Source organism: Mesorhizobium sp. WSM4845, assembly GCF_055811455.1.
Genome location: NZ_JBVVQA010000016.1, coordinates 1 through 57,671, shown reverse-complemented (window position 1 = coordinate 57,671; position 57,671 = coordinate 1). Strand labels below are relative to the sequence as shown.

The 57,671-nt window shown below is 62.0% G+C and carries 44 protein-coding genes and 1 tRNA gene (1 of these 45 running past the window's edge); 25 read left to right on the top strand and 20 right to left on the bottom strand.

The window, feature by feature from the left end; translation table 11 throughout:
* The 5 genes from AC0L2C_RS18925 to AC0L2C_RS18905 all read left to right on the top strand — a co-directional run.
* Positions 1-604: the end of a GumC family protein gene (locus AC0L2C_RS18925; protein WP_473524167.1), read on the top strand. The gene continues 1,568 nt to the left of window position 1, outside the view; 604 of the gene's 2,172 nt are visible here — the last part of the coding sequence; its start codon lies off the left edge, out of view; the stop codon is at positions 602-604.
* A 123-nt stretch (positions 605-727) separates the two neighbouring features.
* Complete coding sequence (gene folD / locus AC0L2C_RS18920) at positions 728-1,627, top strand: bifunctional methylenetetrahydrofolate dehydrogenase/methenyltetrahydrofolate cyclohydrolase FolD (RefSeq protein WP_473524111.1); 900 nt, start codon at positions 728-730, stop codon at positions 1,625-1,627.
* Positions 1,628-1,646: 19 nt separating this feature from the next.
* Entirely contained in the window at positions 1,647-2,645 is a 999-nt protein-coding gene (locus tag AC0L2C_RS18915) for a GlxA family transcriptional regulator (RefSeq protein ID WP_023800286.1), read from the top strand.
* 180 nt (positions 2,646-2,825) lie between these two features.
* Complete coding sequence (locus AC0L2C_RS18910) at positions 2,826-4,487, top strand: vWA domain-containing protein (RefSeq protein ID WP_473524110.1); 1,662 nt, start codon at positions 2,826-2,828, stop codon at positions 4,485-4,487.
* A gap of 333 nt (positions 4,488-4,820) precedes the next feature.
* The gene (locus AC0L2C_RS18905) at positions 4,821-5,354 is read left to right on the top strand and encodes a dihydrofolate reductase family protein (RefSeq protein ID WP_473524109.1); all 534 of its coding nucleotides are present in this window, start codon (positions 4,821-4,823) and stop codon (positions 5,352-5,354) included.
* A 371-nt stretch (positions 5,355-5,725) separates the two neighbouring features.
* Here the strand turns inward: AC0L2C_RS18905 and AC0L2C_RS18900 are convergent, their stop codons facing one another.
* From AC0L2C_RS18900 to AC0L2C_RS18890, 3 genes are all read right to left on the bottom strand, one after another.
* Entirely contained in the window at positions 5,726-7,615 is a 1,890-nt protein-coding gene (locus AC0L2C_RS18900) for a CHASE2 domain-containing protein (protein WP_473524108.1), read from the bottom strand.
* A gap of 5 nt (positions 7,616-7,620) precedes the next feature.
* Positions 7,621-8,157, bottom strand: coding sequence for a FecR domain-containing protein (locus tag AC0L2C_RS18895; protein WP_023800290.1), 537 nt, complete (start codon positions 8,155-8,157; stop codon positions 7,621-7,623).
* A 357-nt stretch (positions 8,158-8,514) separates the two neighbouring features.
* Complete coding sequence (locus tag AC0L2C_RS18890; RefSeq protein ID WP_023800292.1) at positions 8,515-8,721, bottom strand: hypothetical protein; 207 nt, start codon at positions 8,719-8,721, stop codon at positions 8,515-8,517.
* A 100-nt stretch (positions 8,722-8,821) separates the two neighbouring features.
* On the opposite strand from AC0L2C_RS18890, the gene AC0L2C_RS18885 reads away from it, so the two are divergent.
* Together AC0L2C_RS18885 and AC0L2C_RS18880 are read left to right on the top strand one after the other, a co-directional pair.
* A complete protein-coding gene (locus AC0L2C_RS18885; RefSeq protein WP_473524107.1) occupies positions 8,822-10,504 on the top strand; it encodes an adenylate/guanylate cyclase domain-containing protein in 1,683 nt (560 codons plus the stop codon).
* 403 nt (positions 10,505-10,907) lie between these two features.
* Positions 10,908-11,702, top strand: coding sequence for a class I SAM-dependent methyltransferase (locus tag AC0L2C_RS18880; RefSeq protein WP_128170136.1), 795 nt, complete (start codon positions 10,908-10,910; stop codon positions 11,700-11,702).
* A gap of 145 nt (positions 11,703-11,847) precedes the next feature.
* Here AC0L2C_RS18880 and AC0L2C_RS18875 read toward each other — a convergent pair whose 3' ends face one another.
* From AC0L2C_RS18875 to AC0L2C_RS18865, 3 genes are read right to left on the bottom strand one after another with little or no spacing between them, the layout of a single operon-like run.
* Entirely contained in the window at positions 11,848-14,583 is a 2,736-nt protein-coding gene (locus AC0L2C_RS18875) for an adenylate/guanylate cyclase domain-containing protein (RefSeq protein WP_473524106.1), read from the bottom strand.
* Positions 14,565-14,720: a hypothetical protein gene (locus tag AC0L2C_RS18870; protein ID WP_287375157.1), complete on the bottom strand. Its 156-nt coding sequence runs from the start codon at positions 14,718-14,720 to the stop codon at positions 14,565-14,567. Before AC0L2C_RS18870 ends, AC0L2C_RS18875 begins: the two co-directional genes overlap by 19 nt.
* 58 nt (positions 14,721-14,778) lie before the next feature.
* Complete coding sequence (locus tag AC0L2C_RS18865; RefSeq protein WP_473524105.1) at positions 14,779-16,305, bottom strand: peptide ABC transporter substrate-binding protein; 1,527 nt, start codon at positions 16,303-16,305, stop codon at positions 14,779-14,781.
* 720 nt (positions 16,306-17,025) lie between these two features.
* On the opposite strand from AC0L2C_RS18865, the gene AC0L2C_RS18860 reads away from it, so the two are divergent.
* A complete protein-coding gene (locus AC0L2C_RS18860; protein WP_245277707.1) occupies positions 17,026-17,514 on the top strand; it encodes a cupin domain-containing protein in 489 nt (162 codons plus the stop codon).
* Positions 17,515-18,181: 667 nt separating this feature from the next.
* On the top strand, positions 18,182-18,619 hold the full coding sequence (locus AC0L2C_RS18855; protein ID WP_027152611.1) for a YybH family protein: 438 nt from the start codon (positions 18,182-18,184) through the stop codon (positions 18,617-18,619).
* Between the two features lie 620 nt (positions 18,620-19,239).
* On the opposite strand, the gene edd is transcribed toward AC0L2C_RS18855, so the two are convergent.
* From edd to zwf, 3 genes are all read right to left on the bottom strand, one after another.
* Positions 19,240-21,084, bottom strand: a complete 1,845-nt coding sequence (gene edd / locus AC0L2C_RS18850) for a phosphogluconate dehydratase (protein WP_473524104.1) — start codon at positions 21,082-21,084, stop codon at positions 19,240-19,242.
* A 66-nt stretch (positions 21,085-21,150) separates the two neighbouring features.
* Positions 21,151-21,867, bottom strand: coding sequence for a 6-phosphogluconolactonase (gene pgl / locus AC0L2C_RS18845; RefSeq protein WP_473524103.1), 717 nt, complete (start codon positions 21,865-21,867; stop codon positions 21,151-21,153).
* The gene (gene zwf, locus AC0L2C_RS18840; protein WP_023800301.1) at positions 21,849-23,318 is read right to left on the bottom strand and encodes a glucose-6-phosphate dehydrogenase; all 1,470 of its coding nucleotides are present in this window, start codon (positions 23,316-23,318) and stop codon (positions 21,849-21,851) included. Before zwf ends, pgl begins: the two co-directional genes overlap by 19 nt.
* 307 nt (positions 23,319-23,625) lie before the next feature.
* Between zwf and AC0L2C_RS18835 the strand changes: the two genes are divergently transcribed.
* Positions 23,626-24,372: an SDR family oxidoreductase gene (locus tag AC0L2C_RS18835; protein ID WP_287378794.1), complete on the top strand. Its 747-nt coding sequence runs from the start codon at positions 23,626-23,628 to the stop codon at positions 24,370-24,372.
* Positions 24,373-24,484: 112 nt separating this feature from the next.
* Here AC0L2C_RS18835 and AC0L2C_RS18830 read toward each other — a convergent pair whose 3' ends face one another.
* The 4 genes from AC0L2C_RS18830 to AC0L2C_RS18815 all read right to left on the bottom strand — a co-directional run bounded on the left by AC0L2C_RS18830 (position 24,485) and on the right by AC0L2C_RS18815 (position 28,795).
* Entirely contained in the window at positions 24,485-25,336 is an 852-nt protein-coding gene (locus tag AC0L2C_RS18830) for an SH3 domain-containing protein (RefSeq protein ID WP_473524102.1), read from the bottom strand.
* Between the two features lie 228 nt (positions 25,337-25,564).
* Positions 25,565-26,848: an NAD(P)/FAD-dependent oxidoreductase gene (locus tag AC0L2C_RS18825; protein ID WP_473524101.1), complete on the bottom strand. Its 1,284-nt coding sequence runs from the start codon at positions 26,846-26,848 to the stop codon at positions 25,565-25,567.
* Between the two features lie 96 nt (positions 26,849-26,944).
* Complete coding sequence (locus tag AC0L2C_RS18820) at positions 26,945-27,310, bottom strand: four helix bundle protein (RefSeq protein WP_473524100.1); 366 nt, start codon at positions 27,308-27,310, stop codon at positions 26,945-26,947.
* A 48-nt stretch (positions 27,311-27,358) separates the two neighbouring features.
* On the bottom strand, positions 27,359-28,795 hold the full coding sequence (locus AC0L2C_RS18815) for a glutamine synthetase family protein (protein ID WP_473524099.1): 1,437 nt from the start codon (positions 28,793-28,795) through the stop codon (positions 27,359-27,361).
* Positions 28,796-28,944: 149 nt separating this feature from the next.
* On the opposite strand from AC0L2C_RS18815, the gene AC0L2C_RS18810 reads away from it, so the two are divergent.
* The 5 genes from AC0L2C_RS18810 to AC0L2C_RS18790 all read left to right on the top strand — a co-directional run bounded on the left by AC0L2C_RS18810 (position 28,945) and on the right by AC0L2C_RS18790 (position 33,457).
* A complete protein-coding gene (locus AC0L2C_RS18810) occupies positions 28,945-29,658 on the top strand; it encodes an HAD family hydrolase (protein ID WP_236375104.1) in 714 nt (237 codons plus the stop codon).
* 280 nt (positions 29,659-29,938) lie between these two features.
* Positions 29,939-30,859, top strand: coding sequence for a metal ABC transporter substrate-binding protein (locus AC0L2C_RS18805; protein ID WP_473524098.1), 921 nt, complete (start codon positions 29,939-29,941; stop codon positions 30,857-30,859).
* Positions 30,856-31,761, top strand: coding sequence for a manganese/iron ABC transporter ATP-binding protein (locus tag AC0L2C_RS18800; RefSeq protein ID WP_128166117.1), 906 nt, complete (start codon positions 30,856-30,858; stop codon positions 31,759-31,761). The genes AC0L2C_RS18805 and AC0L2C_RS18800 overlap by 4 nt, the downstream gene beginning before the upstream one ends.
* On the top strand, positions 31,758-32,615 hold the full coding sequence (sitC, locus tag AC0L2C_RS18795) for an iron/manganese ABC transporter permease subunit SitC (protein WP_128166119.1): 858 nt from the start codon (positions 31,758-31,760) through the stop codon (positions 32,613-32,615). Before AC0L2C_RS18800 ends, sitC begins: the two co-directional genes overlap by 4 nt.
* On the top strand, positions 32,612-33,457 hold the full coding sequence (locus AC0L2C_RS18790; RefSeq protein WP_473524097.1) for a metal ABC transporter permease: 846 nt from the start codon (positions 32,612-32,614) through the stop codon (positions 33,455-33,457). Before sitC ends, AC0L2C_RS18790 begins: the two co-directional genes overlap by 4 nt.
* Before the next feature lie 10 nt (positions 33,458-33,467).
* On the opposite strand, the gene AC0L2C_RS18785 is transcribed toward AC0L2C_RS18790, so the two are convergent.
* The 4 genes from AC0L2C_RS18785 to aceA form a co-directional block, all read right to left on the bottom strand.
* Entirely contained in the window at positions 33,468-33,911 is a 444-nt protein-coding gene (locus AC0L2C_RS18785; protein ID WP_473524096.1) for a Fur family transcriptional regulator, read from the bottom strand.
* A 196-nt stretch (positions 33,912-34,107) separates the two neighbouring features.
* Positions 34,108-34,521, bottom strand: a complete 414-nt coding sequence (locus AC0L2C_RS18780; protein WP_236473010.1) for an ANTAR domain-containing protein — start codon at positions 34,519-34,521, stop codon at positions 34,108-34,110.
* Between the two features lie 279 nt (positions 34,522-34,800).
* Positions 34,801-35,043 carry an SMc00767 family acetate metabolism repressor gene (locus AC0L2C_RS18775; protein ID WP_027156310.1) on the bottom strand — a complete coding sequence of 81 codons (243 nt, stop codon included), beginning with the start codon at positions 35,041-35,043 and terminating at the stop codon, positions 34,801-34,803.
* A 64-nt stretch (positions 35,044-35,107) separates the two neighbouring features.
* Entirely contained in the window at positions 35,108-36,397 is a 1,290-nt protein-coding gene (aceA, locus tag AC0L2C_RS18770) for an isocitrate lyase (protein WP_473524095.1), read from the bottom strand.
* Positions 36,398-36,641: 244 nt separating this feature from the next.
* Here aceA and AC0L2C_RS18765 point away from each other — a divergent pair, with 244 nt between their 5' ends.
* From AC0L2C_RS18765 to AC0L2C_RS18740, 6 genes are all read left to right on the top strand, one after another.
* Complete coding sequence (locus AC0L2C_RS18765) at positions 36,642-38,096, top strand: helix-turn-helix domain-containing protein (RefSeq protein ID WP_473524094.1); 1,455 nt, start codon at positions 36,642-36,644, stop codon at positions 38,094-38,096.
* A 147-nt stretch (positions 38,097-38,243) separates the two neighbouring features.
* A complete protein-coding gene (locus AC0L2C_RS18760; protein WP_473524093.1) occupies positions 38,244-39,197 on the top strand; it encodes a DMT family transporter in 954 nt (317 codons plus the stop codon).
* A 357-nt stretch (positions 39,198-39,554) separates the two neighbouring features.
* Positions 39,555-40,652: a polyamine ABC transporter substrate-binding protein gene (locus AC0L2C_RS18755; protein ID WP_473524092.1), complete on the top strand. Its 1,098-nt coding sequence runs from the start codon at positions 39,555-39,557 to the stop codon at positions 40,650-40,652.
* 73 nt (positions 40,653-40,725) lie between these two features.
* The gene (locus tag AC0L2C_RS18750) at positions 40,726-41,865 is read left to right on the top strand and encodes an ABC transporter ATP-binding protein (RefSeq protein WP_023800318.1); all 1,140 of its coding nucleotides are present in this window, start codon (positions 40,726-40,728) and stop codon (positions 41,863-41,865) included.
* 9 nt (positions 41,866-41,874) lie between these two features.
* Positions 41,875-42,849, top strand: a complete 975-nt coding sequence (locus AC0L2C_RS18745; protein WP_473524091.1) for an ABC transporter permease subunit — start codon at positions 41,875-41,877, stop codon at positions 42,847-42,849.
* Positions 42,846-43,664: an ABC transporter permease gene (locus AC0L2C_RS18740; protein WP_023800320.1), complete on the top strand. Its 819-nt coding sequence runs from the start codon at positions 42,846-42,848 to the stop codon at positions 43,662-43,664. Before AC0L2C_RS18745 ends, AC0L2C_RS18740 begins: the two co-directional genes overlap by 4 nt.
* A 67-nt stretch (positions 43,665-43,731) precedes the next feature.
* Here the strand turns inward: AC0L2C_RS18740 and AC0L2C_RS18735 are convergent, their stop codons facing one another.
* The gene (locus AC0L2C_RS18735) at positions 43,732-45,582 is read right to left on the bottom strand and encodes an AsmA family protein (RefSeq protein WP_473524090.1); all 1,851 of its coding nucleotides are present in this window, start codon (positions 45,580-45,582) and stop codon (positions 43,732-43,734) included.
* Positions 45,583-45,882: 300 nt separating this feature from the next.
* Here AC0L2C_RS18735 and AC0L2C_RS18730 point away from each other — a divergent pair, with 300 nt between their 5' ends.
* The gene (locus AC0L2C_RS18730; RefSeq protein WP_023800322.1) at positions 45,883-47,865 is read left to right on the top strand and encodes an acetoacetate--CoA ligase; all 1,983 of its coding nucleotides are present in this window, start codon (positions 45,883-45,885) and stop codon (positions 47,863-47,865) included.
* Positions 47,866-48,244: 379 nt separating this feature from the next.
* Here AC0L2C_RS18730 and AC0L2C_RS18725 read toward each other — a convergent pair whose 3' ends face one another.
* Positions 48,245-51,919: a PAS domain S-box protein gene (locus AC0L2C_RS18725; protein WP_473524089.1), complete on the bottom strand. Its 3,675-nt coding sequence runs from the start codon at positions 51,917-51,919 to the stop codon at positions 48,245-48,247.
* A gap of 263 nt (positions 51,920-52,182) precedes the next feature.
* On the opposite strand from AC0L2C_RS18725, the gene AC0L2C_RS18720 reads away from it, so the two are divergent.
* Together AC0L2C_RS18720 and AC0L2C_RS18715 are read left to right on the top strand one after the other, a co-directional pair.
* Entirely contained in the window at positions 52,183-52,641 is a 459-nt protein-coding gene (locus tag AC0L2C_RS18720) for a phasin (protein WP_128166139.1), read from the top strand.
* 442 nt (positions 52,642-53,083) lie between these two features.
* Positions 53,084-53,160, top strand: a tRNA-His gene (locus AC0L2C_RS18715).
* A 254-nt stretch (positions 53,161-53,414) separates the two neighbouring features.
* Here AC0L2C_RS18715 and AC0L2C_RS18710 read toward each other — a convergent pair.
* Positions 53,415-54,866 carry an acetamidase/formamidase family protein gene (locus tag AC0L2C_RS18710; RefSeq protein WP_473524088.1) on the bottom strand — a complete coding sequence of 484 codons (1,452 nt, stop codon included), beginning with the start codon at positions 54,864-54,866 and terminating at the stop codon, positions 53,415-53,417.
* A 329-nt stretch (positions 54,867-55,195) separates the two neighbouring features.
* Here AC0L2C_RS18710 and AC0L2C_RS18705 point away from each other — a divergent pair, with 329 nt between their 5' ends.
* Positions 55,196-57,511 carry an acetamidase/formamidase family protein gene (locus AC0L2C_RS18705; RefSeq protein WP_473481244.1) on the top strand — a complete coding sequence of 772 codons (2,316 nt, stop codon included), beginning with the start codon at positions 55,196-55,198 and terminating at the stop codon, positions 57,509-57,511.
* The last annotated feature ends 160 nt before the right edge of the window (positions 57,512-57,671 follow it).

Here is a 57,671-nt window from a genome sequence, read left to right as displayed (position 1 = left end):
GAGGCGCGCCGTGCAGCTCGAACAGGATCTGGCCTCCCGGCTGGCACAGTTGAAGGTCCGCAGCGGCGACGTCAACAGCGACTTGGTCACGCTGCGCGAACTGGAGCGCGAGGCCGCCGCCAAACGCTCCGTCTATGAGCAATATCTTCTCCGCGCCAAGGAGACCGGCGAGCAGAAGGACATCAACACCGCCAACATCAACGTGATCTCCAAGGCCTTCGCCCCGCTCGAGCCAAACGGACCGTCGCGCGCCATGACGGTGCTTGCCGGCCTGCTGGCAGGGCTTGCTTCCGGTGTCGGCCTCGGCGCCATGCGCGGCGCTTATGCGAGCCTGCGCGAAACTGCCGATTCGCGGCCGCGCCGCCGGACAGAAGAGCGCCGGACACCCATTGAAGACAAAGCATACCAGCCGCCCGTTCCGCCCCATGCCGGGCAAGTGCCTCATCCGCAGCAGCAGTATCCGCGAGCATCGTCGGACGAGGCAGATCAGGCTTCGAAAGCCGCTGAACAGCAAGCCTCCATCGAGGAAATCCGAGCCAGCTTGCGCGAATTCCGCGAAGCGGTTCGCGAACTCACCGAAAGCCGATCGCGGCGCTATTTCTGAGCGCCGAATAGAATAAAAGCCATCGGTTTCGAGTTAGCGGCATAAGACGGCGCTTTGACGGGATTGCCCGGTCGGATTTTCGTGAGAATGCCGCCCGAAGCAGAGCGATGTTGAGGATGGTTGATGGCCGAGTTGATTGACGGAAAAAGCGTTGCCGAAGGCGTGGTGCGGCGCGTCAAGGCCCTGACGATCGAACTGATGGAAAAGGGCGCGCACAAACCCGGTCTCGCCGTGGTCATCGTCGGCGAGGATCCGGCGAGCCAGGTTTATGTCGCCTCCAAATCCCGCACCGCCAAGGAATGCGGCTTTCATTCGGTCCAGCACACGCTGCCCGCCGAAATATCCGAACAGGAACTGCTTGCCATCATCGGCGAACTCAACGCCGACCCCGGCATCAACGGCATCCTGGTACAGCTTCCATTGCCTGGCCATATCGATGCGGGCAAGGTCATCCAGGCAATAGCGCCGCAAAAGGATGTCGACGGCTTCCACTTCATCAATGTCGGCAAGCTCGGCACCGGCGAACTGGAGACGGCGTTCGTGCCTTGCACGCCGGCCGGCTCGATGCTGCTCATCGAGCGTGTGCGCGGCAAGGATCTTTCCGGGCTCAATGCGGTGGTCGTCGGCCGCTCCAATATTGTCGGCAAACCGATGGCCAATCTTCTGCTTGCCGCCAACTGCACCGTCACCATCGCGCACAGCCGCACCAAGGACCTGGCTGCACTGGCGCACACCGCCGACATTCTCGTTGCCGCTGTCGGCAGACCTGAAATGGTCAGGGGTGACTGGGTCAAACCGGGCGCCACGGTCATCGACGTCGGCATCAACCGCATCGCGGCGCCTGAAAAGGGCGAAGGCAAGACCCGTCTCGTCGGTGACGTCGCCTTTGCGGAAGCGGCGAAGACGGCCGGCGCCATCACGCCGGTGCCTGGCGGCGTCGGACCGATAACCATTGCCATGCTGATGGCCAACACGCTAGCTTCCGCCTATCTCGCGGCCGGATTGAAACGGCCGTCTTTCTGAACCTGGAAAGCCCAAAGCTTTGCCGAACCTCACTGTTCCCCCAGAGCGGCCGGTCACCAATGATCCCATTCACGGCGGCCGGCAGTTCGGGTTCCTGCTGGTCGACAAGTTTTCCATGTTCTCGCTGGCCGCCGCAATCGACACGTTCCGGTCGGCCAACCGGCTGCTCGGCCACGACTTCTATGGCTGGACGACGGTGTCGGCCGACGGCGATGCCGTCATGGCCTCCAACGGCCTGCCGCTCAAGATCGACTACGCTGTCGCCGATCTGCCGCCGGTCGATATTCTTTTCGTCTCGGTCGGGCTGACGACCGAGTTTCCCGGCAAGAGCAAGGTGCTGGCGGCGCTGCGCAGCTGGGGCCGGCGCGGCAACGCGCTCGGCGCACTGTCGGTCGGCTCCTATCTGCTCGCCGAAGCAGGCCAGCTCGAAGGCTATCGCTGCACCATCCACTGGGAAAACCGCGCCGGCTTCGTCGAGCGGTTTCCCGACATCAACTGCACCGGCAACGTCTTCGAGATCGATCGCAAGCGTTACACCTGCGCCGGCGGCACCACCTCCATCGACCTGATGCTGGAGATCGTGCGCGGCGATTTCGGCTCGAGCCTCGCCAACGGCGTCGCCAACCAGTTCCAGCACGAGCGCATCCGCTCCGCCGGAGACCGCCAGCGCGTCGGCCCTGAGCGCGACCTGACCGGCAAATCGGAAAAGCTGCGGCGCATCGTGGAACTGATGGCCGATCATCTCGACGAGCCGCTGTCGGCGGTGCAGCTCGCCAAGTCGGCCGGCCTGTCGGTGCGCCAGGTCGAGCGGCTGTTCCTGCGTCACCTCAGTGTGACGCCCGGCCGCTACTACATGCGGCTCAGGCTTGAGCGGGCGCGCGAATTGCTGCGCCAGACCAACATGCCGATCCTCGACGTGGCGATCGCCACCGGCTTCACCTCGCACTCCTATTTTGCTCAGAGCTACCGGCTGCAGTTTGGCCGGCCGCCTTCCGAAGAGCGGCGCACGACATATTGAGGGGTGGCGCAGTCAGCCCCGCCAACCCCGCCAACCCCTCACGTGCCCCGGCGCCCGGGCTTGTATCCTGACGCGGCGTCAAATAGCTTCCCCCGGCGGCACGGACTGGCGGGCATGGACTGGCTGGCAGAAGCTGACTGGCTGCGACAAACTGGCGACCACTGACTGGGGGGAGATTTCATGGCGGGACTTGCACGGAGCATCGTTGCGGCGGCGCTCCTGTTGTGGATGACGACGCTCGGCCTTGCCGCCGACCGTGTCGTCATCGTTCTCGACGCCTCCGGTTCGATGTGGGCGCAGATCGACGGCAAGCCGAAGCTCGAAATCGCCCGCGAATCGCTGCGAACGGTGCTGCAATCGGTCCCCGCCGACAAGGAAATCGGCTTCATGGCCTATGGCCATCGCGAGAAGGGCAGTTGCGAGGACATCGAGCTCATCGTGCCGCCGCAGGCCGGCTCGGCAGGTGCTGTTTCCACTGCCGCCGACAGCCTGAAATTCATCGGCAAGACGCCGCTGACATCAGCCGTCAGGCAGGCGGCCGAGGCGCTGAAATACACCGAGGACAAGGCCACCGTCATCCTGATCACCGACGGGCTCGAGACCTGCAAAGGCGACCCCTGCGCGCTCGGCAAGGAACTGAGGGCTGCCGGTGTCGACTTCACCGTAAACGTCGTCGGCTTCGGCCTGACCGCGGAAGAGGGCAAGCAGGTTGCCTGCCTCGCCGACAACACCGGCGGCAAATACATCCAGGCGTCGGATGAGAAGGCGCTGCAGGACGCGCTGGTCGAGACCATCGCCGCCGCACCTGCACCGGCGCCCGAACCAGCGCCAGCGCCGCCGCCGGCCGCCGTGCCGGAAATACCGGAGTTCAACTTCATCCCCGCCGTGGTGCTCGCCGATGGCGGCGATCCCGTCACCGACGGCAATTCCTGGGAGATCTTCAAGGCAAAGTCCGACGGCACGCGCGGCGATTACGTCGCCACCGAATACGGAGCCTATAAAGGCAATTTGGAGCCGGGCGATTACACAGTCGTGGCGCGCCATGGCGAGGCCAGCACCGAACAGAAGATCACGGTCGAGGCGGGCCAGGTCTACAAACCCCTCTTTGTGCTCGATGCCGGCACGCTCATCATTCATCCGCGGCCAAGTGAGGGAGCGGATGTGGCCGATGGTGCGGCTGTCGTGATCGCCTATCCGGGCGTTGAAATGCCGGCGACCTATTATGGCGACACCAAGGTGGTGTTGCCGGCCGGCGATCAGAAAGTCACGGTCAGGATCGGGCAGGGCGAGGTTACCGAAACCATCCCGCTCACTGCCGGCAAGGTCGTCGACAAGGATATCGTCGTCGGCGTCGGCCATGTCGTTGCCAACGCCTACTACATTGCCGGCGGCGACAAGGCCGACGGCTCGGGCATTGGCTTCAAGGTGTTCAAGGCAAAAAAGAAGATCGACGGAACGAGGCAAGAGGTGGCTTATGCCTATGGCCCCGACAGCAAGTTCGATCTGCCGCCAGACGACTATGTGCTGACGGCGACGGTCGACCTTGCCGTCGTCGAGCAGCCGTTCAGCGTCAAGGCCGGTGAGCATCAGGATCTGAAGATCGCCATCAATGCCGGCGTGCTGGCGATCACCGCGCCAGGAGCTTCGAAGATCGAGATTTTCGATCCGAAGAAGGACATCAACGGCAACCGCAAATCGCTCGGCTACGCCTATGACGAGAAATATCAGGCGGCGCTGCCGGCCGGCGACTACGCCGTCGTCTCCGAAAAGTTGGACAACAGCTCAAAGGAAAGTACGGTGACCATCACAGCCGGCGAGCGAGCCGAGCTGACGGTGCAGTAGGGACATTCGACGTCTAAAAGGGGGGGCGCGAAGCCCAGCCCCTGACCCAATGTGGAACCCAAGTATCTTGCAGAGCAATATTCGCCTGCGGCGCAGACGTTTCGCGCGGTTTAGCTTGCTATAAAATTTCGCAAAGCATTCTGTTCGCCTGATCGTCGCAGAACATCCGCTTTTGCGACGTCGCAAATATCAGTCGCGAAACCGATTCAAAAACTCGGGAGTTTTGCGACAAGAACCGGGTAACGACCCCACAAGAAAAAATTTGGGGCATGTGTCGGGGCGCTTGGCTGTCGTTCGTCTTGTATACCTGACACGACGGGGAGATTTGGCAGCATGGCGAAGATCGTATTCGGAATGAACCAGTCCCTCGACGGCTATGTCGACCACCAGGAATTGCCTGCGCCAAGTCACGCGCTCTTTCGTCACTGGATAGAGCACGTGCGCGACCTGACCGGCAGTGTGTACGGTCGCCGCATGTACGAGGCCATGCGCTATTGGGACGAAGACCGTCCTGAGTGGAGTACGGAGCAACACGAGTTCGCGGCGGCGTGGCGGCGCCAGCCGAAATGGGTTGTATCGCGCTCGATGAAGTCGGTCGGTCCCAATGCCACGCTTATCGCGGATGACGTCGAGGTAGTGATACGCAGGCTAAAGGCCAAGCTAACAGGAGAGATTTCCGCTTCCGGACCAGAGTTGGCGCAAAGCCTGACCGAAATGGATCTGATCGACGAATACCGCCTCTACCTTCACCCCGTGGTGCTTGGTCGCGGCAAGCCCTTCTTCGCCGGCTCTCGGCCACCGCTCCGCCTTGCGGCCAGTGAGCGAATCGGCGGGGAAGTCATCAGGTTGACCTACGTTCCTGCCTGACTACAGACCACGCCGATGAGAAGGCGATGCATCGAAATCCCCCTTTCGGTTCAGCCTTGACGTTGCGGAAAGGATTCGGAAGAACGACGGCTGCGGGTGGGGAGATCGCCATTCGGCGGGGATCGGCCGAACGGCTTAGGAGCGCCATTTGCCGACCTTCATTGCGTTTCTCCAAACCTGCCGTTCGCGCTACAGACTGATACGACCTTAAGCGGAAGCTCGTTCGCCCCGGCCGAATTCACGCCCATGACCCGAAGCTGCCTTCCGTCAATGCGGATTTTTTCAGAATCTCCCGTTCGGGTTGGCCGAGGCCTCAGGCAGGATTCGAAGTGTCGCGGCCAAACGGGCGCCATTCAGACATTCCGGTACCATCATTGTTCACGGGGCCTGGTATCCTGCAGCGTCTGCGAACTCTGCCACAGCCAGATTGCGAGCGAGCCTGAACGCCCGCGGACCTGTGCTTCCACAGGTCCTCTTAGAGCACCAGATTTGAACAACTCGCAGTCGCGGCCGGCGACTTGCAGCATTTCGTCGCTCACTGCGACTTCGGCATTTTGGTCGGCCGCGATCTCCATCAAGCGACTGGCGACGTTAACCGTGTCACCCGTCGTCGCGATGTGCTGACGGCCTTTGCCACCGAGTCGCGACGCAACGATTGTTCCGTAATGCGCTCCGATCTTGAAGCCGAGCCTAGATGCAGTTGATGCGGGCAACGAGACGAGCCAGTTGCTGGTACGGCTGGAGAGCGCTGCGCAGCAGCGGGCAGCATTGAAGGCATCATCTGTCGCTGCTTCCGGTAGACCGAACAGGATCATGGCTCCGTCACCCATGAAATTCGTGACGACGCCACCGCAGCTTGTCACCTCTTCGTCCACCAACGCATGGAACGTGTTCAAAAGTTCGCGTGTGGCGTTCGGCCCCAATGTTTCGCTCAGTCCGGTGAAACCGGACAGGTCAATGAATATGATGGCGGCGTCCCTCCGGACAGGTTCCAGGAGAAAGTCGCCATGCTTAGCGAGCCACCCCGCAAAGCCCGGGGCCTCAACTCGTTGAAGCAATTCGCTCTGCGTGGCGAAATACTGGGCCTGGTTCCTGCCCAACCAAAGCTGCGCGGCCCCGAACAAAATAGCCGGCGGAACGGCGGCGGCCATCGGCAACGCCGCGCTCAGCCAGATATGGTGTGAGAATGCGGTCATATTGACCACGAACCAGATCACAACCACGCCAACGATCGCTGCAAGGCCGATGGCGTTGCGACGCCATGCCAACAGCCCCACAAGAACCACTGGCAGCACCACTGCAAAGCCGGCATCTGCAAGGCGAACGTACTTATCTCGCACTATGCCATCGCCGGTCATCAGATGGGCAATGGCCGTCGACATGACCTCGACGCCTGGGAGCACGGGATCAAACGGTGTCGGGAAAACATCGCCGGCGCCGGTTGCAGTTGCTCCGATCACAACAATTCGATCCCGAATAATGCCGCCATCGACTTGGCCGCCCAGCACCGTCGTGGCGCTTATCGTGCGGATCGTGCCGCGGGGGCCATAGAATGTCAGAGGGAGTATGTGACCAATGTCCGTCCGAATCCGCTGTCCGCCCAGAGATAGATAGTCGGGCGCTATTCCCGGATCCTCTCCCACCGCCATGGTGGCAACGCGCAGGGAGAAAGACGCTTCAGTCCGATCTCCGGCCCGAAACAGCAACGGGACGAACCGAGGCGTTCCCGTCCAGTCGGTAACCACGTTCACGACGCCGACAGCGGCGATATCCGAGAACGCTTTCAGGGGCCACAAAAACCGCTCGGCATTCGGCACTCGGGCGAGAGGGCCATCGCCCTCGACTGCAATCGATTGTTTACCTCCCGAGTAGACCGCTGCAGCAGCGATTACGCTTGAAGTTCCACGCAGCGAACGCGCGAGCGCCTCATCATCATCTTTTGTCCCGGGATCGACCAGCAGCAGGTCGACCGCAATGGCTTTCGGTCCAAAGCGAGCTATCGTATCGACAATCCGGGCAAGCGTGGCGCGGCTGAGGGGATAGCGGCCGTCGTTTCGGACCGCTTCGTCGTCTATTGCGACAATGGTAATCAGCTCCGGCGGCTTTGCCGTTCCCCGAACAAGCGTTCGAAGGTCCGTCATCGTTGCTTCGACGCGATCGAGGGACCACATGTTGCCGCGCCAGTGCGCAAAGCCAAGCCCGGCCCCCCAAAGACCCGCCAGGACGAGCGCGATCAGCGTCTGAAGCGCTCGCCCGCTCATTTAGCTTACTGACCGAAACGGGCCATCAAAGCCGAAACACGTGCGGCGGGCCAGCGCTTGACCGTCAGTGCGCCTGTTCCGGCTTCCACATCGACGCCTTCGCCCGGCCCGAGGACTACGCCAGCATTGGACGCCGGCCTTTGCACGGCGACGCGACCTTTGACGACGAAGACAGACGTCTTGCCTCGGGCAACGTCGACTGCCCATTTTGTACCTCGCACCGCGGCGATCGCCTGCGGGGTGACGACAGCGAAGCTACCCCGGACCCTGCCGGCTGGAGCATCGAGCAACAGCGCCTTGCGCCGTAATCTGACCGCATCGGCACTACCATTTCGATCACGGTCCACCAGTGTAAAACGAGCGCCATCTTCCGCAATGATGGTAAGGCCTTCCCGGCATCTCAGAATTTGTCGGGACGTACCTGCTACCAGTCGGAACGTACAGCCGGCGTTATTCGACTGCGCTGAAGCGGTATCCACCCAGAAGACACAGGCAAGCATGCATGCCATCAGGCTCCGGAGATATCGGCCACTTGCGCTCATGAACGTCTCCTTGCTTTTGCGAAAATCTGCGGCAAGAAAATCTATGCATTGTCTTCTGCGGTCAGCCTTGGCAGTATACTCATGCGTACGAGCCGGCACTTGCAGCCGCGTTGCCTTAGAGGTAGCACGGTGCCGACCAGCGATCTTAGCACGATAGCTTGCTCCAACACCAAATAAGGCGACATCAAGCCGTTGAAGCGGCCGCGATGCGAATGTCGCGAACGTCACGCGGCGACGCTGCTGTTCGGCTCATCTGCCAGAACGAGCAGGTCGCGCCAGAAGCGGTCACTCCGTAGCAAGCCCTTGAATGACCGCAATGGGGCCGAGAGCAGACCGGCAGCTTTGGGCTGCGAATATTCAAGATCGGACATTCAGGTTGGTGTGGGCATCGTCGTGACCTGACCCCAAGCCGACCTTCATCAACCCGTTTTTCTGCCCGATAGCCGACATTCGCGGCCACCAGCACTGATGACCCGAAGCAGTCATTGACTGTTGAAGGCTCAATGTCCCGAAGGGGTAGGAGACCATCATTCCACCCAGGTAGCCGTTCTCGTTGCTGGCCACGATGGACTCCTCCGTGCGGCGCAAATATCATCGATCCAACCAGTGAGGCGATCACTTAATGGCTGATGAACGCGTCAGACGCCGTCTTGCCGCCATCGCTGTGGCCGACGTGGTCGGCTACAGCCGAATGATGGAGGCGGATGAGGCGGGTACGCTGGCGGCACTGAAGGAGCGGCGCAAGGCGATCCTGGAGCCGATCGTTCGCGATCGCGGCGGGCGGATCGTCAAGCTTATGGGCGACGGCGTGCTGATGGAGTTCACCAGCGCGGTGAACGCGGTCGAGGCTGCAGTCGAACTACAGGCCAAAATGGCGGAGGCCAACCAATCCGTCACCGAGCACCGCCGCATATTGCTGCGTATCGGCATCAATCTGGGCGACGTGATCGGTGAGGGCTCGGACATCTATGGCGACGGTGTGAACGTTGCGGCTCGCCTCGAAGCCTTGGCAGAGCCAGGCGGGGTCTGCGTCTCGGCCAAGGTTCATGAGGAATTGCGAGGCAAAGGCAACGCTGCCTTCGAGGACATGGGCGAGGTGGCGCTCAAGAATATCGTCAGACCGGTGCGGGTTTACCGTGTGGAAACGAGTACTGGTCAAGTGGGCGGGCGGGCCGCAACGACGTCTGCTGCCAGGCCCTCCATTGCCGTTTTGCCATTCGACAATCTGAGCGGCGATCCCAGTCAACAATACCTTTCGGACGGCATCACGGAGGACATCACCACCGAGTTGTCGCGGTTCAGAAATCTTACCGTCGCGGCGCGTCACGCTTCGTTCCATCTTGCCAGGATGGGCATCAACCCAATGCAGGCCGCCCGCGATCTGGGCGCGAACTACGTCATCGAAGGTAGTGTGCGGAAGGCGGGCGAGCGGATTCGCATTACTGCACAGTTGATCGACGCAAGGACAGGCAACCACGTCTGGGCGGAGCGGTATGATCGCGAATGCCACGACATTTTTGCTGTGCAGGACGAAGTCGTGGCAGCAATCGTGACGACGCTCGAGGGGCGAATGGTGGCCGCAGCTGCTCTTCAGGTGCGCAAGCGGCCAACGTCGAGCTGGACGGCCTATGACTTTTTCCTGCAGGGCCGGGAGCTGGCCGACGCCAACATGGAGAAGGAGGCCGTTCCGCTTTTTTCCCGCGCGACGGCGATCGATCCCGATTTTGCGCACGCCCACGCCTGGCTGGCGATCGCTCTCCTCGGCCGCTACTGGTTCGACACCGATCCACGAACGCTGCACGAAGCGTCACTTGCCGCACAAAGAGCCATGGAGTTGGACAGCAACGATCCGACGGTCCACCACGCCAACGGCATGGTCATGGTGTGGCTCCGCGAATACAAACGGGCCGGCGTCCATTTCGACCGCGCCGTCGCTCTCAATCCGGCCGATGCGCAAATTCGCGCGGACCGAGCGAATTGGTTGCGATACGCCGGCCGGCCGGAGGAGGCTCTGGCTTCAATCGACGACGCGCTGAAGAGAACCCCGTTTCCACCACACTGGTTCTGGGTAATTCGCGCCAAAATCTTGTTGGAACTGAGGAGATATGGCGAAGTCGTAGCGGCCTTGGACAACATGCCAAAAAAGGATCACCCCGCTTGGCTCACACTGGCGGCCGCCCATGACCATCTCGGCCATGCCGCTCTCGCTGCGCATGCGCTGGCGAAGGCTCGCGAACTTAGACCCAGCATCTCATCGCGGGAACTGATCGCTGTGAATCCTTATGCTCACCGAGATGCGCTCAAACCTCTGCTCGATGGCCTGCGCAACGCCGGATTGCCGGAGTAAGTAGCCGCAAATCGGACATTGAAAATTTACACCACGCGACGAGTTCACCGGAAGGCATGCGGATGGCTTCGCGGTCCGCAAACGATAGTTCGTCCTTTGAGGTTGCGGAACACCGCGCCTCTTGCCCCGGCCGTAGGCTACGCGCGGAGTGGGTGACGAATGCGGCGTTTCGCGTTCGTATCGTGAATGCCCAAAGATGGCGTGATCAAGGCGATGCACGCTTCAGCCGCTCAGTATGTCCAGAGCGGCATTAAAGGACCGGATCGGGTGGGAAGTTCACGTTACTTGCCGCCGATCCGAACGGTTAAGGAGTGTCCCAAGGACGGACATTCAAATCCAAAGAGTAGCCTTCGGCATTGTCCTAGCCTAGTTGTTGTAGCGTCGATCAAATGGACTCGCCCGAGTGGCAGAGGAACTGACATACAGGGATGAAGCTGCGGCCGGTTACGACGGTGCCTTCGCGCGCGTCACGACACACTTCGCACCCTACCTACTTCGCGCGGCTCACATCGCGCCGGGTATGCGCGTCCTCGACATCGCCGCGGGCACAGGTCTCGCAGCCGAAGCGGCCCTAAATATCGTTGGCCCAACCGGCCACGTCATTGCCGCCGACTTGTCGCCCGCAATGGTCGAGAAGTCGCGCGGACGCCTTGGCCACGCAAAAAACGCTTCGGTGGCGGTCGAGGATGGCCAGGCACTTTCATTTCCCGACGAAAGCTTCGATGCGGTCGTGTGCAGCCTCGGACTGATGTTCTTCCCCGACCCGCTGCGCGGACTTGCCGAGTTTCGTCGCGTACTTCGTCCCGGTGGGCGCGTCGCGGTTTCAGTCAACACAGTGCCAGGACGGTCCTATAACACTCGCATTAACCTCGCCATTGCACGGCACGTGCCATCGTTAGCGGCCGCCGCCGCCCGCGTATTTTCGCTTGGCGACGAAATGAAATTGAGGTCGCTGCTCGAGGTCGCGGATTTCCGGGACGTGGAGATCACCACCGAGATGCATCGCTTCGTGCTGCCTTCCTTTGATGCATACTTCGAACCCTTCGAGAAAGGTGCGGGCTCGGCTGGGCAAGCATTTGTCTCGCTTTCCGCGGAGGCGCGCAAAGCCGTGCGCGAGGAAGTACGGAGCGACCTCGGGGATACTGGCGGCATCATCGAGGTAGACGTCGAATACAGGTTGGCTGGCGGGCGACGATAACGGCCGCGTGCATGACCGCTTTGAGTCAACTTGTGCCGTTTGCGTGCTCGAATCCCAACGACTGGAGCGGGTCGACTCGATCCGTTGCGCGAACGGCAGCTTTTTTTCGCGAGCGACCAAGGCACTCAGCGTTCGTCTCGAGCGTTCAGTTCCGTAGTTGCGTAGTAAATTCTTCAAGCACCTTGATGGCTTCGGCTCGGCTAGCGCCTTTCAGGAAGGGCACGTCGATCTCGACCCGCAATCCTTCCTGGATGTGGCGGAGCACCGGCGCGGGAGTCGGTTGATCGCCCCGAATTCCAAGCACCCGATATGACCGAACCGGTTCCGAAAAGCCTTTGATGGTCAGCGGCGTCAGCTCCTCTGACTCGATGTCGTCCTTGACAAGCGCCCAGGTCTCATGCGCCAGCAGGATGCCGCCAAGGTCGGCATGTGCCTGAAGACGCGAGGCGAGATTCACCTCTCCCCCAATGATGGTGTAGTCCATCCGGTCCTCACTGCCGAAATTGCCGACTGTGCAGTAGCCGGTGTTGATTCCGATACGCAGATGGAAGGGCAGTTTATAGCCTGCGTCCACCCACTCTCTCTGCAGCTCCTTCATGCGTCTCTGCATCGCGATCGCCATGCTGACGCAGGCGAGCGCATCCTCTCTGGTGCCTTTGGTCTCGGGGTCGCCGAAGAAGGCGAGGATGGCGTCCCCAACATACTTGTCGATGGTTGCGCCGTGCTCCAAGGCGATCTTCGCCATCTCGGTCAGGTACTGATTGAGCAGTTCTGTCAATTCCTCGGACTCGAGTTTGTCCGTCGTCGCGGTAAAGTCGGCAATGTCGGAAAAGAACACGGTGAGTTTCTTTCTCGATGAAGAAATCTCGACGTTCCGTTTGCCCGAGAAGATCGATGAATAAACCTGCGGCGAGAGATACTTGGACAGCTTGCTGGAAAGCGATTCGAGCATGCGGTTCTGTTCGCCGACGCGATTGCTCGCTTCCTCCGCCTCGCGCCTGGCAGCCGCCGTTGCAGTGTGAAGTTGAGCGTTTTCCAGCGCGATCGAGGCGAGCTGTCCAAAGCGCTTCAACAACTCGACCTCTTCCTCGCCGAAGTCGAGCGCCGAGGCGTCGTCGTAAGCAATGCCGAGCACGCCAACGACCGTGTCGCCGGACTTGAGCGGCACCCCCATGATCGCCCGAATAGTGATGTCCATTTGGGCTGCGGCAGCGGCCCGTCCCGGCCAGTTCTGATAGTCGGTGATCACGAGAGGCTCGCCAGTATTCCACACCGTGCCGGCTACCCCTTCGTTTATCACCAGCCTCTGGCCGATATGCGTGGCGTAGACCCCGACTCCGACCTTGCGCTCGAGAGATTCACCGGCCTCGTCAACCAGGTAGACGTAGCCGTGCTCGGTACCCAGCAACTGCGCTGCTCGACTCGTGAGATCCGACAGAAGCTCGGCAAGATCGAGCCTCGCGATCAACCCGAGCGACGTCTCATGCAAGGCGCCCAGATATTCGCTCTGGCGGCGAAACCGTCTGGCGAGGTTCTCCTGCTCTCTGCGGCGGTTCTCGAGGTCTCCAATGTTCGAAGCCAGTTGCACGGTCATGCTGTTGAAGCTGGCAGCGAGCTTGCCGATTTCATCGCCTGACTCGACCTTCGCGCGGGCCGCGAGGTCGCCTCTGCGCACGCGATCGGCGACACCGGTCAGTCGCTGGATCGGTCCGGCGATACTGTCCCGGAATATCAGGCCAAGCAGTAAGCCCGACAAAACGGCTGCTGCCCCGACGGTCAGGATTATTTGTTGCGCACGTTCGAGCTGGTCCCGGCCGCCCGCGAGGTCGACTTGAAGCCGCTGCTGCTCTTGAGTGGCGACAGCGTCGAGGAGCGCGAGCATGCGCTCTGCGATCGGCACTGCCTTCGTGCGGAACAGATAAAGGTCCTCGCGTGCGTGTTCGCCCTCCACCGCCTCGAACATCCGCGCGGGCAGCTCGAGGAATGCAGTCCGGCTCTTGGCCATTCTATCGATCAATACAGTCTGGTTAGCCGCAAGCGTGGTGCCCTCTTTCGCGATGTTGGACCAGGCCCCTTCATTGATATTAAGGTTGGCCTGATACTCATATTTGAAGCTCTCCCGTCCAGTGGTGACATAGCCGCGCAGCCCAGCGACCATCGCGTAGAAGGAGCTCTGGAACGAGGCCAGGTCGGCCAGGAGCGCCGTATTGGCAGCCGTCGGATCACGGTTCTGCTGGGCCAGCATCATGGCTTTGGCCGACGCCACCACCGTCGCTATGAGCGGGTTGGCATCGCTCACAAGGATCTTGAGCGCGGGTTCCCTGCGCAGCTGGTCGTTACGCAGTTCGAATAGCTGCTCGGACAGTGGTTTCCATTCAGCCAACAGTTGACCGATTTCTTGCATGCCGAGCTCGGCATTGCTGCGCCCGGCTGGCGACTCCCCCTTTGCGCGCAGGAGACCCTCGAGCTCGCGCATGTCGCCAAGGAAGGCCTCGTTGGCCAGCCGATAGTCATCCCGATAGGATTCGTCGCCAAGTGCCAGATAACCTCGGACCTCGCCCAGCATGCGGAGCAGATTCGCTTGAGCCCGAGCCGATGCAACCGCGCTTGGCGCGCTGAGATCGGTGGTTCTGTTGATGTTGCGAACGGCCGCTATGCTTCCCAGGTAGTTCAACCCGACGACAAGCAGCATTAAAGCGACCAGGATGCCAAAGCCGACTGTAAGCTTGCCGCCAATGTTGAGCTTGCGCAGCGCCGCCGCGACCCAAGCGGTCAGTTTCCCCAAGGGAGCGGTGTACAACTGCCGAATTTGCCCCGACTTCCCATCCGCTTGGATGCCTTCTGCGTCCCGGCCGCCTCCGATCACTTCTTGCGATGCCACTTCGCTATGTCCCAGGTTTCAGCGTCCCAAGGGGTAGGATCGTAGCCGGCTATGTCATTGCGCAGGCCCGAAGTATAAGCCCATTCGATGAGCGGAATGACCGCGGCATCGGCGATCAGGAGATCGTTCATCGCCATGAACAGCGCGCCCCGTTTCTCCGGATCGACTTCGGTCGCCGACGCCTGGAACTGCGCATCATACTCGGGATTGCAATAGCGGGCCCAATTCGTTCCCGACCAGTTGTTTTTCTTCTGTGCTGCTTCGGCGCAGGTCCAGCCGATCATGTAGCTGCCGGGATCGGGGCCCTTGTTGCCGTAAGCGAACTCCTCGAGGTCCGCATAGAAGTGCCGTCTGGTGTTCGTATTGACGGGCGACGACCCCAGGAAGATGCTGGAATCGATCAGCTTGTTTTCCACCCGGACTCCGATCGAGCCGAAGTCCGCCTTTATGAAGTCCTGGGTCGCCTCCCGCACCGGGTTGATGCTGGTCTGAAACACCAGCGCCAGCGGGACGCCGTCCTTGTCGCGGACGCCGTCGCCATCGGTGTCGCGCCATCCGGCTTCGTCCAGCAGAGCGCCCGTTATCGAGATTGAACTCCCATTTCGTGTTCGGCGAGGCGAAGGCGGCCGGTGCGACTAGGAGATTGGCGGTGGCGCGGCCACTCCTGCCGTGCAGTTCGGCAGCTTTCCGCCGGTCAACGGCGGCGGCCAGCGCCTGCCGGACGCGCCTGTCGGTCAGGATTGGATGCGGGAACTCCACGCTCGCGCGTTCGCCGTCGGCGGTTTCCCGTCTGGGATCGGTGAAATTGAGCATGATGCGTTCGACATAGGATCCCCAATACAACTCGACCCTACCAACGCCCTTGGTTTCAAGGCTTCGAAGGTCAGCCTCGCCGACCTGAAGGTTCCACGCGTAGTCGACGATGCCTTCGCTCACGGCGTTTGCAGCGGTTCTGGCGTCGCCACCGCCCTGAAGCGTCACCTGCTTGAACGCCAGGCTGTCACGATCACGATACTCGGGATTTGGCTCGAAGATGATCTTGACCGTGTTGACGACGTCCTCGCCGATGAGAAGGACGTCCTCCGTCCGGAACTCCTTGAGTCGGTAAGGACCGGTGCCCACCGGGGCGAGGTTTGCCGGAGCGCTGGCGGCATCTTTGTTATTGTACTGGCCGAATACGTGTTCCGGAATAATCATTCCCTGCACGCCGACGAAGGGCAGCGACCAGGCGGGATTGACGTCCTTGAAGGTGACCTTGACCGTTAAGTTGTCGAGCGCCTCCACCTTCGCGACTGATTTGTACGAGCCCGCGCTCGACGAGCCCACGTCCTCGTTCACTATGTATTGGTAGGTGAAAAGGACATCCTTCGCGGTGAACGGCACGCCGTCGGACCACTTGATGCCCGGCCTAAGCTTCCATGTGACCGATCTGCCATCGGGCGCGACCTGGCCATTCTCAAGCGATGGAATCTCGGCTGCGAGAAAGTGCACCAGCCGGCCCTCTGCGTCGAAGCTGGCCAGTGGCTCGTAGACGATACGGCTTGCCGTTTGATCCTTGATGCCCGGCGCTTGGTGTGGGTTCAGTGTGCTTGGCGCTTGCCACAGCAACAATCTCAACGGATCGCCATCCAGCTCGGTCGGCTGTGCGGGTTGGGGCAAACCGACAACGAGCGCCGTGACCATGAGCAGCAATAACCTGCAAATAGCATTGATGCGGGCCAACGATACACCCTCTCGGCTCCGAGACGCTCGCATCCCTTCCTCCCTGCCCCTGTGATCCTGCGGCCGCAGCTCCCTTTCAGACAGTTGGCTGTGCGAGGAGATGTATATCTCCAGTCTATGAAATTGATCGCAATTGCAGCCGCTGGCAAGACCAATCGGTCCGAGACAATGAACCTGCACCTGGGGCCCGAATGATGCATCCGCTGAAATCGCTGGAGAGGTCACCGCGATATGCAAGCGACTGTGCGCTCGGAATCTGCAACCGCTGTTTAGATGCAAGCGGTAGGCCAAGAATGACAGCCCATCGCTCATGCGAGTCCTTGCCCTAACGGTGGAAATGGTGTTTTCGGGTCGCTGGAGGATTGCTGCGAACGAAGGGCACAAAATCGTTGGGATTGAGCCATTCGGCGGGCGTCGGCCGGACGTCAGCTCCTGGCGCTGCCTGTGCGTTCCGGCAGTCGGCTCAGACAGCAAGATTCCACCCGACCCGGTCCTTTAATGCCGACCTGGACATGCTGAGCGGCTGAAGCGCGCATCGCCTTGATCGCGCCATATCCTGACCTACACAGCGGGAACAGGTAAGGTCGCCTCACGCCCCGATTCCCGACGGTGGGGGTTGGCTGGGATGGCGACCACCGATCAGTTGATTTGACAATTGGTCGGGTCGGGCTCTGGATGATTTGTTCGTGCGCACCACGCACATGCTAAATGGAGGAAGCGATGAAATCTATGAATCGCAGATCCACACTTGCCTTCGGTATTACAGTTGCAGCAGTTTTGACCGTATGTGGAGGTTCGGCATTCGCGGACGATATGGACGTGACCCTGCTTACGCCTGACAAGCTGGTATGGAAGGATAATCCTAGCCTGCCAAAAGGGGCTAAAGTCGCTGTCTTGACGGGCGATCCGACAAAGACTGGCGAAGTGGTTGTCACACGCTCCAAGTTTCCGCCCAACTATCAGATTCCGCCCCACACTCACCCGTATGCCGAGACCATCACCCTGGTCAGCGGCAGCATTGGCTTTGGAGTCGGCGAAAAGGGCGAAAAGACTGGCGACCTGCTAAAACCCGGAGCCTTCCACGCGCTGCCAGCAAATCAAGCGCATTACGTCTGGACGGGAGGCGAAGAGACTATCATCGAGGTTCATTTCGTCGGACCGTTTCGTATTACTTACATCAACCCGGCTGACGATCCGCGCAAGAAGTGAAATGCGGCTCAGCCGGCTACTTTGCACCTCGCACACAGTTGTTGCCCGGAATAGAAGCGCGAGCTTTACCTCACGCGGATAAATGCAAACCACATCAACGGAAGCGGAGCTCGGCAGCTCAGGCTCCCTCTCTCTCTCCTTCTGCCAAAAATCGTGGCCCATTGGCGATATTAAGAAAGCTGGTCCCGGAGACGTTGGAATTTGCCACTGGGGCATGACCGCCTCGGATCATTCCGAACGGGAAGGTCGCGCCAGGAGCGGTCTTTCGATGCTCTGCCGCTGTGATTTCGGCTGTCGTGATTGGGTCACGGATTGTCGTAGCGCTGCCCAGAAGGAAGGGCATGGAAGGGTCGGATCAGGTCGTAGCGCGAACGGCAGGTTTGGAGCAGCGCCATGAAGGTCAGCAAATGGCGCGACCGAGCCAGCCGAAGGATTCGTTCTGCCGTACAGCCGCGGAGCGTTCTACATCGCGGTCGGGTGGAAACCGGCCATTTGCCGAGCCGTCTCAAAGCGCTGTCGCGAAACTTGTCTTGGCCCTGCTATACTGACCAAGCCAACCCGCGCTGCGCCGCAGTTAGTGAAATGCCTCACCGCTGCGGACACACAGAATGTTGAACCTGCAGGAGTCGCCAGTCCGGATCAGAAATAAAACGACAGGGAGGATGACGTGTCTCTCGACGCCAATGATTTCGATCAAGCAGTTGAAAAATATCACCTAGCCCTGGATGAGTTCATGAAAGGAAACCCCGCGCCTGCGAAGAAGCTCTTTTCCCAACGAGACGATGTAACACTGGGCAATCCCTTTGGCCCTTTCGCGCATGGATGGAAGCAGGTCGCTGAGACGATGGAGCAAGCGGCATCGAATTACAGGGACGGCGACGCTACCGGCTTCGAGAGCATAGCGAAGTGTGTGACGTCTGAGCTGGCATACCTCGTCGAAGTAGAGCAGCTCAGGTCCAAGGTTGGCGGTCGGAGCGATGTCACACCTCTAGCGTTACGCGTGACGAGCGTCTTTCGCCCAGAAGATGGTCTCTGGAAGATTGTGCATCGTCATGCCGATCCGATAATGACGGCTCAGCCGGCCGATTCGGTACTCCGCCAATAGGCGCGGTTGTGGTTTTGGGGAGCGGTCGATCTCGCAAACCCCTTGCTGCGGCAGCGCGGCTATTCTTCAGTCCGTTCTCTGCGAAGGGTCGGCCCATGTCATCAGGCTCGCAGCATCGGACGGCCGCTTTGGGTCTCCATCAAGTCATAGCGCGAACGTCAGGTTTGTAGATGCGCCATGAACGTCGCGAAATGGCGCAACCACGACCCTAAGCGAGGTTCTTGGGATGTCGGCTTTCAGGAAGGGGCAATGCTGATCTCAACGTCCGATTTTGGGCGCAAAGCTGCCGTCCACGTCGCGGCAGATGTCAGTCGTCTTTGGGTCACGAATGCTGGTTCCGGCCAATGTCGGCTTCCAAGACGAGAATTCGACTCCGGAAGGTCTCAAAAGGGTCAACTTATTCCGTAGCGCGAGCGAATCTGGACGACTGGAACGGGTCGACCTTTGCCGTTCCCTAACGACGCAGAACCACTCAACACTGCATCCCTCGATGTGTTTAATGCCCTTCTTAAGGAGATAGGACAGCATGGCTGCCCTGAACAGGGCAGCGTAGTGGCCAAAAGGACAAAATAGCGTGGCAATCGACAACCATCAAAAGGGTGGCAGCTAGCCGCCCTTATTCACTGCAGCGCGTATTCCGCCACGTTGTTTGCGAATGCGCTGGCGCCGTGGTCGGCACGGCCGACCATTTGCCGCAACCCGGCGAAAAGCTCGCGGCCAAAACCGAATTCATTGCCGACAAGATCGCTGTCCGCTGCCCGGCGCAGCGCGAAATCGCCTGCCGGCACCAAGACTTCCAGCGTACCGGCGTCGGCGTCGAGCCTGATGATGTCGCCGTCATGGATCCTGGCGATCGGCCCGTCCTCGACCGCCTCCGGCGTCACATGGATCGCCGCCGGCACCTTGCCGCTGGCTCCCGACATGCGCCCGTCGGTGACCAGCGCCACATGCTGGCCGCGATCCTGCAGGACGCCGAGCACGGTGGTCAGCTTGTGCAACTCCGGCATGCCGTTGGCTTTCGGCCCCTGGAAGCGGATGACGGCGATGAAATCGCCGGTCAACGTGCCGGCCTTGAACGCCTCGTTGAGCCCTTGCTGGCTGTCGAAAACCTTGGCCGGCGCCTCGATGATGCGCCGCTCCGGTTTCACGGCGGAAGTCTTGATGACGGCGTGGCCGAGATTGCCTGACAGCATTTTCAGCCCACCCGTCGGCTGGAACGCCTTCTTGAACGGCGCCAGGACCTTCTCGTCGCCGCTTTCGCGGGGCGAGGCCTCGCGCACCACGCCGCCATCGGCGCCGAGCTTGGCCTCGACCGCATAAGGTCGCAGCCCTTCGCCCCAAACCGTCTGGACGTCCTCGTGCAATATTCCCTCGTCGAGCAGTTCGCGGATCAGGAAGCCGAGCCCGCCGGCTGCGTGGAAATGGTTCACGTCGGCAAGGCCGTTCGGATAGACCCGCGCCAGCAGCGGCACGGCTTCCGAAAGATCGGAAATATCCTGCCAGCTAATGGCGATGCCGGCCGCGGCCGCCATGGCGATCAGGTGGATGGTGTGATTGGTCGATCCGCCGGTGGCGTGCAGGCCGACGATGCCGTTGACGAACGAGCGCTCGTCGATCATCCGGCCAACCGGCGTGTAGGCATTGCCGAGCGCGGTGATGGCCAGCGCCCGCTTCGTCGCCTCCCGGGTCAGCGCATCGCGCAACGGCGTGCCGGGGTTGACGAAGGAGGCGCCCGGCGTGTGCAGGCCCATGATCTCCATCAGCATCTGGTTGGAGTTCGCCGTGCCGTAGAAGGTGCAGGTTCCCGGCCCGTGATAGGATTTGGACTCGGCCTCGAGCAGCTCGGCCCGTCCTGCCTTGCCTTCGGCATAGAGCTGGCGGACCTTGGCTTTCTCGTCGTTGGGCAGGCCCGTCGTCATCGGCCCGGCCGGGATGAACACCGCCGGCAGATGGCCGAAGGTCAGCGCCGCGATCACCAGCCCCGGCACGATCTTGTCGCAGACGCCGAGATGGACGGCGGCGTCGAACATGTTGTGCGACAGGCCGATCGCCGCCGCCATGGCGATCACGTCGCGCGAGAACAGCGACAGCTCCATGCCGGGCTGGCCCTGGGTGACGCCGTCGCACATCGCCGGCACGCCGCCGGCGACCTGGGCAATGCCGCCGGCCTCGCGCGCCGCGTCCTTGATCAGCGCCGGAAATGTCTCGAAAGGCTGATGCGCCGACAGCATGTCGTTATAGGAGGTGATGATGCCGAGGTTCGGCACGCGGTCGCCGCCCAATGCCAGCTTTTCCGAAGGGCTGCACACGGCAAAGCCGTGGGCGAGGTTGCCGCAGGACAGCACGGCCCGGTTGGCGGTGCGGCTCGATGCCTCGGCGATGCGGCCGAGATAGGCCTCGCGCCCCGGCCTGGAGCGTTGGCGGATGCGCTCGGTGATGGCTTCGATGTCGCGTCTCGCGGTCATGGCGTCGGTCCTTTCAGGCGAGGTTCCGCAAACACGGTCCGTGCGGGACCCCTTGGCAAGTTGAAATCAGGGTGCCCAGAAAACCTGTACGGGTCTCTCGGCTGCGTCGAGCACGGCGCGAATGGGCTTTCGCGTTTCCGATGCCATCGCGCTTTCGAATGCCTTGCGCTTGTCCTCACCCTCGATGTGCAGCGCGACGAAGCCGGCCCTGACGATCCGCGCCAGCGACAGCGTCAGCCGCGGCTCGCCGGCGCTTGTCGCGTGAACCGGGAGCACGACCCTTTCCGACGACGGGTCGAGCAGTGTTTCCAGATTGTCGGCGTCAGGAAAAAACGACGCGGTATGGCCATCGGTTCCCATGCCAAGCACGACCACATCGAGCGGCCAGGGCAGCGACCGCAACATCCTGCTATCGGCCTCCGACGTATTGCCGACGCTTTCTGCCTCTTGGTAGAGCGGCACGAAACGTGCGGCTGCGGCGGCGTGTTGCAAAAGATTGGCGGCGACCAGCCCGGCGTTGGAGCGCGGCGAGGAGACCGGCACGCAACGCTCGTCGACCAGCGTCACCGTGACCTTGTTCCAGGCGATCGGGATGCTCGAAAGCGATGCGAAAAATTTCGCCGGCGTCGTGCCGCCGGAAACGGCGAGCAATGCCGTGCCGCGCTCAGCGATCGCAGCGGTCAGGCGGCCTGCGACGTGGCCGGCAAGTGCAGCCGCCAGATCCTGGCGTTCGGCAAATGCGTGCCAGTTGTAGGCGTCGCTGTTCAATTGCTCTCGTGCCATGTCCGCCCGTCGCGTTCGATCAGCGCAATCGAGGCAGAGGGGCCCCATGTACCGGCGGTATAGCCCTGCGCCTCCTGCCTGGCGCCTTCCCATGCGTCCTGGATCGGGTCGATCCATTTCCACGCCGCCTCGACCTCGTCGCGGCGCATGAACAGCGTCTGGTTGCCACGGATGACGTCCATGATCAGTCTTTCGTAGGCGTCGGGGGCGCGGCCGTCGAAGGATTGCGCGAAGCTCATATCGAGCGGGATCTGGCGCAGCCGCATGCCGCCAGGCCCCGGATCCTTGATCATGATGAACTGCTTGACGCCTTCGTCGGGCTGCAGCCGGATGACCAGCTGGTTGGCCGAGATCGGCCCGGCGCTGTCGCCGAAGATCGAATGCGGGATCGGCTTGAATTCGATGACGATCTCCGAAACGCGTGTCGCCAGCCGCTTGCCCGTCCTGAGGTAGAACGGCACGCCCGCCCAGCGCCAGTTGCCGATTTCGGCCTTGAGCGCAACGAAGGTCTCGGTGTTGCTGTTCTTGCCGAGCTCCTCGACATAGCCTTTCACCGGCCCGCCGGCCGAGGCCCCGGCACGGTATTGGCCGCGTACCGTGTGCTTGGGCGCTTCATTGCCGTTGATGCGTTTCAGCGCGCGCAGAACCTTCAGCTTTTCGTCGCGCACCGCGTCGGCGTCCATCGACGACGGCGCCTCCATGGCGACGAGGCAGAGAAGCTGCAGCATGTGGTTCTGAACCATGTCGCGCAACGCGCCCGCCTTGTCGTAATAGGTGACGCGGTCTTCGAGGCCGACGGTCTCGGCCACGGTGATCTGCACATGATCGACATTGGCGGAATTCCACAGCGGCTCGTAGAGCGCATTGGCAAAGCGCAGCGCCATCAGGTTCTGCACCGTTTCCTTGCCGAGATAGTGATCGATGCGGAAAATCTGGCTTTCATGGAAATCGTCGCCGACCACATCATTGAGCTGGCGCGCCGAGGCGAGATCGCGCCCGATCGGTTTTTCCAGCACGATGCGCGAGTTCGGCGTGATCAGCCCGTTCTCTTTCAGCTTGTGCGAGATGTCGCCGAACAGCGCCGGCGCAACCGCCAGGTAGAAGGCGCGGATGCATTCGCTGTCGCCGATCGCCGTCTTCAATTTGTCGAAGCCAGCGCCGGTCGTCGCGTCAGCCGAGACGTAGGAAAGCCGGGCAAGGAACGTCTCCAGCTCCGCGGCGTCGATATCGGCCGGTTTCACATGGTCGGAAATCGCCTGCCTGGCGAAAGCCTGGAATTCCTCGTCGGTCATTTTCGAGCGCGACGTGCCAATGATGCGCGTCGGTTCGGAAAACTGATGGCCGCGCTGGCGATGATAGAGTGACGGCAAAAGCTTGCGTTCCGACAGATCGCCGGTGCCGCCGAAAATGATGAAGTCGAAAGGGTCGACGGGAATGATCTGGCTGGTCATGGTCTGTCCGCTCTGACGCCGCTCGCTGGTGTACGCGTGGATATAATCTAATCGATTTAGATTTTCCAGTGACACGGCGTCACAGCCCAGGGCCAATCGGGTGTTGCCGATCGTTCTGAGGTGTGCCCTTGACACTGGCGCAACCCGGACGCTTGTCGGCGAGGTGGTTCCGGGAGGCCTTCGCAGATGCAGCATAGAGCGGAATCGAGGCGAAAGCCAAAGGAGAAATCGAGAGTATGTTGATCTTTCGGCGGCCCTTGCCGGAGACTGCCGGAGCGGGGAGTCTTCAATCATGAGTGAGAAAGCCATGCGCCTGGAAAACAAAGTTGCCATCATCACCGGTGCCGCGTCAGGCTTCGGCGAGGGCATGGCCAAACGTTTTGCCGAGGAGGGCGCCAAGGTTGTTGTCGCCGACCTCAACGCCAAGGGCGCCGAACGCGTCGCCAACGAGATCGGCCGGGCGGCGATCTGGACCCAGACGGACGTCTCGACCCGTTCCGAGTTCGACGAGATGGTCTATGCCGCAAAGAGTGCCTTTGGCCGCATCGACATCATGGTCAACAATGCCGGCTACACCCATCGCAACGGCGATATGCTCGAGGTCGACGAGACGACCTTCGATCTGATCACGGCCGTCAACATGAAGGCGATCTACCACGCCGCCCTGGCGGTCGTGCCGGTGATGGCTAGGCAAGGCGGCGGCGTCATCCTGACCACGGCCTCGACCGCCGGCATCAGGCCGCGGCCCGGCCTCACCTGGTACAATGCGTCGAAGGGCTGGGCGATCACCGCGACCAAATCCATGGCGGTGGAACTCGCGCCGAAGAACATCCGCGTGAACTGCCTGTGCCCGGTCGCCGGCGAGACCGGCATGCTGGAAAAATTCATGGGCGCCGACACGCCCGAAATCCGCGAGAAATTCCGCGCGTCGATCCCACTTGGCCGGCTTTCGACGCCGCTCGACATAGCCAACGCGGCGCTCTGGCTGGCGTCGGACGAGGCGGCCTTCGTCACTGGCGTGGCGCTGGAGGTCGACGGCGGTCGGTGCATCTGAGCCGTCCGGCCCTGTCGGTTTCAAGTTTGACCTGACCGTCCCTCGCACGCGGGCGGTTGATTGCGGCAGCCAAATGAGCCGTGGGCAACGTCAAAGAACGGCCTGACCGATGCTACGCGCCGGTCTTGACGAAGCTCTTGTAGATCCAGCCGCGTTTGCCGTTGTAGACGATCTGGCACCATTTCTTGCAGCCCATCACCTGAACCGAGGTCTTGGCGGGAATGGTGACGATGGCGGCCGCACTGTTCTTCGGACCGGTGCGCATGGTGACGCCCCTGAGGATACGTCCTGCCGCGCTTGCTTGCTTGGCCTCGACTTTGGCCTGGGTGCCATCCTTCTGTGTCGCGGCCGGCAGCGGCTTCGGGGTCGAGATGGCGGCGGTTGGCGCACCGTCCGTCGCCGCCTTGGCGGGAGCAGCGACTTTGGCAATCAATGCTGCCACTTTGGTTTTCGCTGCCGGATCGGCGAATGCCGCCGCGGTGGACGGCTTGTCTGCTTTTTCAGCCTGGCCCGCCGTCCGGCCGCCCGCCGTCTGGCCGCCCCCCGTCTGGCCGGATGTGGTCTTCGGTCCCGATCCTGTCCAGCGGGGATCATTGGGCGCCAGCGCCGCTATATCGGCCTTCGCTGCAACTACCGCCGACGAAATCGCATCGGTCTTGCTCGCAGCCTGCTGCGCCGCTTCTATCCTCGCGGCCGCGGCCGCGGCCGGCACGATCCGTGTCGTTTTCACCGGAATGCTGGAAACGATCTGCTCGGGACTCGCGACCGCTTGTCTCTCAGTGGCCGGCAATGCCAGCCATAGCGCCATCGCTGCCACGCCAAGCAGCGCTGCTGTACCAAACGCGGCGATGACCAGATGCAGGTTCGACCGGATTTGCCTCCAGAACCTGGGCTGCATGTCGTAGCCAAACTGCATCGCAAAGCGCCGTCGTTCCGGCGCGCCGAAACTGAAGGGCTCTCTCACTCTTACAACCTCCATTTGCGGGCCAACGTTCTTACGACCTCTGCCGGGAAACCGGCATCTGGTCGGCATCGGTCCCAATCCAACGCGGGCAGGCCCGCAAAATCCCCCTTCGACTGCCCAGAACCGGCATCCTTTGCCGGCGATTGTGGCATCACTGCGCCCTTGCGGGGCGGATTCTGCACCTTTACGATCGATTCTGCAACTTGCAAGGGATTTTGCAACCTGTGGTTATATGCGGTCCCTCAAGGCATACCAGTTGAGCGCAAGAAACAGCAGAGGCGCGCGCAAGCGCCGGCCACCGGGAAAGGCCGGGATGTTCAGGTCCTCGATCAGCCTCAGCCGGTCCCGGTTGCCGGCGACGGTTTCGGCATAGAGCTTGCCGAAAAAGTTCGACAGCATGACGCCGTGGCCGGAATAGCCGCCGACCGAGATCACATTGGGCATCACCTCGCGCACGAACGGTTTTCTCGGCATCGTGATGCCGACATAGCCGCCCCAGCCATGGGTGATCTCGACATCCCTGAGGTCAGGGTAAAGCTCGGCGATCTGCCGGCGGATGTGGACATGGATGTCTTTCGGATCGTTGACCGCGTAGATCTCGCGCCCGCCGAACAGCAGCCGCCCATCCGTCGATTTGCGGAAGTAGCGCACGACGAAGCGGGAATCGTCGACCGCCTCACCGCCCGGCAACACGTTTGAATCCGCAAGCGGCACCGTCGCGCCGATGAAGGAGCCGATCGGCATGATATGCGCGGCACTGATCGGCTCGAGCGTGCCGCCATGGGCGTTGACGCCGATCAGACATTTCTCGGCTGATATCGTGCCTTTCGGTGTCGTGACCCTGACCTTGCCGCCAACGGACGCGATGGCGGTCGCCGGCGTCTGCTCGAACAGCAGCGCGCCCGCCTGCGCCGCCACGTTTGCCGTGCCGATCACCAGCTTCAGCGGATGGATGTGCCCGGTGCCGGTGTCGCGGGTGCCGCCGAAATAGCGCGCCGAGCCCAACCGCTCCGCCGTCTCCCTGGCGTCCATGAAGCTGATGTGAGGATAGCCGAAGCGGTTCGCCATGATCTCGGCATGCGCCTTGTAGTCGTCGACATAGCGCTGCTTGTGCGCCACCGACATCTGGCCTTGCATGTAGTCGATCTCGATCTTGTTGACGGCGGCGAATTCGAGGAGATGCGCCTTGGCCTCTTCGGCGAGGTCGAACAGCGCCTTGGCCCGGGAAAAGCCGTATTCCGCTTCGAGCTCCTCGGCCCAGGCGCGCTGACCGGTGCCGAGCTGGCCGCCATTGCGGCCCGATGCGCCGTCGCCGAAACGATGCGCTTCGACCAGCACGACATTGCTGCCGGCCCTGGCGAGGTGCACCGCCGCCGACAGGCCGGTAAAACCGCCGCCAACGACGACGACGTCGCACCTCAGGTCACCGTCGAGCGCCTTGTATTCGGGCCGCGGCCCGGCCGTGTCCTCATACCAGGAGCGGCCGGGGGAGATTGGGGATTGGTAGGGCATGATGCTCGAGTAGGGGAGTAGGGCAGTAGGGCAGTAGGGCAGTAGGGCAGTAGGGCAGTAGGGCAGTAGGGCAGTAGGGCAGTAGGGCAGTAGGAGCTATTCAGGTGACAATTTGCGGATCAGAAGGCGCAATAGCGTCCCTACGCTCTCGCTGCGGTTCATCAAAGATTCGACCGCCTCGTGCGAGGCGATTCCGACACGGTGCGCAATCATAAGATGCGTCTCCAGTTCTTTGAGGGATCCTTGGGCGATCCTGAGAAATTGCTGATAGGAAGCTCGGCTCTCTCGGCCGTAACCCTCAGCGATGTTGGCAGGCACTGAGGTAGCCGCCCGACGCACCTGACCTGTCATTCCATAGATCTCGTCTTTCGGCCAAGCTCGGGTCACTTCATAGATTGATACTGCCAGGTCCATTGCCTGCTGCCAGACGATCAGATCCCTGTAAGATTCGATTTTCGCCATTACGTGCCGCCCCTACTGCCCTACTGCCGTACTGCCCTACTCCCCTCCCTAAACATTCAACAACAGATACTCCCGCTCCCACGGGCTGATCACTTCCATGAAGGTCTCGAATTCCGCCCGCTTGATCGCCGCATAGGTGGCGGCGAACGACTTGCCGAGCAGCGTGCAGAGTTCCTCGTCGGCTTCGAACAGGTCGACGGCCTCGAGCAGGCTGCGCGGCAGGTCGATCTCGGCCGCGTTGGCGGTGGTGAGAACCGGCGGTTCGGCCTTGATCTTGTTGGTCATGCCGATCAGCCCGCAGGCGAGCGATGCGGCCATCGCCAGATAGGGATTGGCGTCGGAGGAGGGGATGCGGTTCTCGACGCGCCTGGCTGCCGAGTCGGAGCGCGGGACGCGGAAGGCGGTGGTGCGGTTGTCGTAGCCCCATTTGTTGTTGACCGGCGCCGAAGCCGACTGCGTCAGCCGGCGATAGGAATTGACGTAGGGCGCAAACATCACCAGCGCGTTCGGCACATGTTTCTGCATGCCGCCGAGGAAATGGAAGAAGGCTTCGGTTTCCGAGCCGTCCTCGGCGGAAAAGACGTTTCTGCCGGTCTTCTTGTCGATGATCGATTGGTGGATATGCATGGCCGAGCCGGGCTGCCCCTGGATCGGCTTGGCCATGAAGGTGGCATAGATCTCATGCTTCAGCGCCGCCTCGCGGATAGTGCGCTTGAACATGAACACCTGGTCGGCCAGTTCGATCGGATCGCCGTGGCGCAGATTGATCTCGAGCTGGCCGGCGCCTTCCTCGTGGATCAGCGTGTCGATCTCCAGGCCCTGGCTTTCGGAGAAATGGTAGATGTCGTCGATCAGTTCGTCGAACTCGTTGACGCCGGCAATCGAATAGCCGGCGCCACCGCCGATCGCCCGTCCCGAACGCCCGACCGGCGGGGTCAGCGGGTAGTCCGGATCGGGATTCTTGCGCACCAGGTAGAACTCGATCTCGGGCGCCACCACTGGCTTCAGCCCGCGCTTGTCGTAAGCGGCAAGCACACGCTTCAGCACGTTGCGCGGCGTGAACTCGACCGAGCGGCCGTCCTGGTGGACGAGGTCGCAGATGACCGCCGCCGTCGGGTCCTCTTCCCACGGCACCACGGTCAGCGTCGAAAGGTCCGGCATCAGCTTGAGGTCGCCGTCGTCTTCCGGATAGTTGAAGCCGTTGCCGTTCTCGGGGTAGCCGCCGGAGATCGTCGTCATGAACACCGCCGAAGGCAGCGCCAGCGAGGTGTTGGAGGTGAATTTCTTCGACGGCATCATCTTGCCGCGCGCAACACCGGCCTGGTCGGGGGTGATGCATTCGATATCCTCGATGCCGCGCCACGCCAGCCAGGCGCCGACTTCCTTCCAGTTTTTCACACCACGTTGATTTTTCACGAAGGCAGGCGTGCGGATACGTCCTCCGCGGCTCGACGGACGGACTTCCTTTTTTGCAGGCGGCATCATTCACCAGATTGGGTTGCGGATTTGGGAGTATAGCCGGGGCCGGTGATGGAAGGGAAGGGGAGCCGGCCCTGCCTTCGCCCGCCAGTTGAAAATCGCTCCAGGCAGCTTAGGTTCGACGCAAGTCCAATGACCTCGGCTGAAGACGTCGAATGCGGAACCATGAATTGACCACGATCGGCTTCGATGCCGACGACACGCTCTGGCAGAACGAGCAGTTCTTCCGCATCACCGAAAAGCGCTTTGCCGCGCTGCTCGCCGATCATGCCGAGGAGGAGCACATCTCGGCAAGATTGCTGGAAGCCGAGAAGCGCAACCTCGCCGTCTATGGCTTCGGCATCAAGGGGTTTACCCTGTCGATGATCGAAACGGCGATCGAGATTACCGAGGGCCGCGCGCCGGCCTCGGTGATCGCCGAAATTCTCGCCGCGGGCCGCGAGATGCTTGGCCATCCGATCGAGGCGCTGCCTCATGCGCGCGAAACCGTTGAAAAACTGGCGGACGCCTATCGCCTGGTGCTGATCACCAAGGGCGACCTTTTCGATCAGGAACGCAAGCTGGCGCAATCGGGCCTCGGTGACCTGTTCGATGCCGTCGAGATCGTCAGCGACAAGAGTCCCGCTACTTATATCAGCATCTTCAGCCGCCACGGTGATGGCGCCGAAAAAAGCATGATGGTCGGCAATTCGCTCAAGTCGGACGTGGTGCCGGCCATCGAGGCCGGCAGTTGGGGCATCCACGTGCCGCATGAACTGACCTGGGCGCTGGAACATGTCGAGCCGCCGGTCACTGCGCCTCGCTTCCGCCAGATAGCCGATCTCTCGGAATTGCCCCGGCTGGTCGAAAGCATCGGGAAAGCCGGCTGATCGCATGTCTCGGCGTCGGACCGGACGTGCGCGGCAGGCGTATCGATGCCGGACATTGCGCGTCGCCATCCTTGTTGTCGGCTCCGCCAAAGAGCCGCGCTGTCGCTGACCCTCCATCGCGCGGCCCTCCATCGCGGCCCCCTCCAACGCGCGGCTCTTGTACAATCGATGCCGTAAAATCGTTTTCTACTTGCAAATCAGTCGCAATTGCAGAATATGCAACAAGCGCGGCGTCACAGCGCCCGCGCCGCATGCGAGCAAATTGCGACAGGAGATTTTGATGATCGAGAGATACGGGCGATGGGTTGCCGTCGGGTTGATAGCTGCGGTTTTCGCTGCGGCAGTGGCTTCAAGCCCAGCGAAAGCGCAGGAAAAATTCAAGGCCGTGACCACCTTCACCGTCATCGCCGACATGGCGAAGAACGTGGCGGGCGACGCAGCGATCGTGGAATCGATCACCAAGCCGGGGGCGGAGATCCACAATTACGCGCCGACGCCGGGCGACATTCAGCGGGCGCAGGGCGCACAGCTCATTCTGTGGAACGGACTCAACCTCGAACTCTGGTTCGAAAAATTCTTCCAGAACCTCAGCGACGTGCCCGGCGCCATCATCTCCGAGGGCGTCCAACCGATGAGCATCGCCGAGGGGCCCTATAACGGCAAACCGAATCCGCATGCCTGGATATCGCCGACAAACGCGCTGATCTACGTCGACAACATCCGCGACGCCTTCGTCGAGCACGATCCGGCGCATGCCGAGACCTACAAGGCCAATGCAGAAGCCTACAAGGCAAAGATAGAGGCGGCCGTCGCGCCGATCCGCGATAAGCTTGCCTCGATCCCGCAGGACAGGCGCTGGCTGGTGTCGAGCGAAGGCGCTTTCTCCTACCTCGCACGCGATTTCGCGCTGAAGGAGCTTTATTTGTGGCCGATCAACGCTGACCAGCAAGGCACCCCGCAGCAGGTTCGCAAGGTGATCGACGCCGTCAGGGACAACAAGATCGTCGCCGTCTTCAGTGAAAGCACCGTGTCGGACAAGCCGGCCCGGCAGGTCGCGCGCGAGACGGGGGTCCATTACGGTGGCGTGCTCTACGTCGATTCCCTCAGCGAGGCGAACGGCCCGGTGCCGACCTATATCGACCTGCTGCGTGTGACATCGGATACAATTCAGAAAGGCCTCGCCGCAGGGCTGTCGCAATGAACGAAGCCGTTCCGCCTCTTCCCGCCGCGTCCGAGGATGCGGGAGGCGGTCTCGCCGTGCGCGGCGCGACCGTCACCTACCGCAACGGCCTCACGGCGCTGCGCGATGCGAGCTTTGAAATTCCGACAGGCACGATCACGGCACTTGTCGGTGTCAACGGCTCGGGCAAGTCGACGCTGTTCAAAGCCATCATGGGCTTCGTGCGGCTGGCAAAGGGAGAGATTCTTGTTCTCGGACGGCCGGCCGCGGCCGCGCTGAGGAAGAACGTCGTCGCCTATGTGCCGCAGGCCGAGGAGGTCGACTGGGACTTTCCAGTACTGGTCGAGGACGTCGTCATGATGGGGCGTTACGGCCATATGGGCATGATGCGCATTCCGAAGGCTGCTGATCGCGAGGCGGTTACATCAGCGCTTGCGCGTGTCGGCATGAGCGATTTCCGCAAGCGCCAGATCGGCGAGCTTTCGGGCGGGCAGAAGAAGCGCGTCTTTCTCGCTCGGGCGCTGGCGCAGGACGGGCGCGTCATCCTGCTCGACGAGCCCTTCACTGGCGTCGACGTCAGGACCGAGGACGCTATCATCGAACTGCTGCGCGCGCTCCGGGACGAAGGCCGGGTGATGCTGGTCTCGACGCATAATCTGGGTAGCGTGCCGGAGTTCTGCGACCGTGCCGTGCTGCTCCGGAACACGGTCCTTGCCTACGGGCCGACAGGCCAGACCTTCACGCAGGCGAACCTGGAAAAGGCTTTCGGCGGCGTCTTGCGTCATTTCGTGCTGGGCGGCGCCGGGCTGCATGAGGACGACGACAGGCGCCGCCTTGCCGTCATCACCGACGACGAGCGGCCACTGGTCTTCTACGGAGAGAACGGAGCCATGCAGCACAAGATGCGGGAACCGGACGAATGAGTGTCCTGTTCGAGCCGTTCGGCTACGAATATATGCTCAATGCCATGTGGGTGTCCGCCCTGGTCGGAGGTGTCTGCGCCTTCCTGTCCTGCTATCTGATGCTGAAAGGCTGGTCGCTGATCGGTGACGCGCTCTCGCATTCGATCGTGCCGGGCGTCGCCGGCGCCTATATGCTGGGCCTTCCCTTCTCGATCGGCGCCTTCTTCTCCGGCGGGCTCGCCGCTGCGGCGATGCTCTTCCTCAACCAGCGCACCAAGCTGAAGGAAGACGCCATCATCGGCCTGATCTTCTCCTCCTTCTTCGGCCTCGGCTTGTTCATGGTGTCGCTGTCGCCGACCTCGGTGAATATCCAGACGATCGTGCTCGGCAACATCCTGGCCATCACTCCGGAAGACACGCTTCAACTCGCCATCATAGGCTTCGTCTCGCTCGCCGTCCTGCTGGTGAAATGGAAGGATCTGATGGTGGTCTTCTTCGACGAGAGCCATGCCCGCTCGATCGGCCTCAACCCGAGCGCGCTCAAGATCATGTTCTTCATGCTGCTTTCGGCCTCCACGGTCGCCGCGCTCCAGACCGTCGGCGCCTTTCTCGTCATCTGCATGGTGGTGACGCCCGGCGCGACCGCTTATCTTCTGACGGACCGCTTTCCGCGCCTGCTGGTCATCGCGGTTGTCATCGGCGCGGTCACGAGTTTCACCGGCGCCTATGCCAGCTATTTCCTCGACGGCGCCACCGGCGGCATCATCGTCGTGTTGCAGACGCTGATCTTTCTCGCCGCCTTCTTCTTCGCTCCCAAGCATGGAATGCTGGCAGCCCGCCGCCGCGCGGCGAGCGCCTTGGAGACCAGCCTATGAGCATCCTCGATACACTGCTTACCCCCTTCCAGTTCGGCTTCATGGTCAATGCGCTGATTGCTTCGGTTCTGGTCGCCGTGCCGACGGCGCTGCTTTCTTGCTTTCTCGTCCTCAAGGGCTGGTCGCTGATGGGCGACGCCATCAGCCACGCCGTCTTTCCCGGCGTGGTCATCGCTTACATCCTCGGATTCCCCTATTCGATCGGCGCCTTCGCCGCGGGGATGGTCTGCGCTCTCGCCACCGGCTTCCTCAAGGACAACAGCCGCATCAAGCAGGACACGGTCATGGGCATCGTCTTCTCCGGCATGTTCGGCCTCGGCCTGGTGCTCTACGTAAAAATCCAGTCCGACGTGCATCTCGACCACATATTGTTCGGCGACGTTCTGGGCATCGGCCTGCGCGACATCGTCGAAACGGGGCTCATTGCTGCGATCACGGCCGGCATCATCGGCATCAAATGGCGCGACTTCCTGCTGCACGCCTTCGACCCGGCTCAGGCGCGCGCGGTCGGTCTTCGGGTCAACCTGCTCCATTACGGCCTGCTTTGCCTGATCTCGCTCACCATCGTCGGCGCGCTGAAGGCGGTCGGCATCATCATGGCCATCGCCATGCTGATCGCGCCGGGCGCCATCGCCTTCCTGCTGACAAGGCAGTTCAGCGCCATGCTGATCCTGTCGGTGGCGATCGCGGTCGCCGCATCGTTTCTCGGCGTCTATCTGTCCTTCTTCATCGACAGCGCACCGGCGCCGACCATCGTTCTCATGCTGTCTGCCGCCTTCATTGCTGCTTTCGTCGTCACCACACTCAAGGCGGGCCGAATGGAGCTCGGCGAGGAGGGCTAGAAACTGGCGGTCATTCTCTGGTTTGACGAGAGCGACGCTGTTTCTGGATCGGCTTCACGTAGATCTCCAGTCTGTGGCTGATGATCGTGAATCCGTGCTGTCGAGCGATTTCCTCCTGGAGCCGCTCGATCTCCGCCGACTGGAACTCGATGACATCTCCCGTCTCGATGTTGATGAGATGATCGTGATGCTCGCGGGGGACGGTTTCGTATCTGGCGCGCCGATCGCCGAAGGTGTGCCGCTCCAGAATGCCCTTTTCGCGCAGAAGGCTGACGGTGCGATAGACAGTGGCGAGCGCGATCGTCGGCTCGATGGCGATAACACGGCGATGGAGTTCCACCACATCCGGATGGTCGCTGGATTCGGATAGAACGCGCATGATGACGCGGCGCGGACCGGTGATGCGCAGCCCGAGTTCCCTGCAAAGCGCGGCGATGGTCTGTTCTGAGGACATGTCATGATCCGCCAATATCGACAGCCATGTCGCCAAGTCGGAACATGCCTGCGGATTTGTTCGAAGGTGCTATCCCAGATGCGTCGCAATTGCAAAAGGACATCGGACTGGGTTCGCTGTCAGGCGGTCACACACTGACACAAGATATCCAGATCCGATCGCAAGAAGCGAAGGAAGAAGCCGGATAGGACGCCGGCTAGCTGCGTCCGAGCCCGATCAAATGGTCTATCACCGGCTGCAGCCGTTCGGTCGTGATCGGCTTGACGACCACCGCATCGACGACGCTCGACAGGCCGAGGCTCTCCGGTGTGCCGCTTTTGGTCGAGAGCAGGATCACCGAGGGACGCGATCTGCCCGAGATGCGTCGAAGCGCGTCGATACGCGACATCAGTGCGTCGCAGTCCTTGTTGTCGGCTCCGCCATCGAGAACGACAGCTCCGGGAATGAGCGAGCGCAGCGTCGTTGCCGCCGTTTCCGGCGATTCCGAAATCGGTTTGAGCCCGGACCGTTCGACGATTTTCGAAACCACCACCCGGTTGACCGGCGATTTTCCGACGACGAGCACGCGGGTGAAGTCGGTGAGCATTTCGGGGTCCACATTCCGGCTCATCAAACTCAACTGGTTCACAGTGCGATTCAAGGGGCGCATGAGCAGGGCGGGCACTCGTTAGTTTCAATGCAGGGTTGTACTTTGGGAACAATTGCCGTGAGATCGCTGCCTATGTCAAGCTGAAATGGCCGGCGTCGAGAACATCGCAAGAAAGGTTAAAATTTAAAGCAAGTTCTTTTCTGGCCATGCATGCAAACTGGTTGTGCAAGTGCAAATCACCTGCGCAGAGAACTGCGCAGGTGATGCCGCATCCGCCAGCAGGATTTCGTCGGATTTCGATCAGCCGACGCTCCGCTGCGTGACGATGACCGGGATCAGCAGGTCGCCCCAGTTGCCGTCGCCGCCATGGTGCCGTGCCGAGCGCACGAGTTCTACCGACACACCGGCCTCGACCGCCTTCATCACCGACTGGTTGAGCCTGTGCAGGTCGTTGGCCAGCATGCGGATGGTCGCCTGCTGGTCGACGGTCATCGTGGTGGCCTGTTCTTCGGCCCGTTCCTTGACGCGGCTTATCGATGCCATTGGTCTTCTCCTTGCGTATTTTTTACCCCTTTTGGGGCGTTGCCTCTATTTTGTTGCGTTCGTGCTATTCCGCCGCCGGTTTGAACTGGGCGTGCTCGGTCGATTCATGCATGGCCGTGGTCGAAGACCGGCCACCGGTGATCGCCATCGACACGGCGTCGAAATAGCCGGTGCCGACTTCGCGCTGGTGCTTGGTCGCGGTGTAGCCGTGGGCTTCCGCCGCGAATTCAGCCTCCTGCAGTTCGGAATAAGCCGCCATCTGCCGCGCCTTGTAGCCGCGGGCGAGTTCGAACATGCCGAAATTGAGCTGGTGAAAACCGGCCAGCGTGATGAACTGGAACTTGTAGCCCATGGCGCCGAGTTCCTTCTGGAACCTGGCGATGGTGGCATCGTCGAGGTTCTTCTTCCAGTTGAACGACGGCGAGCAATTATAGGCGAGAAGCTTGCCGGGATGGGGCCTGTGCACGCCCTCGGCGAACTTTTTGGCCTGCGCCAGATCGGGCTTGGAGGTTTCGCACCAGATCAGGTCGGCGTGGGGCGCGTAGGCGACGGCCCGTGCGATGCAGGGCTCGATGCCGTTCCTGACTTGATAGAAGCCCTCCACCGTACGGCCGGCGCCATAGTCGACGAAGGGCTGGTCGCGCTCGTCGATGTCGGAGGTGAGCAGCTTTGCCGCTTCCGCGTCGGTGCGCGCGACGACCAGCGTCGGCGTGCCCATGACGTCGGCGGCAAGCCGCGCGGCGTTGAGGTTGCGGATGTGTGCGGCGGTCGGGATCAGCACCTTGCCGCCGAGATGGCCGCACTTCTTCTCCGACGCCAGTTGGTCCTCGTAGTGGACGCCGGCGGCACCCGCCTCGATGAAGGCCTTCATGATCTCGAAGGCATTGAGCGGTCCGCCGAAGCCGGCTTCCGCATCGGCGACAACAGGCGCGAACCAGGTGTCAACCGAAAGCCCCTTGCCTTCAGAGGTCTCGATCTGGTCGGCGCGCTGCAGGGTGCGGTTGATGCGCTTGACCAGTTCGGGCGCCGCATTGGCGGGATAAAGCGACTGGTCCGGATACATGGCGGATGCGGTGTTGGCGTCGGCCGCGACCTGCCATCCGGACAGGTAGATCGCCTTCAGCCCGGCCCGGACCTGCTGCATCGCCTGGTTGCCCGACATGGCGCCGAGCGCGTTGACGAAATCCTCTTCGTGGATGAGCTTCCAGAGCCGGTTGGCGCCCATTTCGGCGAGGCTCTGCCGGATCTGGACCGAACCGCGCAGCCGCTTCACGTCGTCCGGCGAGTAGGGCCGCTCGATGCCGTCGAAGCGGCCTTCCGGCGCCGAGGGGACGAGGTTGTAAAAATCAGTCATTGTTAGCTCCGACAGATCGTTGTTGGGATAGAAACGCCGCCTCATGAAATTTCTGCGCCGTTTTGGTATGACAGCATTTACATTTTGGCGCGGGCCAGGCGAGGAAAACCAGAGGATTGGCTGGAAAATAAGGGAAAACCTGTGTTGCGTTTGACATTCAGGCGCTGTAAATCTGTCATGATTGTAAAAGGCCGGCATGGCAGCGCCGCGCGGGAGTCATGTAAATTCTATCAAGGACAGCCGAGTGGCCGATCAAAAAATCTTCGCCGGGCCGCGCATCCGCCGCATCCGCAGCGCCAAGGGCCTGACCCAGACGGCGATGGCCGAAGGGCTCGGCATCTCGCCGTCCTACCTCAATCTCATCGAGCGCAACCAGCGGCCGCTGACGGTTCAGCTGATCCTCAAGCTGGCATCTGTCTACAAGGTCGACCCGCATGAATTGCAGGGCGAGGCGAGGGGGTCGGTCACCGCCTTGAAGGAAGTGTTTTCAGATCCGCTGCTGGTCGGCGAATTGCCTGGCGACCAGGAGCTGATCGAGCTTGCCGAGGCGGCGCCCAACGCTTCCGCCGCGGTGATAAAACTGTTTCGCGCTTACCGCGAGCAGGCCGAGCGCCTTTCCGACCTCAACGAACTCCTGGCGCGTGAGGGCAAAGCGACGGCGCTGTCCGGCGCCCGCTTGCCGATCGACGAGGTGCACGAGATTTTCGAGCGCCGTCCGAACCATTTTGCCGCGCTCGAAGAGGAGGCCGAGGCATTCATTTCGGTGCTCGATCCCGGCGACGATCTGCTCGGTGCGCTGAAGGCCTGGCTGAAGCGCGAATACGGCATCGTCGTCAAGGTGCTGCCGGTCGCCACCATGCCGAACTGGCGCCGCCGCTACGACCGCCATTCGCAGCGTCTGTTCCTGTCCGAGCGCCTGTCGCCGTTCGACCAGTTGCGCGAGGTGGCGATGGAGGCCTGCCTGATCCGCATGACGGTCGCCGTGGCAAGCGAGATCCAGGCGCTGAAGCTGACCACGGATGAGGCCCGCCGGCTCGCCCGCTTCGAGCTTGGCCGCTACGCTGCCCACGCGCTGATGATGCCCTATCAATCCTTTCACGCAGCCGCCACACGCGCGCGTTACGACATCGACGTGCTGCGCTCGCGCTTCGGCGTCTCCTTCGAGCAGGCGGCGAACCGGTTGACCACGCTGCAGCGGCCGGGCACGCCGGGCCTGCCCTTCTTCATGCTCGAGGTCGACAACGCCGGCAACCGCTTCCGCAAGGCTGGCAGCCAGGGTTTTCCGCAGAGCCGCTTCGGCGGCGGCTGTCCAAAGCTTCCCGTGCATGCCGCCTTTACCCAGCCCGGCCAGATCTTCGTCGAGGCGGTGGAAATGCCCGACGGCGCCGAATTCCTCTGCGTCGCCCGCACGCTTGAGGGGCCGCAAGGCTCGTTTGCGGAGCGCCCGCGCCGTACCGCACTTCTGCTCGGCTGCGACATCGGCTTTCGTGACGAGATCGTCTACGGCGCGGCACTGCCGTGGCCGGCTGCCGCTGCGGCCGGAAAAGCCGGACAGGGCACAAGTCCGGCCACGCCGGTTGGCCCGGCTTGCCGGCTGTGCGAACGCATCGGCTGCCTCGCGCGCGCCGAGCCGCCGGTGACGCGCCCGCTCGGCCTGGACGAGATGGTGACCGGACTAAGCGCCTTCGATTTCCAGTGAGGTCCCGGCAGGCGACTGCCGTCTTTGCCACAACCATCGCTGCCCGGTGGACCACGCTCCGCCGCTGCCTTTGCGCTAGGCGAATGTGGCACGTTTCTGTCGTCCGCTGTGCATCGTGTTGCCTCGAAATCGCCGACAGTCGCAATCATGAGCGATATATCATCATCACCGTTAGCCGTTTCGCCTGTCGTCTCGCCGCGTGACGAGCGTGTCGGCTTCCTGCTGATTTTCCTGTCGGCGCTGATGTGGAGTTTCGGTGGCGCCATCGCCCGTTTCATCGACGCCGGAGACAGCTGGACGGTGGTGTTCTGGCGCTCGGTCTGGGCCGCCGCCTTCCTGATCTGCTTCATGGTCTGGCGCGACGGCTGGCACTGCACGGTGAGGTTGTTCCGCGGCATGGGCCTGCCCGGCCTTGCCGTGGCGTTCTGCTTCGCCACCGCATCGACCTCATTCGTCGTGGCGCTTGCCTACACCACTGTCGCCAACATCCTTTTGATGCAGGCCGGCGTGCCGCTCCTGGCGGCGCTGTTTGCCTGGGTGCTGTTTCGCGAACGGGTGGCGTTGGCGACCTGGGTGGCGATTGCCGCCGTCATTGCCGGCGTTGCCATCATGGTATCGGAATCGCTCGATGGCGCGGTGTCGCCCATCGGTGACGGCCTGGCGCTGCTTATCGCCGTGATGTTTTCGATCGCCACGGTCATCACGCGACGCTTTGCCCATGTGCGCATGACGCCGGCGACCTGCCTCGGCACGATGATTGCCGCCGCATTCGCGGCGTCGCAGGCATCGCAATTCGGCGTTTCCAGCAGCGACATGGGTTTCCTGTTTGCATTCGGCGTGGTCAATCTCGGTCTCGGCCTTGCCTTTTTCGCCACCGGCGCCCGGCTCGTTCCGGCTGCTGTCGCAGCACTGCTCGGCACTTTTGAGCCGATCCTCGGCCCGATCTGGGTCTGGCTCATCCATTCCGAGGTGCCGTCGGGACGCACCATCCTTGGCGGCACGGTCGTGGTCACGGCGCTGCTGGTCCATATCGGGCTCGAATTCAAGCGTCAGGCGCGACCCGTGCGGCCGGGTGTCACCGGCATGCCGTCGCCTAATTGATGCAGCGCACGCGCCAAAGCGAGATGAGCCATTGACAATGGCGCGGCCGCGCGGGCAGGCTGCAAATACGGCAACAACAAGACAGGCTCATCTTGCCAAGTCTCCCCTCCGGCCCGACCGAGACCGGACAACATCGTCGTATCCCTGCCAGCGCCGTGGCGAGAGCCTTTGGCGGCGCCGGCATGCCACCTGGATCACGACAAAGGAACCGGGGGCTCGGCCGTTGCGCATTGAACTGCTGTCGTGTTGGCGGTTCGCGCTTGTCGCTTGTCGGAAAGCTCAATAATCTGAAGCAAACGCCCAGCCGCGCAGCCCCGCGACGTGCTGGCGATGGAACACTCATCAAAGGAGAGACGCATGATCCGCAAAGCATTCTGGCTTTCGGCGACCTCGGCATTTCTGGCGCTTTTCACCCTCGGCGCTCATGCCCAGGACCGCGTCGTCAACGTCTATAACTGGTCGGATTACATCGACAGCTCGATCATCGAAGACTTCACCAAGGAAACGGGCATCAAGGTCACCTACGACACCTTCGATTCCAACGAGCTGCTTGAGACGAAACTGCTTGCCGGCGGCAGCGGCTACGACGTTGTCGTGCCGACCGCCAATTTCCTCGCACGCCAGATCCAGGCAGGGGTGTTCCAGAAGCTCGACAAGTCGAAGCTGCCCAACATTTCCAACATGTGGGACGTCGTTTCGGAGCGCACGACCAAGTACGATCCCGGCAACGAATATTCGATCAACTACATGTGGGGCACGGTCGGCCTCGGCTATAACGTCAAGAAAGCGCAGGAAGCGCTCGGCACCGACAAGATCGACAGCTGGGACGTGTTCTTCAACCCGGAAAAGCTGGCGAAGCTGAAGGATTGCGGCGTCTATGTCCTCGATTCTCCGAGCGACATCCTGCCGAACGCGTTCAAATATCTGGGCATCGATCCTGAGACCACGTCGCTGGACGATTTCGCCAAGGCCGAAGAAGTGATGCTGAAGATCAGGCCTTACATCCGCAAGTTCCACTCGTCGGAATATATCAACGCGCTGGCCAATGGCGACATCTGCCTGGCCGTCGGCTGGTCGGGCGACGTGTTCCAGGCGCGCGACCGTGCGACGGAAGCAAACCAGGGCGTTGAGATCGCCTATTCCGTGCCGAAGGAAGGCGCCGAAATGTGGTTCGACCAGATGGCGATCCCGGCCGACGCGCCGCATGTCGCCGAAGCTCATGAATTCCTGAACTACATAATGAAGCCGGAAGTCATCGCCAAGGCGAGCAACTACGTCTTCTACGCCAACGGCAACAAGGCGTCGCAGCAGTTCATCAACAAGGAGATACTTGAGGATCCGGCGATCTACCCGGACGAGGCGACGCTGGCGAAGTTGTTCACCATCGCTCCCTACGATTCCAAGACCCAGCGCGTCGTCACCCGCACCTGGACCAGGATCGTCACCGGGCAGTAAGCGACATCAACGACCCCGGCAGGTGCTGCCGGGGTCAAGTCCTTTTGGGGATAGAACGCAGGACGGAGTGGACATGAAATCGCTTGGCAGCATCCGCAGGGATTTCGCGCCGTGGAACGATCCGAACGCCAAGCCATATATCCAGTTCGACAAAGTGACCAAGAAGTTTGGTGACTTCACCGCCGTCAACAATTTGTCGCTGACGATCTTCGAGCGCGAGTTCTTTGCCCTGCTCGGAGCGTCGGGCTGTGGAAAATCGACGCTTTTGCGGATGCTCGCCGGCTTCGAGGAGCCGACCGCCGGCCGCATCCTGCTTGACGGCCAGGATCTGCACGGCATCCCGCCGTACCGGCGGCCGGTCAACATGATGTTCCAGTCCTATGCGCTGTTCCCGCATATGACGGTCGAAAACAACATCGCCTTCGGCCTCAAGCAGGACGGCATGCCGAAGCCCGGGATCGCGGCGCGCGTTGGAGAGATGCTGAAGCTGGTCAAGCTCGAGCAGTTCGCCAAGCGCAAGCCGCACCAATTGTCCGGCGGCCAGCGCCAGCGCGTCGCGCTTGCCCGTTCGGTCGCCAAGCGGCCGAAAGTGCTGCTGCTCGACGAGCCGCTGGGCGCGCTGGACAAGAAGCTGCGCGAGGAAACACAGTTCGAGCTGATGGATCTGCAGCAGTCACTCGGCCTCACCTTCGTTGTCGTCACCCACGACCAGGAAGAGGCGATGACCATGGCCGACCGCATCGCCATCATCGACAAGGGCGAGGTGATGCAGGTGGCAACGCCGGCCGAAGTATACGAGGCGCCGGGTTCCCGTTTCGTCGCCGGCTTTGTCGGCAACGTCAACATGTTCGAAGGCAAGATTGCGCATGGCGAGGCGGGTGCTGCAAGCATCGATGCCGGCAACGGCATCACCATCCGGACCGAGAATGCCGGCGATGCCGCAACTGGCGCGGCCGTCGCCTTCGCCATCAGGCCGGAGAAGATAAAGATATCGTCGACGAGACCGGCCGGCGCTGTCAACGCCATCGAAGGTGAGGTCTACGATATCGCCTATCTCGGCGACATGACCGTCTATCACGTCAGGCTGGACGATGGCCAGGTGGTGCGAGCGAGCACGATGAACGCGGCCCGCATCACCGAGGATCCGCTGAGTTGGAACGACCGTGCCTGGGTGTCGTTCCGGCCGGATGCCGGCGTCGTGCTGACGCGATAGGGGGCGGCCATGTCGAATGCCGCTGTCACCGCCACAACAAGCTCTCGAGCCACCGCTGCCGGAAAATCCGCCCTGGCCAGAACGGGAGAGGCCTTCGTTGGCCGGCTTGTCATCCTCATTCCGTATCTCTGGCTGGTCTTCTTCTTCCTCATTCCGTTCGTCATCGTCTTCAAGATCTCGCTGTCGCAGACCGCGATCGCCATACCGCCCTACACGCCGGTGCTCGGCTTCGGCGACGGCCTTGCCGTTTTCTTCGCCCAGCTGAATGAGCTCAGCATCGACAACTACACGTGGCTGACCCAGGACGCGCTCTACGTCAACGCCTATGTGACCAGCGTCATCGTCGCCGCCATCTCGACGGTGCTGACATTGCTTGTCGGCTACCCGATCGCCTACGGCATGGCGCGCGCCCCGGCGATGCTGCGCCCGACTTTGCTGATGCTGGTGATCCTGCCGTTCTGGACCTCGTTCCTGATCCGGGTCTACGCCTGGATCGGCATCCTCAAGCCTGAGGGGCTGCTTAACCAGCTGCTGCTCGCCACCGGCGTTATCAGCCAGCCGCTGATCATCCTCAACACCTATACGGCGATCTTCATCGGCATCGTCTATTCCTACCTGCCGTTCATGGTGCTGCCGCTCTATTCGTCGCTGGAAAAGATGGATTATTCGCTGATCGAGGCAGCCAAGGATCTCGGCTGCCCATCGACCAGCGCCTTCTGGAAGATCACCTTTCCGCTGTCGCTACCCGGCGTCATCGCCGGCTGCCTGCTGGTGTTCATCCCCGCCGTCGGCGAATTCGTCATTCCCGACCTGCTCGGCGGCTCACAGACGCTGATGATCGGCAAGACGCTGTGGAACGAGTTCTTCGCCAATCGCGACTGGCCGGTGTCTTCGGCCGTCGCCGTCATCCTGCTGTTGCTGCTGATCGTGCCGATCATGCTCTTCCAGCGGGCCCAGGCCCGCGCCCAGGAGCAGGACAGATGAACCCGACCTGGAGCCGCTTCAACATCACTTCGATCGTGCTCGGCTTTGCATTTCTTTACCTGCCGATCGTCCTGCTCGTCGTCTTCTCATTCAACGAATCGAAACTGGTCACCGTCTGGGGCGGCTTCTCGACCAAATGGTACGTCTCGCTGTTCCACAACCAGGGCCTCATGGACGCCACCTGGGTAACGGCCCGCGTCGCCGTCATCTCGGCCACCGTGGCGACCGTGCTCGGCACGCTGGCGGCTCTCACCTTGACGCGCTACACACGCTTCAAGGGCCGGACACTGTTTTCCGGCATGGTCTTTGCGCCGCTGGTCATGCCGGAAGTCATTACCGGCCTGTCGCTGCTGCTGCTCTTTGTCGCCGTCGGTCTCGACCGCGGTTTTGTCACCGTCACGCTTGCCCACATCACCCTGACCATGTGCTTCGTCGCCGTCGTCGTGCAGTCGCGCCTGATCACGTTCGACCGCTCGCTGGAAGAAGCCGCGATGGATCTTGGCGCGCCGCCGGTGAAGACCTTCTTCCAGATCACGCTGCCGGTCATCATGCCGGCGATCGTGTCCGGCTGGATGCTGGCGTTCACACTGTCGCTCGACGATCTGGTCATTGCCAGCTTCACTTCAGGGCCTGGCGCCACCACGCTGCCGATGAAGATCTACAGCCAGGTTCGTCTCGGTGTGACGCCGGAGATCAACGCCGCCTGCACCATCCTGATCGCGGTTGTGGCGGTTGGCGTCATCATCGCTTCGCTCGCCAACAAGCGGCGCGCGGTCCAGCGCCAACGCGATGAGCAGGCCGCTCAGCGGGGGTGACGAAAGGGGCGGCGCCAGCAAAGCCGGCAGGAAGTACTTCTGACGAGGACCGCAGCAGCTTCGTTGCTTACTCGCCGGATACCCCGCGGCTTATCGGCGAAATGAACGGCGTGCTCCACGTTCCGCCGATGAAGAACGAAGACTGGTTGGGACCTTGGCTATTTGTCTGCGTGGCTGGCTGGTCCGCCTGAATGATGCCGCCGGACAGCGCCAGTCCGCGCCCGGCATAGGAGGCGATGCCGGAAAGCCAGATCTTGTACTTCGCCGAATTCGCTTCGGCCTTGTCGATCTTCGCCACACCGTTTGAAATGCTCGCCTTGAGTTCGGCCCCGTCGATCGGCAGTGTTCCGTCAGAGACATCGTCGAGCGCGAAGAACCCGCCCTGTTCATTGTGTTTGAGAAACGCCGGCAGGTTGAACCGGCTCAACGCGCCTTGGCCGAATTTCGCCGAAACCGAGCCGTCGGCATTTTCGAAAATGGAATCCCAGGTTCTGCCCGGCCCCTTGAGGATGACCGAAACGGTTCCCGTGCCGATCGGCACCAGTCGCGTCATTCCGGCTGCGGTGCCAAAAGCCCCGCCGTCGATGTCGGAGGCGAGCAGCCTGATCTCGACCTGCGTGCCTTCCGGCTTGCGGTCAAAACGAAGGCTGCTCTGGATGTTGCCGCCAAAGGCCGATGCATCGGAAATATCGAAGACGGCAAGACCGTTCTTGACCTGGGCAGCGGCGGCGACGTCGGCAAGCTGGATGGCGCCTGCGGTGGCCTGCGCTGCCGACAGTCTGAGATCGAGATCGATGCGGTCGGCGACGCTTATGTCGATTTCGCCGGGGCCAGCGCCGTTCGCGGGCGCCAGGGGTGCGAAGGCGGAGAGAAACGACCGCAGGTCGAGCGTCTCGAAGGCGAGCGTACCGGCGATCACCGGGCGCGCCTCGCCAAAGGAGAAATCCAGCGCACCCATTCCCGGATTGTCGTCCAGGGCGATCTCGGTGTTTTCGAATTTAATGCGGCCGGAGGTCGCCGTGAGCTTGCTGGAAACGGAAACCGAGCCAATTGCTGCGCCCGGCGCGATGCCGGCCCGCGACCATTCGAGCGCGCGCCTGAGCGAGGGTGCGGCAAATTTTGCCTGGCCGTCGAAATAGGCGTTCTCGGACATGCTGGCCACGCCGTCGAACGAAAAACTGGCAGGGGCCGCCTTGAAGGAAAGCGTCATCGGCGCCGCACCTCCGCCAAACAGCACCAGCGGGTTTGACGATGCGGCATCCACGGCGACGCTTTCGCCGCGCCAGATCCCGGTCGCCGACAGCGTCGCATTGCTGTTCATTGCGGCCCAGTTCGCCTGGCCGCTCAGGCTGCTCAGTATCTCAGCGTCCTTGCCATCGACGGAAGTCACCACGCGGCCGTTCCTGAACTCCACGGTGCCGAACGGATCAGCCGGCAGCTTGCTGAGGTCCGGCTTGGCTGGATTGCCGCTGACAACGGCGCGAGCGACGTCGATGGAACGGGTGATGCGCCCGCCCGAAGGCAGGGCGGGCAGGAAAAGTCCATGTGCTGCGCGTTGAACCCTGATCGTCGGCCGGATCAGCCGCGCCGTCGAGAACACCACATTGCCACGCAACGCCGCCATGGCGGAGAGATTGACCTCGACCCGTTCAGCCTCGATCACCGGCGGCGCGTCGGTCTCTGTCCATTGCGAAAGCGTCACGTCGGCCAGGATGGCACGGAAATTCGGCCAGACTTCGATCCGTGGCGCGCCGTCGATGGTGACCCTGAAACCGCTCCACGCACTCATTTCCCAGGCGATGCGGTCGCGCACGATACGGGTCGAGGCGACGAGCGGCAGGGCGGCAACGGCCAGCGCGATGACGAGCACGGCAGCGCCGATCGCCCATATTCCGCGCCGGATCAAAGGTGATGGCATGTCGCCCCGTATGCTTCCGTTCCGACAAAAAATCGCCCGACGGGTGTAACCCCAGTCGTTTACCTACGACTTAGGGCTGACGCATTTCAAGTCTTTATGGCCCAGCGATGGCATTTGCGCACATCCGCGCCGCCCGGCCGAACAAAATCTTGCTCCTGCTGCGCTGCGATATGCATAAGCGATGCCAATGCATGTCGCCAAAATGCGCAACGTTTTTGGATAACGACATGATAATAACAAAAGTCTAAAGCGCGTCGCGTGAATCTCTTCAAGCGTAACGTGCTTTAAGGAGGAACGATCATGGCTGGCGACGCACCGCTCTGGATACCGACCAAAGACCAGATCGACGCGGCGCCGATGACCGCCTTCATGCAGGCCGCGGCGGCCGCAACCGGCGGGTTTTTTCCCTCCTACGGCGATCTTCATCGTTGGTCGATCGACGATCGCGAGGCGTTCTGGAGCCTGGTCTGGGACTTTTGCGGCATCGTTGGCGACAAGGGCGCCAGCGGGGGAATCAGTGGCGGCGAGCACGTGCTCGTCGATGGCGAGAAGATGCCCGGCGCCGCCTTCTTTCCCGACGCCAAGCTTAACTTCGCCGAGAACCTGTTGAAAAAAACCGGGCTCGGTGACGCCATCGTCTTTCGCGGCGAGGACAAGGTCGAGCGCCGGCTCTCCTGGAACGAGTTGCATGCGCTGACCTCGCGGCTGCAGCAGCTTTTCCTGTCGCTCGGGGTGAAAAAGGGCGACCGCATCGCTGCCATGATGCCCAATATGCCGGAGACGGTCGCGGCAATGCTGGCGGCAGCCTCGATCGGGGCCGTGTGGTCGTCCTGCTCTCCCGATTTCGGCGAGCAGGGCGTTCTGGACCGGTTCGGGCAGATCGAGCCTGTCGTCTTCATCGCGCCTGACGGTTACTGGTACAATGGCAAGGCGATCGAGGTTGCCGACAAGATCGCCGCCGTTGCGGCAAAGCTCGTCACCGTCCGCAAGATCCTGATCGTCGACTATCTCGGCACGTCGATCGATGTGGCGGCGATCATCGAGAAGGCGACTGCGCTGGACGAGGCGTTCTCATCCTTCGCTGCCAAGTCGGTCACCTTCGAACGGTTGCCGTTCGCGCATCCGCTCTACATCCTGTTTTCTTCCGGAACGACCGGCATTCCCAAATGCATTGTCCATTCGGCCGGCGGAACGCTGATCCAGCATGTCAAGGAAGAACGGCTCCACGCCGGCCTGCTCGACGGCGACCGCTTCTTTTATTTCACCACCTGCGGCTGGATGATGTGGAACTGGCTGGTCTCCGGCCTGGCGTCGGGCGCAACCCTTCTGCTTTATGACGGGTCGCCCTTTTACCCTGACGGCAACGTGCTGTTCGACTTCGCCGACGCAGAGAAGATGACCTATTTCGGCACCTCGGCCAAATTCATCGATTCCGCGCGCAAGGCCGGCCTCAGGCCGATCAACACGCACGATCTTTCCAGCGTGCGCACGATCTCCTCCACCGGCTCGCCACTGTCGCCGGAAGATTTCCGCTTCGTCTATGACGGCATCAAGAAAGACGTGCATCTCGCCTCCATCTCTGGCGGAACCGACATCGTCTCCTGCTTCGTGCTCGGCGTGCCGACCCAACCGGTATGGATCGGAGAGATCCAGGGACCCGGCCTCGGCCTCGCCGTCGATGTCTGGGACGACGACGGCCAGCCGCTCAGGCAGGAAAAGGGTGAGCTCGTCTGCACCAAGGCGTTCCCGGCGATGCCGATCGGCTTCTGGAACGATCCCGAAGGCAAGAAATACCACGCCGCCTATTTCGAGCGCTTCGACAATGTCTGGTGCCACGGCGACTTCGCCGAATGGACCGCCCATGGCGGCCTGATCATCCACGGCCGTTCCGACGCGACGCTCAACCCGGGCGGTGTGCGGATCGGCACGGCGGAAATCTACAATCAGGTCGAGCAAATGCCGGAAATCCTGGAAGCGCTGTGCATCGGCCAGGATTTCGACAATGATGTGCGGGTCGTGCTGTTCGTGCGGCTGGCGGCCGGCGTTGAACTCGACGCCGAGCTGGAAAAACGCATCCGCGCGAAAATCCGCAGCGGCGCGAGCCCGCGCCACGTGCCGGCTAAAATCGTCGCCGTCGCCGACATTCCACGCACCAAATCGGGCAAGATCACCGAGCTTGCGGTGCGCGACGTGGTGCATGGCCGCGCCGTCAAGAACAAGGAGGCGCTGGCCAATCCCGAAGCGCTCGAGCTGTTCCGCGACCTGCCGCAGCTGGCCGATTAGTTTCTCGAGGTCCAGGACATGCGATCCGTCACGCGTTCAAACGGAGCCGAGCATGGTTAACGAAATATCTCGCTCGAATTTACCTAGATTTCATGAGTGGTACACATCGGTAAATTTTTCTCGGTGCCGGTAAGGTTTTGTTAAGGGCCGACATCGATAGTCGTGCGTAACTTGAGGGAGAAATCCCGTTCCTCTAAATCCCAAGAGGATCTGAATTCGCTCAAGCCCCCGATGTACAGCAATCGATCATTCAAGGCGTCCTGTTGGACGCCTTTCTTTTGTGTGCCGAGCATGAGCCAAAGTGGACACCGGTTTGGGAAAATCCAATGCTCAAACAAAGAGATAGCGCGGCGACACGGACGACTGAAGATCCGCTGCCCTAATCCGCCAGCACGCGGGTCGACGGGAAGGCGACTTCGACCAGGGTGCCCTCGCCGGGTGTCGAGTTGATGGTGAACCGGGCCCGGTTCGCCTCGACCATGGCCTTGGTCAGCGGCAGCCCGAGACCGGTGCCGTCGCCGCGCCCGCGCTTAAGCGCGTTGAGCTGCTTGAACGGCTTGAGCGCCTGCTCGATCTCGGACTGGCTCATGCCGATGCCGGTGTCGCGCACGCGCATCACGACGTCGCCGGAGTTCTCGTAGGCTGTCGATACGATCACCTGGCCGCCGGCCTGCGTGTAGCGGATGGCATTCGACAGGATGTTCAGCGCGATCTGGCGCACGCTGCGCAGATCGGCCACCACTTCCGGCAGCCGGGAGGCGAAGCTGGAGCGGATGATGACGCGTTCGCGGTTGGCTTGCGGCTGCATCATCGCCACCGTCTCGGCCAGCGTGTCGTTGAGCGACACTGCCTCATAGGCCATCTCCTGCTGGCCGGCCTCGATTTTCGAAATATCGAGCAGATCGTTGACCAGGTCGAGCACATGGTTGCCCGACCGGTTGATGTCGCGCAGATAGTCGCGGTAGCGGTCATTGGCGACCGGTCCGAATTTCTCGTCGACCATCAGCTCGGAGAAGCCGATGATGGCGTTGAGCGGCGTGCGGATTTCGTGGCTGATGCGGGCGAGGAAGTCGGTCTTCTGCGAGGAAGCGCGCTCGGCCACGGCGCGCGCCTGGGTCAGATCCTCTTCGGCCCGCTTCCACTGGGTGATGTCGCGCACCACCGCGCAGAAGCCGCTGTCGTTGGGCAGCCTGCCGATGGTCATGAACAGCGGAATGAAGCGCCCCTGCGCCTCGCGTCCGATCACCTCGCGGCCGTCGTTGAGCACGCTCGCCACGCCGGGCTCGGACAATCCGTCGATATAGTCTCGCGCGGCGCGCTGGCTTTCGATCGCGAACAGCGAGACGAAGGGTTTTCCGGTCACCTCGTCGCTGTCGAAACCGAACAGCGCCTCCGCCGGTCGGCTGATCGAGCGGATCGTTCCGTCTCGGCCGATCAGCACGACGCCGTCGGTCGCGGTGTCGATGATGGTGCGCATCTCGGCAATGCGCGCCTTGAGCTCCGAAGTGTCCGGCTGCGTCTGGTCGTCGGCGGCACCTGCTGCCTCGTCGTCGCCGGAACGGCGCACGACCAGCATCAGCGCCTTGCCGCCACGCCATGGCACCGAGCGCAGAATGGCCTCGATCGGGAACTCCTGACCGTCACGCGTCTTCAACCGCAGCGCGTGGTCGGTTCCATCGGAGGCGCTGCCGTCGTAAGGATCGGCAAACAGCGCGTCGAGGCCACCGGCATCCTCCAGCTGGTCGAGCGTGTCATAGCCGGTCAGGCTGAGGAATTCCTCGTTCGCATAGTGAAGATCGTCGCCGGAATGGATCAGCAGCGGCACCGGCAGCTTGCCGAGGATCGAAATGTCCGGAGCCTTGTTGTCGTCCGCGGTCGAAAAAGCCGACGGCACGAACGCTTCGAGCTTGAGCGGCGGCACCGGCAGGCGCGGCCGCTCGACCGTCGCCGGCTCGACGTCGCCGGCATCGCCGATGCCATCGGTTGGCGAACCGGTTTCGTCGTCATCGGGTCGCGCCGAGTCCTCGCTGTCTTCTGCATCGCGGAAATCGGCGGCCGTCATGCTGTCGGCGTCTTCGGCGATCGATCGACTGGCGGCGTCGGTGGGCTCAGCGATCTCCTGCGCCGGTTTGTCCGGCTCGGAGACCGGCGCACCGTCGCCATCGTCGGCTACGTAGTCCCGGTCGGCATAGTCGAGCAGCGAGCCTGAGAGGTCGGACACGGTTGCTTGCGGCTGCTCACCGTCGAGCCTTGCGACATCCTTCTCGTCTTCGACATCGGTTTCGGTCGGTTCCGCCGCAGCCGGCTCTGCCGCAATTGCGGCAGCGGGCTGTTCTGTCGGGGGATTGTCCTTCTTGAGCCGCTCGCCGATCTCACGGAATGCACTGCGTTCCAGCGTCGACAGGCCTTTGTCGTTGGCCGGCTGCCTGTGCTCCGCCAACCGGATCACCTTGTCGGCTAAGCGCCGCTCCGGCTTCGGCACGATGGTCAGCGCCGGCACCTCGCCCTGGAACGGGTCGGTTTCGTCAGGCGTTTTGGCGACTTCCGGCTCGCCGGCCACGGGGACGTCGGCATTGGCGACAAGCGCCATGCCGATCGCTTCCGGATCGACCACCGCATCGCCGGTGCGAGCAACGCCGAAACCGCGAAAGCCTTCGAAGGCACGGCTGCGGCCGTAGACGGGCAGCGCCGCCAGGTCGACGGGTATCTTGAAATCGGTGCCGGCGACCGGCCACAGCACCGAGCGGCCGGACCAGGTATCGCGTCGGTCGAGCAGACCGGCGATGTCGCCGGTCGCATCGAGGTCGAAGGTGGCCGCGACGTCCCTGAAGCGCCGGCCGATCACATCGGCGGCAGGCTTGCCGACGAGTTCCGCGAATTCCGTCGACAGCGCACTGAATCTGCCCTCGGCGTCGGTGCGCCAGACGAAACGCAGGGGCGCCGCCGCGCGGTCGATCGAGGGGATGGCATTTTTGACCGGGGAGGCGGCCCTGACGGCATTTTGTGCGAAGCTTTCCGCCGAAGCATCCGCCTCGACAGGATCGGATGCATCCGGTCCCGGCTTTTGCGCCTCCTCCTCGCTGGCGCTGAAATACCAATGGTCATGCTGTGGAGGTATCCCGCCGGCCGCTTCCGGACCCTGCTCGGTTGAATCAGGCGCAGTTGAATGAGATCCGGTCGAATCGAGCCCAGTGGAATCGGGCCCACTGGAATCGGGAACATCATGCTCCGCCGACAGCGAAGTGTCTTCGTCGGCTGCCGCAACTGTCTGCTCTGCCGCAGCCGTTTTCGCGACTGTTGCCGGCGGGTTGTCCTGTTGTGCTTTTGGCGGGACTGCGGCATCGGCCGCCGCCCCTGCGCTGAGCACGCCAGCAGGGGCTGCTTCGGAGTCCAGCTGGTTCTCGTCGATCACCACCAGCAGGTGCCGCTCGTCAGTCAGCCGGGCGAGGCCGGCCGGGTAGGAAGCGGTGCCGCCAGGAACGAGGCGTTTGACGACGCGACCGCTCTCGTTCGCAACATCGGCGACAAGCGCTGTCAGCGTTTCGGGCAGGATGCCGAGTGCCGAAAAACCATCGGAAGCGGCCTCTATGTTGCCGTTGGCATCGACGAAGGCGATGAAATGACCGTCTTCGGTAAAGCCGCTGATGGCCCGAGCGGCAAGCTCGGCGGCGCTGCGCGAGCCGGTCTGCGTCGCCGGCACCGCCAGCATGATGGCGTTTTCGCCGTCAGGCATTGTCACCGCGCTGGCCAGAAAGCCAACCGCGCGGCTGGTCAGCCCGGTTGCCAGCCGCACCGTGATGGCGCGGTCGCGGCCGATCTGTGGAAAACCGCTTGTCGCCATGATCTGGCGCCTGGCGATCGGCGGCAAGCCGGCCGAGGCGCCGATGATCGCCTCGATGTCGGGGTAGCCGAACACCGCTGCCCCTGGTCCGTTGGCCCAGATCACCTGTTCGAGGTCTGCCGACAAAAGAGCGATCGCGTCGCCGGCGGCAAAGCGCTGGCGGACCGCGTCGAGCACGGCGACGTCGAGGAAGGAGTAGTTTTCAGACGGCATGCGCTTTGGGAACCCTTACGAAGCGGGCAGTTTGCAGTTAACGCTTTGTTAATAAAAGCCGACGGTGCGAAGGTCCACAAGCCATAGCGTGCAACCGCCGGAATCTCTGGGCGCGTGGTTAACGCTGGGAGAGAAAATTTATGGTGCGCTGCAACAAAGATATTGCAATGCACAAGATTTGCCTTTATATTGCCATCATACATGAACGAGACGGCTTTCCTATCGAAGCCGCTACCACTGCAAAGACTGCAAAGGATGGAAAATTGTCCAGGACCAAGACCGCTGATACTATCGAAAACGTTGAATTCCCGAGCTTCGACGCTTCCAAGGCCACCGACCAGATCCGTGCTTTCGCCGAAAAGGGCGTCGAGCAGTCGAAAGAGGCCTATGCCAAGCTGAAGACCGGCGCCGAAGAGACCCAGAAGGCCCTTGAGTCCACCTTTGAGACCGCCAAGACCGTTTCCAACGACCTGTCGCTCAAGACCATTGCCGCTCTGCGCGCCAATACTGAAGCCGGCTTGTCGCATTTCGAAGCTCTGATCGGCGCCAAGTCGCTGTCGGAAGTCGTCGAACTGCAGACCGCATTCCTGCGCAAGCAGGTCGAGATGACTGTCGAGCAGGCAAAGGATTTCCAGACCGTCGCCTCCAAGGCGGCCGAGGACGTCTCCAAGCCGATCAAGACCGCCTTCGAGAAGGCGATGAAGGAAGTTAAGATCGCATAATATTTGCGCATAGTTCGAAGATGCAACAAAAGGTCGCATTTCTTCGAACAGGATTATGTGAGATATAGTGGTCCAAGCGAATACCCGGCGGGTGGAACCTCCTCCCTCTGCTCTCCGGGATGACCAGCCAGCACCTCCTCCCGCTGGCTCGGAACAGGAAAAGGCCGGCACCTCCTCCCGCCGGCCTTTTTCTTTGCCCGGCCAATATGATGTCGGTGCCGGAGCACCCTTTGCCTACAGCGCCGGGCGCCTTCCTGGACGCGCAAAGCACGCTGCGGAACCCTGGGATTTTGCGCATGATCCCCAGCGAAATCGATTCTGATTTTCCGGGCCGTGCGCGGCCAAAAGCCTTGAATTAAACTCCGATAGCCCGTATGGACGCATCGCCGAACGACAGAGCGGGTCTCGGAGGATGAACGTTCCATCCCGCTCAGGCGAACGTGCCGTTGTAGCTCAGATGGTTAGAGCGCCGGATTGTGGATCCGGAGGTCGCTGGTTCGATCCCAGCCAACGGTACCATTGGTGCACGGTCGCCTTCTTCGGTTTCGGCCGCTTCTCTTGGCTACAGATGTCCGTTCTTACGGAGGGACCGGTCGGTGCCCCGCTTGGTTCGGATTCCTGATGCATGTTGCGCAAAAGCATGCCCTCGGGCCTGACCCGAGGGTGCGCAGCGTAAAGCGCTTCGCATGAATTCCTTCAAACGCGACGCGCTTTAGCCTTTGTCGAGCTTCTGAGTAACGGCGATGTGATGCGAGATTTAGTTACCCACCATCTCAGGCGACACGTGCGGCGAAGATGTCCTTCTTCACCACCGCATGCACCCCCCAGTTTCCATCGACGACCTGGGTGATGCCGAAGTCTACTCCGATCGACATCAGGGAAATCGCCTCGTCCTCTGTCAATCCTTTGGTTGTCATGAGGAAGTGGCGCATCTTCCGGAACGCATCGCGCAGCGCTCTGTCGACAGACGACTTCGAATAGATGTCGCTCTGAGCGCTCGGTCCCAGTTCCTCAAGATAGTTGGCGTAGGAAAACCCATGCACCAGCCAGTCCGTTTGCGTCTCGAGCATGGGGTAGTTGAGCTCCTCGAGCGGTGTGCCGGCTAGGTCCGCTTTCTTGTGCAAGATGAGCTGGAACGTGCCGGTGAGCGAGCATTCGATCGCCGTGCCGCATAATTCGCTGTCGCCTTGGCTGGCATGGGGATCACCGACCGAGAGCAGCGCGCCGTCGACGGAGACCGGATAATACATCGTGGCGCCCTTGCCGATGCGCCAGTTATCGATGTTGCCGCCGGTGTAGCTGGGCGGGATGGTGTCTACGACGTCCGCTTCTTTCGGTGCCAGTCCGATCGTGCCGAAATGCGGGCGAATTGGCAGTCTCACGCCCTTCAGCACATCGTAGTTTCGTTTGGTCAGGCTGTGGTCGACCGGAACCCCGGGATAGTCGATCGTGTCATGCCTGACGCCAAACGGGTCAGTCTGCGGCACCCATTGGAAATTGTAGACCGCTTCGGCCCAGCTTTTGCCGCCGGCAACGTCGACCTCGTAGATGGTGACGACCTCGCGCTTGGTGCCGCCAAGGAGATCATTGTAGTGGAAGCCCCAATTGGCCGCCGCGTTGGAGCCATATGATTTGCCGCTGAACTTGGGATTGCCAGAGGGACGCGGCCCGCAATCGAGAATCCGCACCTCTAATATGTCGCCCGGCTCCGCGTTGCGGACATAGACCGGGCCAGTCATGATGTGCACGCCCTGCCCCTCACCAGAACCTTTCTTGTACTTGGCCGGGTCGGTAGGGCCGGCACCGCGGCGGTCGACGCCCTTCTTCTCTTTCGTCCAGAGATAGACGCTCTCTGCACCCTCGTCGCCGTCAACCATGCGCTCCAGGTCATCGCCCGCATGGTGGGTGAGCGACTCGATCGTGACGATGTCGCCGGAATTGACCTCGATGCGCGGCTTCAGCGATTTGCTGAAGTAGCCCCAATGCACGGTCTCGGCGTTGGCCGGCAAATAATGATAGGCGCGTTGTGCAGGCAGCTTCGATGACGTGGCCTGCGCCAGTGCGGGTGTGACCAGCGAGATGCCACCGGCGCCCAGCGTGGCCAGACCGCTGGCCGCGAACAGGCCCCCCTTCAGAAAGCCGCGTCGCTCGGCATTTAGATCTTGCTTCAACTTGTTATAGTGAAGCTCGAAATGCGGACAGCTGATATCATCGCCTTTGCACATGAACAGTCCCCTTGTTTTTGTTGGAAGGAATGTGCGCGATTTTATGCATCACGCGCGCCATCGGCAATCCAGCCAGCCGGCCGCGAAATCAATGCATCGCGCTGTTGCCTAAATAAATACGGGTCAATTCAATGGCTTATGCTCACGCCGGCAAGACCGGCGAGCTTGAGCTCCGCCTGGTGACAGGGTAAAGTCAAGAGATTGTTCGCATGCGCACAAATACTGTCGCCGGCGTCGCGCTAAAGTGAATCTCGGCGGGCGGGTCGCCTGATGGACGTAACGCGCCCCGGAAAGGCCGCTGCAGTATGCAACAAGGACCCTCTTCTCTTATGGTTGCGGCTCTGCGATCGATCGACCATCTGCCCCTCGAACACCGCGACAAGGCGTGGCTCGACTGGTTTGAGGAGCTTTCGCTTTCCGCGTCTGTCGACGACCAGCCGATCCCGAGAGGCACCATGCACCTGCGGGCAGCGAACGCCACCACGCGCCTCGCCGACGTCTCTGGTACACCCCAGCGCATCGTGCCGATGCGCCGGGACCACGGGATTCTATTCGCTCTCATCGTTGCTGGGCGCGGGCGTCTTGTCGCCCCGCACCAGGCGTTCGATCTCGCTGACGGCGACATGATGGTGCTCGGCACGGCCGACGACTGGTCTATGACCTTTCGCAGTGACTTCCGCGCGTTCATACTTCAGGCGGCCGCCGGTCCGCTTGGAGCACGGCTGGGCCGCAGCGGCATCCGCTTGCCGAAGGTGCTAGGCAGCACCGTCGTCGCTGCGGTTGCGAAATCCGCATTGCGAACGCTGGGCTCCAATCTCGAGACTTCCGGTGCGGCCGATCTGACAGCCGCCGAAGTGGCTTTGACGGAACTCGTGGCAAGCGCCCTGCTTGGCGAGGTACGCGAGCCCGCTGGCAGCCTGACCGGGGTGCAAACGGCGCATTTCAGGCGCGTCGCGGCGACGATTGACGCCCGGCTGTCGGACCCGGATCTGGCCTTGGCCCTGATCGCGAGACTGGAAGGGCTTTCCATACGCTACGCGCAAAAACTGTTCGAGGGGCGCGGCGAAAGCTTCTCCGAATATGTGCGCCAGCAGCGCCTCGAACATTGCCGCATCGACCTGGCGGATCCCAACCATGCACATGAAAGCGTGGCCGCGATCGGACAGCGCTGGGGCTTTCGCGATCAATCGCATTTCAGCCGCACTTTCGGCGCGACGTTTGGAATGAGTCCCAGGCAGGTGAGGCGCGCTAGGTCGCAGACGGAGGAAGCTTATCCGCTGCGAGGCAAACCGGACGGCCGCAAGTCGGCGGCGGCGCGGCCGGCCCCGATGCTGCGGGCCGCTGTGGATCGCCCACCAACGGCAAGAGCCCGCGAACGCACGGACCATTGGCATTTGCCAGCAACAGCGGAGACCGTGCATTGGGGCTTTTTCAGCCGCTCGCTGCCTCCGGTGTTGCGCGTCGATCCGGGCGATTCAGTCACCGTTGAGACACTCACTCAGCACGCGGGCGACGACTGGCAGCGGATGGTGGCGGGTGACAGCGGGGCTGAAAGCGTGTTCGATTGGTCACCCGAACACAAGCGCGTCGACCGTCGCGGGGCCGGTCCGGCAAACGCTTCCATCTTCGGGCGCGGCGCTGGCGAGGGGTTCGGCGTTCACATCATGACTGGCCCGATCTATGTGCGCGGCGCCGAGCCCGGCGACGTGCTCGAGATCGAGTTCGTCGAAATTCGGCCACGGCCGAGCGCTGCCTTTCCCGGCAAGGCCTTCGCATCGAACGTATCGGCGTGGTGGGGGTATCAGTATCACGACCTTCTGGACCGGGATGCCAAACGCGAAACGGTGACTATCTTCGAGATCGACATGCGGTGCCCGGCCGCAGCGCGGCCGCTGTACAGCTACGAATGGCAGCCGCAGACCGACCCCTTCGGCGTTGTCCACGCGACGATCGACTATCCTGGCATACCCGTCGACCACAGCAAGGTTTCGCATCGCGACTTGAGTGGTAGCGGCGTGCGCATACCGGCGCGCCTGCATTTCGGGTGCATCGCGGTGGCTCCGCGCGAGGCCGACCTGGTCGATTCCATCCCGCCGGGCTATTTCGGCGGCAATATCGACAATTGGAGGATCGGAGCCGGCGCGAAGCTTTATTTGCCCGTTGCGGTTCAGGGCGCACTGCTCTCGCTCGGCGATGGGCATTTCGCGCAGGCGGACGGCGAGATCAACGGCACGGGTCTTGAGTGTTCGCTGACCGGCGACATCATCATCAAGCTGCACAAGGCGGGCGAAGTGTGCCCGGCTTTCCTGCGCGGTCTCAACTCGCCGCTCATCGAAACCGAGCACAGCTGGGTGATACAGAGTTTTAGCCATCCCAACTACCTCAGGGACCTCGGCAGCAACGCGCAGTCGGACGTCTACAAGACATCCACCATCGAGTTGGCGCTGCGCAACGCCTTCCGCCAGACGCGCCGATTCATCATGCAGACATACGATCTCACGGAGGACGAGGTGTTGAGCATCATGTCGCTTGCCGCCGACTTCGGCATTACGCAAGTCGCCGACGGAAATTTCGGCGTGCACGCCACGATCACCAAGGCCGTGTTCGGCGAGCGACAGCACAGCCAGCGTACCGCTCGCCCCTGACCACCCATGATCAGAGATCACGCAGCGGTTTCATTGGTGGCGTGTGCCCTCACAACTCCGTGGCGTGCTCTTTTAGTGTCACCTCAAGCGCCTGGCTTAGCGGCACCGCCTTGGAGAATAGGAAGCCCTGAGCAGTTCTGCAGCCGAGCTTGTACAGAAT

Excerpts from the sequence above, each read along its gene's own strand:
- AC0L2C_RS18905 (WP_473524109.1), top strand. The coding sequence starts at position 4,821 with ATGGCGAAGATCGTATTCGGAATGAACCAGTCCCTCGACGGCTATGTC.
- AC0L2C_RS18785 (WP_473524096.1), bottom strand. The coding sequence starts at position 33,911 with ATGTCCTCAGAACAGACCATCGCCGCGCTTTGCAGGGAACTCGGGCTG.
- AC0L2C_RS18895 (WP_023800290.1), bottom strand. The coding sequence starts at position 8,157 with ATGAGCGCAAGTGGCCGATATCTCCGGAGCCTGATGGCATGCATGCTT.
- AC0L2C_RS18705 (WP_473481244.1), top strand. The coding sequence starts at position 55,196 with ATGGTTGCGGCTCTGCGATCGATCGACCATCTGCCCCTCGAACACCGC.
- AC0L2C_RS18775 (WP_027156310.1), bottom strand. The coding sequence starts at position 35,043 with ATGGCATCGATAAGCCGCGTCAAGGAACGGGCCGAAGAACAGGCCACC.
- AC0L2C_RS18910 (WP_473524110.1), top strand. The coding sequence starts at position 2,826 with ATGGCGGGACTTGCACGGAGCATCGTTGCGGCGGCGCTCCTGTTGTGG.
- AC0L2C_RS18735 (WP_473524090.1), bottom strand. The coding sequence starts at position 45,582 with ATGCCATCACCTTTGATCCGGCGCGGAATATGGGCGATCGGCGCTGCC.
- AC0L2C_RS18740 (WP_023800320.1), top strand. The coding sequence starts at position 42,846 with ATGAACCCGACCTGGAGCCGCTTCAACATCACTTCGATCGTGCTCGGC.
- AC0L2C_RS18800 (WP_128166117.1), top strand. The coding sequence starts at position 30,856 with ATGAACGAAGCCGTTCCGCCTCTTCCCGCCGCGTCCGAGGATGCGGGA.
- AC0L2C_RS18900 (WP_473524108.1), bottom strand. The coding sequence starts at position 7,615 with ATGAGCGGGCGAGCGCTTCAGACGCTGATCGCGCTCGTCCTGGCGGGT.
- sitC (WP_128166119.1), top strand. The coding sequence starts at position 31,758 with ATGAGTGTCCTGTTCGAGCCGTTCGGCTACGAATATATGCTCAATGCC.
- aceA (WP_473524095.1), bottom strand. The coding sequence starts at position 36,397 with ATGACTGATTTTTACAACCTCGTCCCCTCGGCGCCGGAAGGCCGCTTC.
- AC0L2C_RS18820 (WP_473524100.1), bottom strand. The coding sequence starts at position 27,310 with ATGGCGAAAATCGAATCTTACAGGGATCTGATCGTCTGGCAGCAGGCA.
- AC0L2C_RS18790 (WP_473524097.1), top strand. The coding sequence starts at position 32,612 with ATGAGCATCCTCGATACACTGCTTACCCCCTTCCAGTTCGGCTTCATG.
- zwf (WP_023800301.1), bottom strand. The coding sequence starts at position 23,318 with ATGACCAGCCAGATCATTCCCGTCGACCCTTTCGACTTCATCATTTTC.
- AC0L2C_RS18710 (WP_473524088.1), bottom strand. The coding sequence starts at position 54,866 with ATGTGCAAAGGCGATGATATCAGCTGTCCGCATTTCGAGCTTCACTAT.
- AC0L2C_RS18825 (WP_473524101.1), bottom strand. The coding sequence starts at position 26,848 with ATGCCCTACCAATCCCCAATCTCCCCCGGCCGCTCCTGGTATGAGGAC.
- AC0L2C_RS18730 (WP_023800322.1), top strand. The coding sequence starts at position 45,883 with ATGGCTGGCGACGCACCGCTCTGGATACCGACCAAAGACCAGATCGAC.
- edd (WP_473524104.1), bottom strand. The coding sequence starts at position 21,084 with ATGACCGCGAGACGCGACATCGAAGCCATCACCGAGCGCATCCGCCAA.
- AC0L2C_RS18810 (WP_236375104.1), top strand. The coding sequence starts at position 28,945 with ATGCGGAACCATGAATTGACCACGATCGGCTTCGATGCCGACGACACG.
- AC0L2C_RS18760 (WP_473524093.1), top strand. The coding sequence starts at position 38,244 with ATGAGCGATATATCATCATCACCGTTAGCCGTTTCGCCTGTCGTCTCG.
- AC0L2C_RS18815 (WP_473524099.1), bottom strand. The coding sequence starts at position 28,795 with ATGATGCCGCCTGCAAAAAAGGAAGTCCGTCCGTCGAGCCGCGGAGGA.
- AC0L2C_RS18750 (WP_023800318.1), top strand. The coding sequence starts at position 40,726 with ATGAAATCGCTTGGCAGCATCCGCAGGGATTTCGCGCCGTGGAACGAT.
- AC0L2C_RS18805 (WP_473524098.1), top strand. The coding sequence starts at position 29,939 with ATGATCGAGAGATACGGGCGATGGGTTGCCGTCGGGTTGATAGCTGCG.
- AC0L2C_RS18870 (WP_287375157.1), bottom strand. The coding sequence starts at position 14,720 with ATGGCGATGAACGATCTCCTGATCGCCGATGCCGCGGTCATTCCGCTC.
- AC0L2C_RS18780 (WP_236473010.1), bottom strand. The coding sequence starts at position 34,521 with ATGAGCCGGAATGTGGACCCCGAAATGCTCACCGACTTCACCCGCGTG.
- AC0L2C_RS18745 (WP_473524091.1), top strand. The coding sequence starts at position 41,875 with ATGTCGAATGCCGCTGTCACCGCCACAACAAGCTCTCGAGCCACCGCT.
- pgl (WP_473524103.1), bottom strand. The coding sequence starts at position 21,867 with ATGGCACGAGAGCAATTGAACAGCGACGCCTACAACTGGCACGCATTT.
- AC0L2C_RS18725 (WP_473524089.1), bottom strand. The coding sequence starts at position 51,919 with ATGCCGTCTGAAAACTACTCCTTCCTCGACGTCGCCGTGCTCGACGCG.
- AC0L2C_RS18860 (WP_245277707.1), top strand. The coding sequence starts at position 17,026 with ATGAAATCTATGAATCGCAGATCCACACTTGCCTTCGGTATTACAGTT.
- AC0L2C_RS18755 (WP_473524092.1), top strand. The coding sequence starts at position 39,555 with ATGATCCGCAAAGCATTCTGGCTTTCGGCGACCTCGGCATTTCTGGCG.
- AC0L2C_RS18835 (WP_287378794.1), top strand. The coding sequence starts at position 23,626 with ATGCGCCTGGAAAACAAAGTTGCCATCATCACCGGTGCCGCGTCAGGC.
- folD (WP_473524111.1), top strand. The coding sequence starts at position 728 with ATGGCCGAGTTGATTGACGGAAAAAGCGTTGCCGAAGGCGTGGTGCGG.